Origin of the sequence: Sphingopyxis sp. USTB-05 (genome assembly GCF_023822045.1) — a bacterium.
Classification (GTDB): Bacteria; Pseudomonadota; Alphaproteobacteria; order Sphingomonadales; family Sphingomonadaceae; genus Sphingopyxis.
Map to the genome: position 1 here is coordinate 3655001 of NZ_CP084712.1, position 57671 is coordinate 3712671.

Genomic DNA, 57671 nt, shown 5'->3' on the forward strand with positions numbered 1-57671 from the left:
GCGCGCTGCCACCGGCCTGAAGCCAAACAGGCGCGGGCGAATCAGTCGCCCTTCAATTTCTGACGGAAGGTCTGGATCAGGCTGTCGTTCGCGGGAACGCGCACGCGCCAGACCCAACTGCTGCCGCGACGCTCCCATCCTTCGGGGGTCGGATCGAGTGCGAAAGGGATCAGCATCTCTACCTCGGCATCGAACGGCCGAGCGTTCGTGAGCGTGACCTGCCAAAGCTTGTAATCAGCATTCGGGTCCGGCTGAACCGCGACCTTATATTGGACGGCGGGGCTGGACCCGATGTCGTAGTCGACGCGTTCGTTCTTCGCCTTGTCGCCGATCGCCGCCTCGCCGACGAGCAGGCGGCGGTCACCGATGGTTTCGAACACCGTCGCCATGCCGGCCGGAAGCGCAAGACCGAGCCCATCCGATTCGCGGTTCTGTGCACGCAATCGCATCATCAGCGGCTGCGGCCGACCGTCACCATAATTGTATAGCGTCGCCGCATAGAGCTGCTCGACCGCAACCTTGTCTTTCGCCAGCAGCGCCACCTGCTTCTGCCCCTTCGCCGACACATCGACGCGAAACGGGATGCGATAGAATTTGAGGTCGCCCAGATCCTCCGCCGGAGGTGGCGGCGGCGCGGGCGGCGGCGGCGGTGGTGGAGGCGGCGGAGCCATCGCCATCGCGCGGCGGTCGCGGCGGCTCGCAGTCACGACGACTTCCTCCGCTGCGATCCCGTCAAAATTCTGCTCGACTTCGATGATCGGCGGCAGTTCCCAAAGCGGGTGCGTGCTCGTGATATCCATCGGCCAGCATTTGAGGACGAGCGATCCCGGCGTACTGCGCGGCAGGGGTGGGCTGTACATCTTGTTCAGCCGTCCCGCGATCACATTGAGCTGGGCACCCGGAAAGCTCGTCACCCCGCCATTCGCGACGGTGATCCAGCCGGTCAGGCCCAGCGTCTTTCCGTCGGTGCCACGGTCAGCGACATAGTTGGCGGCCCAATCGAACCCCTCGGCGAGATAGAGCAATTGCACCTTCATGGTGCGAGCCGCCTTGCTCTCGACCACCACCGACAAGGTCGGCTTGGCCGAGAGGTCTTTCGGCACGCGCGAATAGAGCATCCGTTCGGGCAAACCCGAGCAGGCAAGCGCCTCCACCCCTGCCGCGGTCTGAACAATCACCCCGCCATTGGGGCCCGACTGAATCACTGTCTCCTGTTCGACCACCTTTCCGGTCGCAAGGCTGGTGCGCCGCAGGGTGACGCTACGCTTCAGATAGGCATCGACGAGACCCGCGGGTGACAGCAACCGCGCGTCGCGATTCTTTTCGATGACGCCGTCGGGCAGTCCGCTCACTACCGCGGTTTCGGGAAGCAATCCTTCGGCCACGCCTTCGAAGCGCAGCACCGAGTTTCCTGCGGGTAAGGTGACGGTGCGCGTTTCTGTGATGAAGGCGAAACCCTGCGGCCAGTTCGGATCAATCGCGCCGCTGCCGCGTCCCGGGGCGCGATAGACGGTGACCGCGCTATCGTCGATTTTCGCCGACACGACCACCGGCGCCGAAGCCTGGGCAAACACGGGCGTCGGCGCGAGCAGAGCCGCGACCCACAGCAGCAGCGGCCAGGCCCGCATCGCGCAGATATCAGTAACGCGAATCGAATGTGACGGTCAGGTCGACCTTGCCGTTGGCTGGCACGGGCACCTGCCATTCCATGCGGTCGGCCGAAATACGCTCGCCCTTCAGGCTTTCGTCGCTAATCCGGACGTCACCATAAAGCCCATCCTGCGCGAGGAGCACCGTCACCGGCGCCGACCGTGCATTGCTGACCGTATATTTCATTTTGGTCACCCAGCGCGAATCACCCTTGCGCGTGCGCGACACGACGGTCGGCTGGACTTTCACATCGAACGCGTCGCCGGTGCGCAACGACATCGCCGATCCCATTGGGGTATGGTCGATGCGATTCTCGCCGATAAACTGCGGATCGCCGCGCGCGTCACGCATATAGACGCGAATCGTCCCCGCCGGCAGCTGGTCGCCTAGACCGCCCTGCCGCGAGGTCGAGAAACGCAGCACACTCGCGGTGCTGACAGGCTCGTTGTTGCTGCCGAGCCAGCGATTGACATATTCATAGGTCGATCGCGCTGGTGCGCCCTTCACGTCGAGGAAGCTCACTTGCTTCTGCTGCGCGTTGGCGATCGTCGTGCGCTGGGCGAGCGGATAGAGATAATAGTCGCCGAGCCGCTCGCGATCATTCGATTCGGTCCCGGCCGAATCCATCGCACCCGACATCTGGCGGAAGCCGCCACCCCCGCCGGGATTGCCCGCGACAAGCAAGGTGCGCGCATTATTGAATGTCGTGCCGGTGCTGTTCGTCAGCGTCACCCAACCCTGAATATCCATCGCGCCCTTTGCGGCATCGAACAGCGCGACATAGTCGGCGGTCCAACCAAGGTTCGGGGTGAGATAGGAAAGCCGCGCCGGTACGGTGCCGGCATTGGCGGCATCGACCGTCACCGACAGCGTCGGCCGCGCACGCAGATTCGGCGGCAGCCGGTCGAACACCGCGCGTACCGGCAGGCCGTCATCGCGCAGTACCTCGATCCGCTCGCCGATCTGGAGAACGATGCCCCCGTTCGCCGCCAGCACCTTCGCGCGCTCGGTGCGTTCGGCACCAGTCGCTGGGTTGGTTCGAACGAGCGTGATCGACTGGCCGACCGCCTTGTCCATCAGCTTGTCGGGGGTAAGCAGGTCGAAATCGAAATTCTGTTCGACGATGCCGATGCCGGGGCCGGAGAGCGTGACCGTCTCGGGACGGATGCGCGCCGATACGTCGGGGAACTCGATGCGGTTGCGGCCGGCGGCGACACTCAGCTGACGGTCGTCCTGCACCAGCGACTGGCCGTTATTATATATGGTGACCGCGACATCGCCCTGCGCGTTACCGGTCGCGGCATCCTGCGCGAGAGCCGGAAGCGCCGATCCGCCGACGGCCAGCGGAAGACAGGCCATTGCCAAGATGCGCATAAAAAACCTCCCCGCGAGTAATCCCGCGGGGAGGCTATGTCATGCGAATCGGAAAAACCAGCGTGAAATCGCCAGCTTATTCGGCGGCTTCGACGTCCGAGTTCCGGGCAGCGAGCGTGCGGCGCGTACGGCGCGGCTTGGCGGCGGGCGCTTCGACCTCGACTTCAGCTTCGCTTTCGGCGGCGCGTTCGGGACGACCGATCGCGGGCGGCAACACTGCGGTGTCGATCCCCGCATTGCCATTGTCGGCGTTGTCGTCCTGACGCGGACGGCGGGCCGGGCGACGCGCCGGACGCGGAGCCGGCTCCTGCTCGGCCGCCTCTTCGCGCGCGGGCGCTTCGTTGCGATCATTGCGTTCGTCGCGCACTTCTTCGTCGTCGCGAACCCGCGCCGGGCGGCTGCGCGACTGCTGGCGGTTGCCGCGATTGTCATCGTCGCGGTCGCCGCGCGGTTCGCGATTGCCGCGGTTCTCGCGATTGTTGTCGCGCTGGCCGCGGTCGTTGCGTTCGCCGCGATCGCTGCGCTCGCCGCCGCGGTCATCGCCATTATCGGAGTCGTCGCGGCCATTGTCGGCTTCGAAATCGGTATCGTCGTGGCCGTCGAAATCCTCGACGCCGCGAATTTCGCGACCGCGGTCGTTGCTGCGTTCTTGGCCGTTCGCCGCAGCCTTTTCTTCCTGCCGGGCACGGAAGTCGCTCACGACGCGGAAATAATGGTCGGCGAACTGCAGATAATATTCGGTCTGGACCCGGTCGCCGGCAAGCTGCGCGTCGCGCGCGAGATTGCGGTATTTCTCGATCATCTGGGCGCCGTTGCCGCGCGCCCGGCTGTCGATGCGGTTGGCCTGGTCGACCCCACCACGACCGCCCGACTGCGAGCGGTTGTTGTTGTTGCTGTTATTGTTGCGGCCGCGACGGCGACCGCTCTGGCGGTTGTTCATGTTCAACTGAGACATCCTGATAAGCTAATAAGCTACGCCAACCCCTTTTGGCCGACCGCGCCGTTGCGCGTCGTGCCCGCGCTTCTCACGCGGTTCTTGCCCTTCTACCGCTTGCGCCGGGCCCTTGGCCCCGCACCAGCATCGTAAGTGGGAAGCAGACCAGTCGGACCAATCAAGGTACCCGTACCGGGTCTGTAAGCCGCCCCTATCGTGCTTTGCGGCGGAAACCAAGTAAATTCTTGCGCGGGGGTCAGGCGCGGGTCAGCAAAAGCGCCCTGTCGCGGCCGCCCAGATCCTGTCTGCAGGCAACCGAAAACCCCGCCGCTTCGGCGAGCTTCCGAACCAACATATGCTGCGTGTGCCCGATTTCAAGAACCGCGAGCCCGCCGGGCGCCAATATCCGGGGCAAATCGGGGATGACCCGCCGATAATCGTCGAGCCCGTCGGCGCCGGCGAACAGCGCGCCCGCAGGCTCATGCGCCACAACGTCAGGCATCAATTGTTCAGAATCGGCAATATAGGGCGGATTGCAGAGGATCAGGTCGAACGCGCCGCTGATCCCTTTGGCCCAGTCCCCGTGTATCAATTCGGTACGATCGTTCATCGCAAGCGCGGAAGCATTTTCGCCGGCGTAGCCCAGCGCCACTTCGCTGGCATCGATACCGACGCCGCGCGCCGCGGGCCACTCGCTCATCGCCGCATATAGAAGCGTTCCGGGCCCGGTCCCGAGATCGAGAATATGGCTGGGGCCCGTGCCGCCAAAATGACGGACCGCCGCCTCGATAAGCGTCTCGCTGTCAGGCCGCGGAATCAGCACGCCCGGGCCGACTTGCAGCCGGATCGTCCAGAAATCGCGGTAGCCGAGGATATAGGCAACGGGCTCATGGGCCATGCGGCGGGCGATCAACGCGCCGAAATCCGCCGGGACATCGTAACGCTCAGGATCGAGCAGCAGCGCCGGCCGTTCGACGCCCAGCGCGTGCGCCATCAGCAATTCGGCATCGAGCCGCGACGTATCGGATACCGCCGCCAGCCGCGCTGCCGCCTCGCGCAGCGCGGCGCCGACGTCAGTCACTCAGCCCCGCAAGCCGCTGCGCCTGATCCTCGGCGATCAGCGCGTCGATCAACTCGTCCATCGCGCCTTCGATGATTTCGGGCAGGCGGTGGAGCGTCAGATTGATGCGGTGGTCGGTCACGCGGCCCTGCGGAAAATTATAGGTGCGGATGCGTTCGGAGCGGTCGCCCGACCCGACCATCGACTTGCGTGCCGACGCTTCGGCGCTGTGGATCTTCTCGCGCTCAAGGTCATAAAGCCGCGCGCGCAGCACCTGCATCGCCTTTGCACGATTCTTGTGCTGGCTGCGCTGGTCCTGCTGAATCACGACGAGGCCGGTCGGGATATGTGTGATGCGGATCGCCGAATCGGTCGTGTTGACGTGTTGCCCACCCGCTCCGCTCGCGCGGTAAATGTCGATCTTGAGGTCGCTGTCGTTGATCGCGACGTCGACCTCTTCAGCCTCAGGCAACACCGCGACGGTCGCGGCGCTGGTGTGGATGCGGCCCTGGCTTTCGGTCGCGGGAACGCGCTGCACGCGATGGACGCCGCTTTCGAACTTCAATTTGGCGAAGACGCCCTGCCCCGTCACCGACGCGACGACTTCCTTATATCCGCCGACCTCTGCCTCGTTTGCCGAGATGACTTCGACCTTCCAGCCCTGTCCGTCGGCATAACGGCTGTACATGCGCAGCAAATCGCCCGCGAACAACGCCGCCTCGTCACCGCCGGTCCCGGCGCGGATTTCGAGCATGGCGGCGCGTTCGTCGGCCACATCCTTGGGCAGCAGCTTGATTGCCAGATCATGCTCGGCAGCGGGCAGAGCTGCCTCGATCGCGTCGATCTCCTCCGCCGCCATTGCCTTCATCTCGGGATCGGCAAGCATTTCGTTCAGCGAGGCGAGCTCACCGCGCAGGCGCACAACCTCGGCCGCCGCCTTGGCAACGGGTTCGAGTTCGGCGAACTCCTTCGACGCGGCAACAAAATCGGCAGGCGCCATGTCGCCCGTCGCCATGCGCGCCTGCAGCGCAGCGTGGCGTTCGATGATGGCGTCGATCTGTCTTTCGGAAACATTAGCCATCAGATTGCGCGGACGACCGCCTCAACCTGCTTTGCGCGGTCGCTGTCGCCGCGAACATTGATGTGCGCCGCACCATCGCGCGTGCCGACCGAAATCAGCGCATGCGCGGGAATTTTCGCGGCCTTGTCGAACCGTTTGCGCGGCGAACCGCTGGCGACGATTTCGGTCGCAAAGCCGCCATTGCGCAGCGCCGCCAGCGCCGTCATCGCCAGCGCGAGCCTGTCATCGTCCTCGACCGCGATCACCGCGTCGAGGCGATTGTCGATCACATCGTCGGCGAGCAGCATCGCGAGCCGTTCGATCCCGCCGGCCCAGCCGACCGCGGGGGTCGGCGGTCCGCCGAGCGTTTCGATCAGCCCGTCATAGCGCCCGCCCCCGATCACCGTGCCCTGCGCGCCGAGCCGGTCGGTGACGAATTCAAACGCGGTGTGGCGATAATAATCGAGCCCGCGCACGAGCCGCGCGTTGCGTTCCCATGCGACGCCCGCGGCATCGAGCCCGGCGGTGACGGCGCCGAAGAAATCCTGCGCTTCGCTCGTCAGATAGGCGTCGATGTCGGGCGCGCTGTCGGCGAGCGGGCGGTCCTTTGGATCCTTGCTGTCGAGAATGCGCAGCGGATTTTTGTCGAGCCGCGCGAGGCTGTCTTCCGACAGATCACCGCGATGCGCTTCGAAATGATCGACCAGCGCCGCGCGCCAGGCATCGCGGCTTGCGACATCGCCCAGCGTATTGAGTGTCAGCGTCACGCCTTCGGATATGCCCAGTTCCTTCAGGAGCTGGTCGGCGAACACCAGCAACTCGGCATCGGCGAGCGGGCTGTCGCTGCCGATCATCTCGGCATCGAGCTGGTGAAACTGACGATAGCGACCCTTTTGCGGGCGCTCATAACGGAACAGCGGGCCGTGTGTTGCCACTTTCAGCGGTGCGAATTGCTGCCAGCCGTTCGTCACATATGCCCGCGCAATGCCTGCGGTAAATTCGGGACGCAGCGTGATCGACTCGCCGCCACGATCCTCGAACGAATACATTTCCTTCGATACGACATCGGTGGTTTCACCGAGCGAGCGCGCGAACACGGCAGTCGGCTCGATCACCGGCACCTCGACCCGCTTGAAGCCATAGAGGCGGCGCACCCGTTCGAAGGTATCGACGACATGCGCGAACCGGTCGGCGAAATCGCCAAGCATGTCCTGGGTGCCCCGCACAGCTTGCGGGGTCGGATTTTTCGCGCTTTTGTCCTTGCTCATGGGCGGCGCATCTAATGGTTTTTCGTCGAAAGGCAAAGTGCGCTTGCAGAGCCGTCGCTGGACCTCGCCCGCGTTTCGCGGCAGAGGTGCTGCCCATGAAAAAAGCACTGTTCGTCGCAGCGGCGGTCGTCGCCGCACCCGCCGCCGTTTCCCCCGCCATCGCCCAGGACGGCAACAGCCGGCCCCAGCCGGTCGTCCAGCCGCTGACGATCCCGCTGCCCGCCGACAAACCCTATCCGGGCACGATGCAGCTTAAGGTCGACGCGAGCGATTATGCGCGCGGCATCTTTCATGTGCGCCAGACGATCCCGGTGGCGAAGGCGGGCAAGCTGACCCTGCTCTATCCCGAATGGTTGCCCGGCAAGCACGCCCCGCGCGGCGCGATCGCCGAGATGGCAGGCTTCAAGCCGAGTGCCGGGGGCAAGCCGCTGGCCTGGACGCGCCAGCCGACCGACGTCTACGCCTTCGACATCGACGTGCCCGCGGGCGTAAAGAGCGTCGACGTCGCCTTTGACTTCCTGTCCCCGACGCGAACGAGCGAAGGCCGGGTGGTCGTCACCCCCGCGATGATGAACCTGCAATGGGAACAGGTCAGCCTGTACCCCGCGGGCTATTTCACCCGCGGGATTCCCGTGCAGCTCGAAGTCACCCTGCCTGACGGCTGGACCGGTGCGGCGGCGCTCGACGGGGTCAAGGTTTCGGGCAATCGCTACAGCTTCGCTCCGACCAATTACGAGGTACTCGTCGACAGCCCGATGTTTGCCGGAAAATATTTCCGCAAATGGGACCTCGGTAACAAGGTGACGCTGAACGTCGTCGCTGATGAGGCCAAATATCTTGATGCGAGCCCCGACCATATCGCGCGCCACGCGGCATTGGTGTCGGAAGCCGTCGCGCTGTTCGGCGTCCGCCATTTCGATCGCTATGAATTCCTGCTCGCGCTCACCGACGAACTCGGCGGCATCGGGCTTGAACATCATCGCAGCAGCGAGAACAGCCGCAACGTCGACTATTTCACCAAATGGAACGACAATGACAGCGAGCGCGGGCTCCTCCCCCACGAACTCACTCATAGCTGGAACGGCAAATATCGCCGCCCCGACAAGATGTGGACCCCCGACTTCCGTACCCCGATGCAGGACAATCTGTTGTGGGTTTACGAAGGCCAGACGAGCTTTTGGGATCTCGTTCTCGCCGGCCGTTCGGGGATGCAGTCCAAGGAGATGATCCTCGCCGAATGGGCGACGAATGCTGGCAATTACAGCGCCCAGCCGGGGCGCCAGTGGCGCTCGGTCGAAGACACGACGCTCGACCCGATCATCGCGGCGCGCAAACCCAAGCCCTTTGCCAGTTGGTCGCGGAGCGAGGATTATTACAACGAAGGGTCGCTGATGTGGCTCGACGCCGACATGCTGATCCGCCAGGCGACGAACAACGCCAAAAGCCTGGACGATTTCGCACGCGCCTTTTTCGGCGGGCGCGAGGGCGATTGGGGGCAGGACACCTATGATTTCGACGATGTCGTCGCGGCGCTGAACGCCGTCCATCCCTATGATTGGGCGAGCTTCCTGCGCCAACGCATGCAGGAAAGCGGCCAGCCCGCGCCGGTTGGAGGGATCGAGCGCGCGGGATACCGCCTCGTTTGGCGCGACGCGCCCAACGCCTATGATCGTGACCGCATGGCGCAGGCAAAGAATGCCGACCTCACCCATTCGCTGGGCATGACGATCGACAAGGACGGCGTCGCGACCGGCATTTTGTGGGACGGCCCGGCGTTCAAGGCCGACATCGTCAATGGCGCCAAGATCATCGCCGTCGACGGCCTGAGCTATAGTCGCGAGCGGATCGAAACGGCGATTCGCGCGGCTGCCGACGGCAAGACGCCGGTGCGGCTGCTTGTCGAGCGCAGCGGACGCTATCGCAATGTCGATATCGACTATCATGATGGGCTGCGCTGGCCGCATCTCGAAAAAGTCGGGAGTGGCCCCGACTGGTTCGATCCGCTATTGGCGCCGCGCCGCCGACTGTAAAAGATTCGGCGGAGAACAGAACAAAGGACTGACTTCTCCCATGCGCATCGACCTGATTCCCGCCGGCGACAGCCCGCCCGACAGCCTCAACGTCCTGATCGAAGTTCCGATCGGCGGCGAGCCGGTGAAATATGAATTCGACAAGGCGAGCGGCGCATTGTTCGTCGACCGCTTCCTGCACACGCCGATGCGTTACCCCGCCAATTACGGCTTCGTGCCCCACACGCTGGGCGAAGACGGCGATCCGCTCGATGCGCTGGTTGTCGCGCGTTCACCGATCGTCGCAGGCGCGGTCGTGAAATGCCGCCCGATCGGCGTGCTGCTGATGGAAGACGATGCCGGCGGCGACGAAAAGCTGCTGTGCGTCCCCGTCAACAAGACCTTTCCCTATTACGCCGATGTCGCGAGCTACACCGACATGCCGCCGATCGTGCTCCAGCAGATCGAGCATTTCTTCACCCACTATAAGGATCTCGAACCCGGCAAATGGGCGAAGCTCAACGGCTGGGGCGATGTGAACGAAGCGAAGCGCATCATCGTCGAATGCATCGAGCGCGCAAAGAAGACCGGTTTCTAATTCTTGTTTGAGGGCGCCGGATCACCGTCCGGCGCCCCGACAATCCGCACATCCTGCCGCGGATAGGGAATGGCGATCCCGGCTTCCTTGAAGCGATCCCATATGCCGAGGAACACCTCGCCCTGGATGTTGCCTAGCCCCGCCTCGGGATCGGAAATCCAGTAACGAAGCTCGTGCTCGACCGCGCGTTCGCCGAACGCGGTAATCCAAACCGCCGGTTCGGGCTCGTTCAATATACGCGGATTCTCTTTGGCGGTTTCGATAATCAGCCGCTGCGCGAGCCGCAAATCGCAGGCATAGCCCACGGGTATGCGCATCCGCACACGCACTTCGGGACTAGCATAGCTCCAGTTTTCGACGGGCTGCGTCATCAGCAGTTCGTTCGGAATCAAATGCTTCTTGCCGTCGCGGGTCACGACATTGACCGCGCGAACGCCGATCTTGGCGACGCGTCCGACATTGGGCACCCCATTCGCCGCCGCCGTTCCCCCCATGCTGCTGCCATCGCCGACGACAATGATGTCGCCCGGCTTGATCGAACGGTCCATCAGCAGGATGATCCCGGCGATCAGATTGCCGACCGTCTTTTGCAGCCCGAAACCGATCGCGAGGCCCGCAGCGCCCGAGAAGACGGCAAGCGCGGTCAGATCGATGCCCAACAAATCAATGCCGAACAGCATGGCAAAGACGAACAGCGCGATCGCGATCAGCTTTTCGGCGAGCAGCCGCTGCGTCGCGTCGATCTGGGTGTTGCGGCGGAGCAGCCATTTGATCGACCGCAGGATGATTCGCACCGCCAGATAAAGCAGTACCGCGACGACGATCGTCGAGAATAGTCCATAGAGTGACAGTCGGTACGAGCCGACGTCGATGCCGATCGCCTTCAGCGCCTCGATCGTGCGGACGACGCCTTCGGGCAGCGCGTCCATGCCGATCATCCCGCCATCGCGGCAAAGCCGCGTTCGAGGTCGGCGATCAGGTCGGCCGGGTCCTCGAGCCCGACCGACAGGCGGACCAGCGGATCGCGGTCCGTCCATTCCACAGCGGTGCGAATCTCCGCCGGATTGCTCGGGACCACGAGGCTTTCATAGCCGCCCCAGCTAAATCCGATGCCGAAGGCTGAGAGCGCGTCGATGAAGCGGGTTCGGCCGGCATCGTCGCTGCCCTTCAACGTAAAGCCGAACAAGCCGCTGGCACCCGTGAAATCGCGCGCCCAGATGGCGTGGCCGGAATCGCCCGGCAGCGCCGGATGAAGTACCCGTCCGACTTCGGACCGCCCGGCCAGCCAGTTCGCGATCGCGAGGCCATTTTCGCCGTGCCGCGCCAGACGGACATCGAGTGTGCGAAGGCCGCGCAGCATCAGCGCGCAATCGTCGGGCGAGACCGACAGGCCCAGTTGGTAGGCCGCGTGCCGAAGCCGCGGCCATAGTGCCTTGGTGGCAGTCAGCGAGCCCATCATCGCATCGCTGTGTCCGCCGACATATTTGGTCAGGCTCATCGCCGCCACGTCGACACCATGCTCCAGTGCGGGAAATAACAACGGGGTCGCCCATGTATTGTCGAGCATCGTCGTCACACCATGTTCGCGCGCGACGGCGACGATCGCGGGAATATCCTGCATCTCAAAGGTCAGGCTGCCCGGCGATTCGAGGAAGATCAGTTTCGTGTCAGGGGTGATCAGCCCAGCGATGTCGGCGCCGATCGATGGGTCATAATAGGTCGTCGTCACGCCGAATCGCGCGAGCATGCCGTTGCAGAACAGACGCGTCGGCTCATAGGCGCTATCGACCATCAGCAGATGATCGCCGGGCGACAGCAGCGCCAGCAGGCCTGCCGAAATCGCCGCGACCCCTGAGGGATACAGCAAAGTGCCTTCCGCGCCCGGCTCCAGATCGGTCAGCGCATCCGCAAGCGCCCACACCGTCGGGGTGCCGCGCCGGCCGTAATATAGCTTGTCGTGCGTGGCATGGCCGCGCGCCTTGAGGTCGGCGATATTGTCGTAAAGGATCGTCGAGGCGCGCCACAGCGGCGGATTGACGACGCTGCCGCCCAGTCGCGGGTCACCGGTCCATTCGGGCCGGCGGCCGCCCTGCACCAGTTTCGTTGCAGGGCGGAGGCTTTTGTCGTCGCGGTTGTTCATGCCCGTCTTGATAGCGTGCCGCTCGCCAAAAGCCAGCGGCACGGAAACAGGTTTCGACGGCGAAGAGACTCAGGCTGCGCCGGTCGCCTTGGGCGTCGCCGGATCGGCGCCCCATTCGACCCAGCTGCCGTCATAGACCGCAACATCTTCCTTGCCGAGCAGGTGCGCGCCGAAAGCAACGACGGTCGCGGTCATGCCGCTACCGCAGGTGGTGACGAGCGGTTTGTCGAGATCGACCCCGGCGGCGTCGAATGCCGCTTTCAGCTCGTCGCCCTGTTTCCAGGTGCCGTCGGCGTTGAACAACTGGCTATGCGGCAGGCTGCGCGAACCCGGGATATGACCCGGAGCGACACCTGCGCGCGGATCGCGTTCCTCGCCAGTGAAGCGCGCGGCGGGGCGCGCATCGACGACCTGTTCGGCCGCGCTGTCGACATTCGCCAGCATCTGTTCCTTGGTGCGCACCGCTTTGGCATCGCGCCACACGGTGAAGTGGCGGTGACGGAGCGTCTGTTTGCCCATTTCGAGCGCGCGACCTTCGGCCTTCCACTTGGCAAGGCCGCCATCGAGCAGTGCCACGTCGTGGGCGCCGAACAGTTTCAGCAGCCACCAGGCGCGTGCTGCGCTCTTCAGCGGGCTGTCATCATAAATCACGATACGGCTGCCGTCACCGAGACCCAGCGACTGCATACGGCTCGCGAATTTTTCGGCCGGCGGGGCCATATTGTCGACGGTGTTCGACGCGTCGGTCAGTTCGGCAAGATCCATGAACACCGCGCCGGGAATGTGGCCCGCTTCATATTCGGCGCGTGCGTCGCGCCCTTCATCGGCGAGAAATTTCGTCGCGTCGACGACTCGCAGGTCCGATGCCCCCAATTCGCGTTCCAGCCAGTCGGTTGAGACCAAGGCGTCCATGTCATGCTCCTGTTGCGACCGGTCGGGAACATGTTTGCCTGTCCCTCGCCCGGCCATCCTGCTGTGGCTTCTTGTCTTTCCGGGGGATAGTCAGCCTATGCCCCCACTTGCGCTTTTTCAAGCGTGGTCGATCCTGCCTCAGCCGATGGTGCACCGCAACAAAAAAGCAGTGTCTTTTTGGGTCAAGCTATTGCGCGCGCTTGATCGCCGTCGCACGCGCGCCAGGACGATCGACAGCATAGGTGGGCCGGTCGAGCGGCAGCGGTGCCAGCTTTTCGCTGCCGCTTGTGCCTTGTTCGCGGCCGAGCACAAAACTTCCCGCATTCTGACCGAAAGCCTCTCCCTCGCCATCCCAATGATAAGTGACGTCGAACGCGATGACGGGGACGAGCATCGGCTTGCCGCCGATCATCAGGGGTTCGATCGTAGCGCGGGGCAACATGACCTCTGTCGATAATTCTTCGCCCGCCCCGACGGCAAGCGCCATGTCGTCGCGCAGCACGCTGCCGCCCGCACCGTCGAAGAAGCGGGCAAGCACCGGCTCGGTCATGGCCGACCCCTGATTGAGCGCGATGCGGACCATCAGTCCCGTCGCAGGCGCGGTCCCCTGATTGATCAGGTGGAGGGCGAATCCGACCGCGACATGATCGGCCGCGAAACGGATGCTGCGCACGTCGAGCGCCATCGCGACCACCGCGCGCAGTTCGTCGGCAGCGCGGGTAACGAGCGGGTGCGCGGGGGCGGCCGCAGCCGAGGCAGCGGGCGTTGGCACAGGCGGCTGAACGACGGGACGCGACGTTGCGGGGACCGGCGGCTTCGAAGGCGTTTCCGCTGCCCGAGGCGCCGGGCGCGGGACGATCGGACGCGGAGCTTCTTCGATCGCGTCGAGCGGAACTCCTGCCGGCGCCGCACGGCGGCGCCAATACCAGAATCCGGCGGCGCCCGCCGCGAGCGCGGCCAGCACCCAGGCCCAGATCGGCGTACCCGACGACGGGCTGGCCGGAGCGGCCACGACCGGCGCTGCATCGGCGGAGGCAGGCGTCGCACCCGTCGCAACGGGTACGGGGGGCGCCGCCGTATCGATAGGGGGCAAAGCCGGATTGTCGATCGGAGTCGCCTGCGTCGTGCCGGCGGTGTCGGGCGTCGCCGCGCGCGGTGCCACGATCGCAGGTGTATCGCGCCGCGTCGGTGCGGGAGCAGGCGTCGGGGTCGCGGTGGCTGGCTGCGTCGGAGTTACCCGTGGCGGCGCCACCGGCTGCGTTGGTGTTGGCGCCGGTGCGGGGGTCGGGGTCGGCTGTCCACGCCGTTCGCCGGGCGCGACAGGCGGCAAGCCGTTGTCCGAAGGCCCCTGCACACCCGGGGTCCGGCCGTCATCGGCAGGCGGCGGCAGGCGGAAATCGATCGGGCGTGACGAGGTTCCGGTGTCTTGCGCATGCGCAGGCATCGCTGCCGCCAGCATCGCCGCCGCGAGCGCGACCGTCGCCACCTGTTCTCGCCCGAAGTTACGCACCGTCATCTTGTCCGCGATCCCACACTACACATATCTCGCATGCGCCGCTGAATTGGCGCTGAACCTGGCGGCCTGACATCTCAAGGACAATCGGTCCGGATGACATCGGCCGCGCTGCGCACTAGAGCCTTTCCATGACCGATTCCACCCCTACCCCACTCGCGCCGAAACATCTCGGCCAGTCCAGCGAACTTCCTGCCTCGCCCGAGGCCGCGGTTCTCGACTATGTCCCCAACCCGCGCGCGGGCGAGCTCTATCTCGTCCGCTTCGCCGCGCCCGAGTTCACCTCGCTCTGCCCGGTGACCGGACAACCCGATTTCGCACATCTCGTCATCGATTATGCGCCCGGCGAAACGATCGTCGAATCGAAGAGCCTGAAGCTGTTCCTTGGCAGTTTTCGGAACCATGCGGGCTTTCACGAGGATTGCACTGTCGGCATCGGCCGCCGCCTGTTCGATGAAATGCAGCCTCGCTGGCTGCGCATTGGCGGTTACTGGTATCCGCGTGGCGGCATCCCGATCGATGTCTTCTGGCAATCGAGCGCGCCGCCCGAGGGCTTGTGGCTCCCCGATCAAGCGGTCGCGCCTTATCGCGGGCGGGGATGATTATTCATCTTTCCGTCACAAAATATTGACATTAGTGTCAGCGATATGACCACCGCTTCCCTTCCGCACGACCATGCGATCGCCGTCGGTTCCGACCAGATCGATTTCATGGGTCATGTAAACAACGCTCACTATCTGAGCTGGGTACAGGAAGCGGTGCTGTCGCACTGGCGCCATATCGCGCCGCCCGACGCGGTCGCGGCCCATCTGTGGGTCGCACTGAAGCACGAGATCACGTACCGCCGTCCCGCTTTCCTCGACGATCAGGTCATCGCGACCGTGATCCTGGAAAAAGTGCAGGGCGCACGCGCCTTTTATGAAACGATCATCAAACGCGGCGAAGAGGTATTGGCCGAGGTCAAATCCTCATGGTGCTGCGTCGATGCTGTAACGCTGCGCCCTGCGCGCCTTGCGAGCGAAGTGGTTGCGCGCTTCTTTCCGAATGAAAAGACCTAGCCGGCGATAGTACCGGACAGGCCGGATCTTACGGACTTACCGGGCTATCGCCGTCATCGTCGACTACCAGCCAAATGCCGCCGGCGATAATCGCGAGACCCAACACGATCGCGATCCAGCTCGCACCCTCGAGTTCATTCTCGCCTTCGACGACGCTCGTCGCACGGGCGTCGCCGATCGCGGGTGCGGCCGAAGCGACAACCGGCGATAGCACCATCGAAACCGCGGCGACCGAAATCGCAGTCTTTTTCCATAGCTTCATGACAGACTCCTCCAACAAGGGTCTTGAAACGCAGCCGAAACGGCAATTGTTCCACTCCCCTGCGGAGAAGTCTGCTGTTCCACTCCCCTACGGCGAAGTCTGCCGACGCAGGGCTAGGCCGCCGCGAATCGAATCGGCAGGCGCTTCAACCCGCCGACGAACACCGATTCGACGCGCGCGGGTTCACCCGCCAGTTCGAGGCTTTTGAGGCGCGGCAGCAACTCCTCCATCAATATGCGCATTTCCATGCGCGCGAGATGCTGGCCGAGACAGACATGTGCGCCGAAACCAAAGGCGATCTGCTGGTTCTTTTCACGATCAGGATCGAAAGCAAAAGGATCGCCGAACACGGCCTCGTCGCGGTTGCCCGAGACATAGTTGAGCATCAGCCAGTCGCCCTCGCGAATCGTCTGCCCGCCGATCTCGACGTCCTCTTTGGCGCTGCGCATGAAATGCTGGACCGGAGTCGTCCAGCGGATCGCCTCTTCGATCAGCCCGGCCTTGTCGCTGTCGGCGGCGCGAAAACGTTCGAACAGCGCCGGGTTCTTCGCCAGTTCCATGATCGCACCCGCGGTCGAAGCACTTGTCGTGTCATGCCCCGCCGTCGCGATGATCATATAATAGCCGGCAAGTTCGCGGTCGGGGATCTGTTCGCCGCCGACCATGGCGTTTGCGATGACCGTAGCGATATCCTCGCGAGGATTTGCGCGGCGGTCGGCGGTCAGCGCGCCGAAGTAATTTTCGAAATCGGCGATGACATAATGAAGCATCGCGATCGCCTGCTCCGCACTGGTGATCGCCTCCCTGCTCCGGTTCAGTTCGGGGTCGGTGGGACCGAATAGCTGCTGCGTCAGCATCAGCATGCGCGGTTCGTCCTCACGCGGGACGCCCAATATGTCCATGATGACGCGCAGCGGATAATGCGCCGCGACATCGCGCGCGAAGTCGGTCTCCGCGCCGGCCTCCAGCATAAGATCGACGGTCTCGCGCGCCAGTTGACGGATCCGGTCTTCGACGATCTTCAGATTCTTGGGCATGAACCAGCTCTGCGTCAGCAGCCGGTATTTCATATGATCGGGCGCATCCATCTGTACCAGCGAGCGAATCAGATGCCCGTCATTGTTCGGGGTCGCGGCGCGCGCCAACGCCTCGCCGTCGCGGTTGGTCAGCACGGTCGGGCGTATGCCGTTCGCAAAACGCTGAGGATCGCGGCTGATCGCCATGATGTCGGCGTGCCGCGTCACGAGCCAGAAAGGATCGTGATCGCTATTCTCGGCGACCGCAAGCGGCGCATTCGCACGCGCCCATGCGAGCTGCTCGTGCAGTGGATCCCATTGGCCGTATGCGACGGGGTCGACGACGGCGGCGGCTACCTCTCCAGGCAATATAGGTTTTGTCATGCAACCAAAGCTGCCTCATCGCGTGCCGTCTGTCGAGCCCGGACGACCGCCTGCCGAAAGGGGGCGTCGAGGGCGTCCCGCTTGGGACTAGCCGGGGCCGCAAAATCATACCGGGGATCGCAACAATGACACTCTCGACTCGCCATTTTCTCGTTGCCGCCGTCTCGTCGCTCGGCCTTGCCGCCTGCGCCGCGCAGCCGGGGGTCGAATCGCCCAGGCCCACCGCCACGACGCCCGCACTCACGGGCGCGCCGCTCGATACGAGCGTGCCGAGCCAGCTGCCGCGCATCGCACGGCCCGTGCATTATGACATCAGCGTTGTCCCCGACGCGAAGGCGCTGACCTTTACCGGCGAAGCGGGAATCGATCTTGAACTCTATGCTCCCTCGGCGACGTTGACGCTGAACGCGCTCGACCTGACCTTCGCCGGCGCAAGCCTGACCGGCGCCGACGGCAAGGCGATCCCGCTGACCGTCGCCACCGACGCCGCCGCGCAGACGGCCAGCTTTACAGCGGCCGAGCCGCTCGCACCCGGCAAATACCGCCTGACCGCCAGCTATACCGGTACGATCAACACGCAAGCGAACGGCCTTTTCGCGCTCGATTATCCCGACAAGGCCACGGGCAATGAAGTGCGCGGGCTGTTCACCCAGTTCGAGGCGCCCGATGCGCGGCGCTTCGTCCCGAGCTTTGACGAGCCTAGCTACAAGGCGACTTTCACTCTGTCGGCGACCGTCCCGGAGGGCGATCTGGCCGTCAGCAACATGCCCGTGGCGAGCGAAGCGCCAGTCCAAGGCGGCAAAAAGAAGGTGACATTCGAAATCTCGCCCAAAATGTCGTCCTACCTTCTCTTTTTCGCGACCGGGAATTTCGAACGGCTCGCCGCGAAGAGCGAGAGCGGCGCCGAAGTCGGCATCGTCTCGCCCAAGGGATCGGGCGAGCAGGCGCGTTTCGCGCTCGACAGCCTCGGCCCGCTGCTCGGCTATTACAGCGACTATTTCGGCCAGCCCTATCCGCTCCCCAAGCTCGACAATGTCGCGGGGCCCGGCCAGTCGCAATTTTTCGGCGCGATGGAAAATTGGGGCGCGATCTTCACCTTCGAGCGCATCCTGCTCGACGATCCGAAGATCACCAGCGAAGCGACGCGCCAGCAAATCTATACGACGCAGGCGCATGAGGTCGCGCATCAATGGTTCGGCGACCTCGTCACGATGGCGTGGTGGGACGACCTTTGGCTCAACGAAGGCTTCGCAAGCTGGATGGAAACCAAGGCGAGCGACCATTTCCACCCCGACTGGCAGCCGCTGCTCGACCGCGTCGGCGGCCGCGAAGGTGCGATGGCGCTCGACGCCTTTGCGACGACCCACCCGATCGTCCAGACGATCCGGACCGTAGAGGATACCAATCAGGCGTTCGACGCGATCACATACCAAAAGGGCGAGGCGGTGATCACGATGCTCGAAGCCTATGCAGGCGAGAATGTGTGGCGCGGTGGGCTGCGGAGCTACATGGCGAAGCATAAATATGCGAACACGCGGACCGACGATCTGTGGAATGCGGTGGAGGCGGCGGGCGCGAAAGGGCTGACCGCGATCGCGCATGATTTCACGAGCCAGCCGGGTATCCCGCTGCTCCGCGTCGGCGGCGTGACCTGCGCCGGTGGCAACACGACCGTCCAACTGACGCAGGGCGAATTCGCGCGCGACCGCAAGGACAGTATCGATGCCCAAGGCCGCCGCTGGCAGGTGCCCGTGCTCGCGCGTTCCGGCAATGGTGCGATCGCGCGGCAGGTGATCGCCGGCGGGATGGGCACGTTGACGCTGCCCGGCTGCGGTCCGGTGCTGATCAACGCGGGTCAGGCCGGCTATTATCGCACCCTCTATTCGCCCGCCGCGCTCCAGGCGCTCCGCGGCGATTTCGCCAAGCTGGCGCCGATCGACCAGCTCGGGCTGCTCGGCGACAATTTCGCGCTCGCCTATGCGGGCTACCAACCGATGGGCGCCGCGCTCGACCTGCTCGCGGCGGCACCCAGCGACGCGAACCCGAAACTGCTCGGCGACGTCGCGGGGCGCTACGCCGCGCTATACGGTTATTTCGACGACCAGCCGGCGGTACGGAAACAGATTGCGGCACGCGGCACCGCAGCCCTCGCCCGGGCGATGCAGCGCCTTGGGTTCGACGCGCGGGCGGGCGAACCCGCACTCGACAGCATCCTTCGTTCCGAACTGCTCGGCGCGCTCGGGACGTTGGGCGATGCAAAAGTGCTGGCGGAAGCACGCCGCCGCTTCGCGCTGCTGGACGGCAATCCCGCGGCGCTCGACGGCCCGCTGAAATCGCGCTGGCTCGACATTGTCGCGGCGAACGCGAGCGACGCCGAATGGACGAAGCTGCGCGCCTTGGCGAAGGGATCGAAATCGGCGGTCGAGCGCAGCGCCTTCTATACCTTCCTCGGCAATGCAAAGGACGCGACGCTGGCGAAGCGCGCGCTCGACCTCGCGCTGACCGACGAGCCCGGCAAGACGGTCAGCGCCTCGATCATCGGTGCCGTCGCCAGAAATCACCCCGAACAGGCGGTCGATTTCGCACAGGCCAACCAGGCCGCCGTCGACCGGCTGATCGACGCTTCGGCACGGGCGCGTTTCCTTGCCGGGCTGGCGGCCTCGTCGAACGATCCGGCGATGATCGCAAAGCTCGAGCGGATCGCGGCCCCGCTGCCCGCCGATGTGCGCAAACCCTATGACAAGACGCTGGCGTCCTTGAAGGAACGCAGCGTCAGCCGTCCGCGCATCAAGGGTGAAATCGCAGGCTGGCTGAAGACGAAATAGCGGAAAGGCCGCGGCCGGTCACCCGGCCGGCTGCGGCGCTCCCGCCGGCATCGCCTGTTCCCATTCGGCGCGCGCCCTGCGGATCATCGCCTTCAGCGCATCGGCATGGCGCTGCCACGCGGCGGCCGTGTCGGCATTCCACGCCGCCCCCGCCGCGGCGCCGAGTTCCTCGACCGTCATATCGATGAAGGCATCATATTCGGCGATCGGCAGCGGTCCATAGGATCGGTGGGTAAAGACGAGCTCGGCGACAAGCGGCCACACCCATCCCTCGCCTTGCGCGAGGCCGAACATCATCTGCAATGTTTCGTCGGTCATCCGCCGCGACGACGCATCGATCGAAATGAAGCTCGCGCGGCGGCCCGGATAGGCGGCGAAGAAACGCTCGAACAGCGCGTGGCGGATATCGATGCCGGCGTCGGCGACGGCCATCAGGCTCGCCTCCATCAGCGCGGCATCGGCATCGCTCATTTGAACAGGCTGCCCAATATGCCGCGCATCAGCTGCCCGCCGAACTTGCCCGCGACCTGCCGGCCGAGATTGGTCGCTGCCGAACGCGCCGCCGACTCGACCATCTTTTCGGCGAAGCTCGGTTTCGCGGCTTCGCGCGCGGCTGCCTTTTCCTGTTGCAGCCGCGCCTTCTCTTCGGCGACCTTGCGCTTCGCCTCTTCCTTCGCGGCGATTGCGGCCTGCTTGTCGGCCGCTTCCTGCGCCTTGGCCTCGACCGCGGCGGCCTGCGCCTGCTCGGCCTTTGCGGCGAGCAGTTCCTCGGCGCTCTCGCGATCGACGGCGGTGTCATATTTGCCCTCGACCGGCGAGATCGACTTGATGATCGCCCGCTCCTTGGCGTCGAGCGGACCCGCCCGCGAACAGGGCGGTTTGATCAAAGTGCGTTCGACCGGCGACGGCGCGCCGTCGGCCATCAGCAGCGATACCAGCGCCTCGCCGACCTTCAATTCGGTGATCTCGCGCGCGACATCGACCTTGGGGTTCGGGCGGAAGGTTTCAGCGGCCGCTTTCACCGCCTTCTGGTCGCGCGGGGTGAAGGCACGCAGCGCATGCTGGACGCGGTTGCCGAGCTGGCCCGCGACATCTTCGGGAATGTCGATCGGGTTCTGCGTCACGAAATAGACGCCGACGCCCTTCGAACGGATCAGACGCACGACCTGCTCGATCTTTTCGGCAAGCGCGGGGGGTGCGTCGTCGAACAGCAGATGCGCCTCGTCGAAGAAGAAGACGAGCTTCGGCTTGTCGGGGTCGCCGACCTCGGGAAGCGTCTCGAACATCTCGCTGAGCATCCAGAGGAGGAAGGTCGCATAGAGCTTTGGGCTCGCCATCAGCTTGTCGGCGGCAAGGATGTTCACATAACCGCGGCCATTCTCGTCAGTGCGGATCATGTCCATGATATCGAGCGCGGGTTCGCCGAAGAAATTCGCGCCGCCCTGCGTTTCGAGCGTCAGCAATTGCCGCTGGATCGTCCCGACGGTCGCCTTCGAGACATTGCCATATTTGGTCGTGAGTTCGTCGGCATTTTCGGCACACCAGGCCAGCATTGCCTGTAAATCACCGAGGTCGAGCAGCAGCAGATTCTGTTCGTCGGCAACCCGAAAGGCGATCGCCAGCACGCCCTCCTGCACTTCGTTGAGCCCCATCAGCCGCGCCAGCAGCAAAGGCCCCATTTCGGAAATGGTCGTGCGAACCGGATGTCCCTGTTCGCCGAACAAATCCCAGAAGATCACCGGATTGTCGCGATAGGCCCATTCGCTGTCACCGATCTCCGCAGCGCGCGCCGCAAAAATCTCGTGCATTTTCGAGGTCGGGCTGCCGGCCATCGCCATGCCCGCAAGATCGCCTTTCACATCGGCGACGAACACCGGCACGCCGACCGCCGAAAAGCCCTCGGCCAGTCCCTGCAAGGTCACCGTCTTGCCGGTGCCGGTCGCGCCGGCAATCAGCCCGTGGCGATTCGCGCGTTTGAGCACCAGCGACTGGCGCGGACCGTCCGCCGCTCCGCCCCCGCCAAGACCGATATAGATTTCGCTTGCCGTGCTGACGTCGCTCACCCGCTATCCTCCATCTTAAAAAGCTGGGTCGAGGTTAGAGCGGCGGGTGAGCCCAGGCAATCGGCAAACCGGCGCGGCAGCCAAAACCGGGAAACGGCCCGAAACTGCCGAACTTCACTCGCAATTCGCGCCCCGCGACGGGGCGGCACGACCGCTGCTGCCGCCGTTAAGGCCACAAAAGCCCCGCATGCACAGGCAGGACATGTGTTCTTTGTGGCTTTATCGGATCGTAGGTCATCAGGCAGCGTAGATCATGGCAAGATATTGTAGGAAAGATCGCGTTCCATGCTCCGTGGGCCGAAGAGATTCGACCGTTTACCGCCCCGTTCCGGTTATTCGCTAATGTTCCGGACGAATTGGCGGAAATCGACCGGGAGCTGCCCTCTCCATATCGTCACCCCGGACTTGATCCGGGGTCCCGCTGGAGGTCGAAGTCGGTGAGTGCGTCAAAAAGCGGGATCCCGGGTCGAGCCCGGGATGACGAGAGCGAAAAAACGACCGGAAACTAACGACGGTAATGTGTACCCCGGCGAAAGCCGGGGTCCAGGGCGGCAATCCGCACAGCTCGGCTTTCTAAAGCCGTGGGCCCCGGCCTTCGCCGGGGTACAACATAGTAGCAAACGTCCGCTCCCCACCCCAATGCCGACGCGGCCGAATTCAGCGCCGCGCCGCGAAGAAGTCCCTGAGCAGTGCGGCCGCTTCGCCCTCGCCTATCCCGTCATAAACTTCCGGCCGGTGGTGGATCGTCGGCTGTGCGAAGGTGCGGGGGCCGTGGACGACCGCGCCGCCCTTTGGATCGTCGGCGCCATAATAGAGCCGCGCAATGCGCGCATGCGCGATCGCGCCCGCGCACATCGCGCACGGCTCCAGCGTGACATAGAGGTCGCAGCCGTCGAGGCGTTCGTTGCCGAGCTTTGCCGCCGCCGCACGAATCGCGACGATTTCGGCATGCGCGGTCGGGTCGTGCGATTCGCGCGGACGGTTGTGACCTTCGGCGATCGTCACACCATCCTTGACGATCACCGCGCCGACGGGCACTTCGCCCCATTCCGCGGCGATGCGGGCGAGATCGAGCGCGCGGCGCATCGGTTCGGGAAACGGGAACGAGGGCATAAAAGCGCCCTATTCGCTTGACGAATCTCCGGCAAGCCGATAAGCGCGCGCCTTTCCCGGCTCACTCCGGTCCTGTTCTACCCGTTTCGCGGGAAGTGCCCGGACGCCGATCCGAATTTTTTTGACGAGGACGAAGACGATGTCGCGCATCTGCGAACTGACCGGCAAGGGCCGCCAGGTTGGCCACAATGTCAGCCACGCCAACAACAAGACCAAGCGCACCTTCCTGCCCAACCTGCAGAATGTGACGTTGCTGTCGGACGCACTCGGCAAGGGTGTGAAGCTGCGCGTGTCGACGCACGGCCTTCGTTCGGTCGAACATAATGGCGGCCTCGACAACTGGCTGCTCAAGACCGGCGACGACCAGCTTTCGGCGAATGCCCGCAAGGTGAAGAAGGAAGTCACGAAGAAGCTGGCCGAAAAGGCCGCCTGAGCTTCCAAGTCTTTCGAATAGCAGAAGGCCGCCGGGTTACCGCGCGGCCTTTTTGCTGTCCGGCGTCTTTTTGGGCGGCAGGTCGACAAGCTCGAACTGAAGCAGCAGGCTGCGCTGCCAGACATTGAAGTTATCGTCGGCGACAAGCCACAGCCAGGTGCGGCCCTCCTCCACCGAAATCGCCGCGCCCTCGTAATTTTCCGCAAGCGGCCGGGGCACGCGGCCGATCGTCCGCGACCGAACGACGGCGTCCTTTTCGATGTCCGCGGGATCGACGATCGCGATCACCGTCGTGAAGACGGGGTCAAAGCCCAGCCGCCGGTGCACGAGCAGGATGCGGCCGTCGGGCAGCGCCGCAGCGTCGCTGATCCGTCCGCGTCCTGCCGAATCGTAAAAGAAGCGAATCGGCGCCGGGCCGGGCGCCGCGGGATCGCCGGTGTAGATCAGCGCCTCGCGGCCGCGCGGATCGTCATCGGCATTTTCCGAAAAGATGACCGTGCGGCCGTCGGCCAGCCGGGCCATCGCCTCGGGTCCGCTGTTCTTCGGCCAGCGTGGCTGCGGCAGTTTGCGGCGCGATTCGATTTTCGAAAGATCGGCATCGAGCCGCCAGATCTGATTTATCCCTTCAAGCGCGAGCCAGACCTTGCCGCTGGCCGCCTCGACGAACATCGCCTCGACATCGGCCATCGACTTTCGTGCGGGACGGCCGTCGATCGTCGGCAGCGCGCGGACCCGGACCGACGACACCGCGCCACGCGAATCGAGCGACAGGCGTGTCGAATAGCCATTGTCGCCGACGAGCAGAAATTGCCCCGGCGCGGTGCGCGCGAGCGCGGAGAAGCCGCCGAAGCGGCTGTGCGGGCTGACGAGGTGCCAGCCACGAACGAATCGCATCGGGCCGGTCTCCTCGGACGGAAAGACCAACGGACGCGCGGAGGCCGCCTGCGTCAGATCATCGGTCGGAAAGCGCATGACGGTGCCGGGCACGGGGCCGAGGGCAAGGAAAATCAGGGCGGCGGGAAGTAGGCGGCGCATCGCCGCGGGAGTTAGAACGGCCGCCAGCGAAAGAAAAGCATTTCACCGCAGAAAGCTGAACGCCAGCCAACAGCTACGTTCAGGCTTGGCTCAATGCGAATCGGGCAAAACATGATCATCGACAAAGCCCGGATGGGCCAACGACGACGAAGGAGAACGAAAATGAAAAAGATGGTGACCCTCTCGATCGCCGCCCTGATGTCCACTGCGACGCTGGGCATGGCGGCTCCCGCTGCGGCGCAGAACGGCTATTACGACCGCGACGGCTATTCGAGCTATGACGTTCGCTATGACCGCGACGATCGCCGTTATGACCGCCGCGACTATCGCCGGGACAACCGCCGCGATTACCGTAACGACCGTCGCTATTACCGCGGTGACCGCCGCAATTATCGCCAGTGCGACAATGGCACCGGCGGCACCGTGATCGGTGCGATCGCAGGCGGCCTTGCCGGTCATGAAATTGCCGGCCGCGGCGACCGCACGGTCGGCACGATCATCGGCGGCGCTGTCGGCGCCCTCGCCGGCCGCGCGATCGACAAGGGGAATGACGGCTGCCGTTAAGAGGCTGTCCCGACCCCCAATAATTCCCTCTTCCCTTGCACCCCGTCCGGCCCCGCGCCGGGCGGGGTTTTCTTTGCGCGCAGCGCCGCGCGGGAGGCGAAGCTTGCCAATGGGACGGCGGAAGCCTAGGTTCGCCCCAAGTGCACGTTCGCGGTTTTGCGGACGCGTGAGCAGAACAGGTTATACTAGCCATGCGGCAAATGGCAGCGCCATCAGGGCGACCGCCGCGGCCGGGTTCGAGGACAGGGCCGGCGGCGAAAGGACGAAACAAGGCAGGTGGCGATGCACGCCCGATGCCGATCACGCGGCCGCGCAGCTATGCCGCAATCGACCTTGGCACCAACAATTGCCGGCTCCTTATCGCGCGCCCGCAAAATGGCGAGTTGGTCGTCATCGACGCCTTTTCGCGCATCGTCCGGTTGGGCGAAGGCCTCCACGGCAGCGGAAAGATCAGCGACGCCGCAATGGACCGCACGGTCGCGGCGCTGTCGATCTGCGCCGACAAGCTGCGCCGCCGCCACGTAACGCTGTCGCGCGCGGTCGCGACCGAAGCCTGCCGCCGCGCAACCAACGGCGAGGAACTGGCCGAACGCGTCCGCCGCGAAACCGGCATCGTCCTCGACATCATTTCGGCCGCCGAGGAAGCGAGACTGGCGGTCCTTGGCTGCCACAATCTGATGGAGCCGGGCGAAGGGCCTGCGTTGATCTTTGACATCGGCGGCGGCTCGACCGAATTGATGCACGTTGACGTGTCGGACCATGACGTGAAGATCCACGACTGGATCAGCGTGCCGTGGGGCGTCGTGTCACTCACCGAACATGCCCCGCTGCCCGAAGACAGCCTTGCCGGGCGGCAAGCCGCTTATGCGCATATGCGCGAAGTGACGCGGAGCGCCTTTTCCGCCTTTGCCGATCGCGCCGAACGTTTCGCGGGCCAGCCGCTGCGCCTGCTCGGCACCAGCGGCACGGTGACGACGCTTGCCAGCGTTTTCCTCGACCTGCCGCGTTACGATCGGCGCGCGGTCGACGGACTGGTCGTCCCCTCGGATGCAATGCGCGACATCAGCCGCCGCCTGGCCGACGCCAGCATCGCCGACCGTGCCGAAATCGCATGCATCGGCCGCGAGCGCGCCGATCTGGTCGTTGCGGGCTGCGCAATTCTTGAAAGCATCATCGACCTGTGGCCCGCCGCGCGCGTGGGCGTCGCCGATCGCGGCATCCGCGAGGGAATTTTGCGCTGCCTTGCGATGCAAGGCCGCGACATCCCGGTCACCCGGCGCGAGTATCGCAAATGAGCGGTGCGAGCGGAAAAGGCGGCAGCGGCCGCGGCGGCCTGCATGTGCGCGTCAAAACCGCGCGCAAGCGCAGCGTCTCGTCGACGCGCTGGTTGCAGCGCCAGCTCAACGATCCCTATGTGCGCCGCGCGCAGGCCGAGGGCTATCGTTCGCGCGCCGCTTACAAGCTGATCGAACTCGACGAAAAATTCGGCTTTCTCAAGAAATCTCGCGCGGTCGTCGACCTTGGCATCACGCCCGGCGGCTGGTCGCAGGTCGTGCGCAAGGCGAACCCACGCGCGCGCGTTGCGGGGATCGACCTGCTCCACTGCGAACCGATCGAGGGCGTTGCCATCCTCGAGATGGATTTCATGGACGATGCGGCGCCGGACGCGCTGATCGAAGCGCTGGGCAGCGCCCCCGACCTCGTGATTTCAGACATGGCGGCAAATACCGTCGGCCATCCGCAGACCGACCATCTGCGTACCATCGGCCTTGCCGAAACCGCCGCCGATTTCGCGGTGCAGAATCTGCAGCCCGGTGGCGCATTTGTCGCGAAAGTCTTTGCAGGCGGCGCCGACCGCGAATTGCTGACGATCCTCAAACAGAATTTCACGACGGTAAAGCACGCCAAACCGCCGGCGAGCCGCAAGGGGTCGCCCGAGCTTTATGTCATCGCGCAGGGCTTTAAGGGCCGGAGCAGCAACGCGGACACGGAATAATCGGACAATGAGTCGAACCGGGGGAGAGTTTCGATGAGCAAATCGGCACGGTCGATCGCGGCTGTGACACTAGCCGCGCTGATGCTTGCATCGTGCGGCGGCGGGGGCGACGGAAGCCTGGGCAGCGGCGGCCCCGTGACGGTCCCGCCGACCCCGACTCCCACGCCGACTCCCACTTGCGGGCTTGCATCGCGTCAGGCCTTTGCCAAGGCGGTGATCGATGAATGGTATCTGTTCCCGAGCGACGTCGCGAGCGTCAGCGCGGCGAGTTACAGCAATGTCCAATCCTATATCGACGCGCTCGTCGCGCCCGCGCGCGCGCTGAACAAGGACCGCTTCTTCACCTACATCACCTCGATCGCCGAGGAGAATGCCTTCTACGCCAGCGGATCGAGCGCCGGTTTCGGCATTCGCCTGGCCTATGACGCGGTGAACCAGCGCATTGCCATTGCCGAAGCCTATGAAGGCGCTCCCGCCTTTGCCGCCGGGATCGACCGTGGGGCGGCGATCGTCGCCATCGGCACGACCAACGCCAATCTGCGTACCGTCGCCAGCATCGTGAACGCCGAAGGCACCGCGGGGCTGACCGATGCGCTAGGCCCCAACGACCCCGGGGTCAGCCGCGTGCTGCGCATCACCGACGCCAGCGGCACGCGCGATGTCACCGTGACGAAAGCCGACTATTCGCTCGACCCGGTTTCCGACCGCTATGGTGCAAAGATCATCACCGAGGGCGGTCGCAGCTACGGCTATATCAACCTGCGCACCTTTATCTCGTCCGCGGACGACCAGCTAAAGGCGGCCTTTGCCGATTTTCGCGCACGCGGCGTGACCGACATCATCGTCGATTTCCGCTATAACGGCGGCGGACTCGTTTCGACCGCCAATCTGATGGGCGACCTGATGGGCGCGGGGCGCGCCGGACAGATTTTCTCGCAAACCCGTTTTCGTTCCAGCAAATCGGCGGAGAATGACGAGCATCGCTTTACCCCGGTGAGCCAGTCGATCGCGCCGACGCGCATCGCCTTCATCGGTTCTGGGTCGACGGCATCGGCGAGCGAGCTGGTGATCAATTCGATGCTGCCCTGGCTCGGCACCAATATGACGCTCGTCGGCAGCAACACCTATGGCAAGCCCGTCGGCCAGATCGCGCTCGACAAGGCCGAATGCGACGACCGCATGCGCGTCGTCGCCTTTGCAACGGGTAACGCCACCGGACAGAGCGACTATTATGACGGGCTCGCGCCCAAGATCGCCAACAGTTGCGCCGCGAACGACGATCTGAGTGTCCCGCTCGGCGACCCGCGCGAGGCGTCGATCCGCGCCGCCATAGGCTTTCTGTCGGGCACCGCCTGTACAGCGCGCATCGCCGACGCGAGCGCCGGCGCGGCGGCGCAGCGCCGCAGCGCCGCGATCATGGCCGAGCCCGAAATGCTGAGCCCCGACCGGCCGAGCGCGGCACAGCGTGAATTGCCCGGACTCTTCTGATCGCGAGCCTGCTGCATCGCAGCAATTGACCACGGCCCGGAAATGCGGCTAACGGCGGCGGCAAGCGACAGGTTCCCCGGCGACGGGGACTAAGAGGGAACGGGAAAACCCCGGCTGCCCCTGCAACTGTACGCGGCGAGCCATCGGCCACGCGCCATTGGGACCCCGGTTCCGAGAAGGCGGCCGACCGGCGCTGACCCGCAAGCCAGGAGACCTGCCCGTCGCCGTCGTCTTTCGCGCGGACAGGGTGTGCCGGGCGGACGGGGGTGAACCCGCATGACGACAAAGCTGGCTGCGCATGGGCGCGGGCGATGTCGTGCGTCCCAAGGACAACCGCATCGACCGTGCGCATGGGCGGCCTTGTCGATGGGGTACCCAATGTTGAAATTTGTTTTCCGAAGTTCGATCTGCCTTGCCGCCGTCGCGGCGTCGTCCGCCGCCTCCGCCGAAGACGCGTCCACCGCGCATGCCGTCGCCGCCGACGGCGACAGCATCATCGTCACCGCGACGCGTGCACCGCTGACGCTGGACGAGATACCCGCTTCGGTCGCCGTGCTCGACAAGGCGGCAATCGACCGCGCGCAAGATATCGGCGTTACCGAACTGCTGCTCCGCACGCCGGGGATCAGCATCTCGCGCAACGGCGGTTATGGCACGTCCACCTCGCTGCGCATCCGCGGCGCCGAATCCGACCATAGTGTCGTCGTGATCGACGGGGTGAAGCTCAACGATCCGTCGTCGACCGGCGGCGGCTTCAATTTCACCAATCTGCTCGCTGGCGATATTTCGCGGATCGAAGTGCTCCGCGGGCCGCAGTCGATCCTGTGGGGCAGCCAGGCGATCGGCGGCGTCGTCAACGTCGTGACGGCTTCGCCCGAGAAGGAACTCGAAGGCAGCTTCGACCTGGAAGCAGGATCGCGACAGACCGTGAGTGCGCGCGCCGCGGTCGGCGGGCGCACCGGTCCCTTGAGCTGGCGCATCGGCGGCCAGCGCTTCACGACCGACGGGATCTCTTCGCATGCCAAGGCGTTCGGCGGTGTCGAGCGCGATGGCTATCGCAACACCAATCTCTCCGGCCGCGCCGAACTCGCGCTCGCCGACAATGTCAGCGCCGAGGTGCGCGGCTATTATTCGAGCGGCCGGGTCGAATTCGACGGCTTCAATGTCGACAGCAATGATTATGGGCTGAACAAGGAGTTCGTCGGTTACGCGGGGCTCAATTTCGACCTTATCGGCGGGCGATTCCGCAACCGCGTTGCTTACGCCTACACCGATACCAACCGCGACAATTTCAACCCCGACCGCGCGCGGCCGCAAAGCTTTGAGGCCGACGGCAAGAACAAGCGCTGGGAATATCAGGGCAGTTTCGATTTCACCGACCGCATCAGTGCGATCTTCGGAGTCGAGAATGAACGGTCGGATTTCCGCAGCCGATCGCCCGCCGCCTCGCTCGCGACGCCGGTCCCGGCTTTTGCGCGCGGCAAGGCCGAATTGACGAGCGTCTACGGCCAGCTCAGCGTCGAACCGCTCGACGGGCTGACGCTCAACGGCGGCGTCCGCTACGACGATCACGACAGCTTTGGCGGCCAGACGTTGTTCGCCGCTGGCGGGGTTTGGCGGCTCTCGACCGGCACCGTGCTGCGCGCAAGCTATGGCGAAGGGTTCAAGGCGCCGTCGCTCTATCAGCAGTTCAGCGAGTATGGGAATGTCGCGCTCGACCCCGAAGAGGCGCGTGGCTGGGAAGCCGGCATCGAGCAGCATCTGTTCGATCAGAAGCTGGTCGTCGGCGGGGCCTGGTTCGACCGCAGAACGAAGAATCAGATCATCTATAATAGCTGTTCGTCAACAACGACCAACCCGATGTGCTTCGTGCCTGGTGATCCGACGACGCGGCGTTTCGGATATTATTCGAACGTTGCGCGCAGCGAAGCGCATGGCGTCGAAGCCACTGCTGCGCTGACGCTCGGCGGGCTGAAGCTCGACGGCAATTATAGCTGGATCGTTGCCGAGGACCGGTCGGTGGGCACCGCAAATTTCGGTAAATGGCTGCCGCGCCGCCCGCGTCAGACGGCGAACGCATCGGCCAGCTATGGCTTCGACTTCGGGCTCGAGCTTGGCGCGGCGGTGCGCTGGTCGGGCAAGAGCTATGACAATGCAAGCAATGCACAGCGGCTCGACGATTATACGCTCGTCGACCTGCGCGCCGAATATGCGCTTGCCGACAATGTGAAGTTGTTCGCGCGCGCTGAAAATGTCTTCGACGAGCAATATATGACGGCGTTCCGCTATGGCTCGCTCGGCCGCAGCATCTACGCCGGCATCAGGGGACGCTTCTGATGGCGGCGCTGTCGGACCGGAGCGCATCGACGCTGTGGGTGTCGTTGCTCACCGCCGCGAGCAGCATAACGACGCTGGCGCTCGGTTGCGCCACTCCCTTTCCGTCGCTCGCGGCGCTCGCGGCGGTGCATCTGCGCCGCCGCGACGGGCTGGCGCTGATGGTCATGGCGTGGGCGGTCAGCCAGCTCGTCGGCTTCTTCCTGCTCGGCTATCCGCGCGACGGAAGCACCTTGGCGTGGGGCGCCGGGCTGGGCACGGCGGCGGTCGGGTCGGCGCTTGCAAGCTATGCGGCGTTACAGGCGCTGGAATATCGCTCGGTCGCGGCGCGGCTCAGCCTCGCCTATGCGGCGGGGTTCACCGCGTTCAAGGCGATCATTCTTTGCTGGGCGCTTGTCCTTGGCGGGCTGCACACCGCAATGGCGCCCGACCTGCTCGCCGAACAGTTCGTGCGCAATGGCGCGATCCTGATCGGGCTCTATGCCCTCTATCGCGCGCTGGTCGCGGTGGGGGTTCCGGCGCCTCCGCACCCTGCGGCGGCATAATGCTGACGCGCGTCGATCCCGGCCCGGCGGTGGTGGTGTGCAACACCTGCCGCCACAGCCGCGAGTCCCGGGATGACGCGACAGGCATGCGCGGTGGCGCGCGGCTCGTCGAGGCGCTCCGGCGTCTCAAGCAGGACGAGCCGCGCTATGCCGGCATCGCCGTGCAGGAAATGGCGTGCCTGTTCGCGTGCCAGGATCATTGCACCGTCCATCTGCGCGCGCCCGACAAGGTCGGCTATGTCCTCGGGCGGTTTCAGGGCGATGCGGAATCTGCCCGTGCGATCCTCGATTATGCGGTTCATTATGCCGCTAGCGAGCATGGCCGCGTCCCCTTTTCGCTGTGGCCCGAAGGCGTCAAAGGCCATTTCATCACCCGTACCCCGCCGCCAGGATTTGTCGCCGAATGACCAGCTTTGCTTCTGTTCAGGCTTTCGAGGCCGCACTCACCGACCTGCGTGACCCGGACGCCGACGCGGCGAGCGACGCCCGCGTGCGGCAGGGCGAACTCACCAAACCCGCCGGATCGCTCGGGCGGCTCGAGGAACTCGCGATCTTCTTCGCCGGCTGGCAGGGCAAGGCGCGTCCGCGAATCGCCAGCGCGCGCGCCGCGATCTTCGCAGGGAACCATGGCGTAACGGTCCACGGCGTCAGCGCCTTTCCGCCGGGCGTAACCGCGCAGATGGTGGCCAATTTCGCAAGCGGCGGCGCGGCGATCAACGCCCTGTCCGAAGCAGCGGGCCTCGAATTGACCGTCGTCGCGCTCGACCTCGACCGGCCGACCGCCGACTTCACCATAGAAGCCGCAATGAGCGAAACCGATTGCCTCGACGCGCTGAACCGCGGGGCCGCCGTGGTCGACGCCGACCTCGACCTGCTGGTTCTCGGCGAGATGGGCATCGGCAATTCGACCGCCGCGGCGGCGCTGTGCGCGCGCAGCTTCGCGGGCAGCGTCGGCGGTTGGGTCGGTCCGGGCACCGGCGTCGACGGCCATGGCGTCGCGCGCAAGGTCGAGGTGATCGACCGTGCGCTCGCCTGTCACGCCGCCGCGCCGCGCTCGGCGTTCGAGACGCTGCGGCGCGTCGGCGGGCGCGAGACTGCGGCGATTGCGGGTGCGGTGCTGCGTGCGCGGCAGCTTGGCATACCGGTGCTGCTCGACGGCTTTATCTGTTCGTCGGCGATTGCGCCGCTTGCCGCCGAGAATCCCGCGATTACCGCGCATTGCATCGCGGGGCATTGCTCAGCCGAGCCGGGGCACAAGCGCCTGCTCAGCCTGCTCGACCTCGATCCGCTACTGACGCTCGACATGCGGCTGGGCGAGGGCAGCGGCGCGGCGGTGGCGGCGAATATCATCCGCAGCGCACTCGCCGCTCACGACCAGATGGCCACCTTTGCCGAAGCGGCGGTTTCGGCGTCGCTGTGACGACCTTCGCGCTCCATCTGCTGCGCCACGGTGCGCCCGAACAGGCGGGCCTGCTGATGGGACGCACCGATGGCGCATCGACCGCCGAAGGCATCGCCGCGTGTGTCGCGCAGGCTTCCGACCTTGGCATCGAACGGCTTGTCGCGTCGGACCTGCGCCGCAGCCGCGATGCGGGGGCCGCGATCGCCGAGGTCGTGGGCTTGCCGCTGACGGTCGATGCACGCTGGCGCGAACTCGATTTCGGCGAGTGGGACGGCAAGGCGGCGCGCGAGGTCGATACCGATGCGCTCGGCCGCTTCTGGAACGATCCCGATGGGCATCCGCCGCCGGGGGGAGAACGCTGGTCGGCATTGATCGCGCGAGTGTCGGCGGCGATCGCCGATCTTGCGCCCGTCCCGACTTTGGTCGTTGCGCATGGCGGATCGATGCGCGCCGCGTTGCATAGTCTGTGCGGGTTTGATCAGCGCCAGCTTTGGGCGTTCGAGCTGTCTTATGCGGCGCTGCTTTCGCTGCGCGTCTGGCCGAGCGAGCCCACGAGCGCGCAGATCGCGGGGCTCTACCCATGAAAGGGCTGATCGTCGCGATCCAGTTTCTGACGCGGCTGCCGACACCCCGTATTTCCGTGTCGAGCGACGAGTTCGCGGCGTCGATGCGCTGGTTTCCTGCGGTCGGGCTGATCGTCGGGGCGTTTGTCGCGGGCGCCGGATGGGCGGGGGCGCGGATCGATCCGTGGACGGGCGCGCTCGCTGCGCTGATCGTCTGGGTCGCGGTCACTGGCGCGCTGCATCTCGACGGGCTCGGCGACATCGCCGATGCGAGCGGCGCGGCGCACAAGGATCGCGCGCGGTTGATCGCGGTGCTCGGCGACCCGCATGTCGGCAGTTTCGCGGTCGTCGCCATTGCGCTGCAACTGATTGCCAAGCTGGTGCTGCTTCACGCGCTGCTCGACCACGGCGCATTGGCCGCGATCGCGCTGGTTCCGTTCGCGGCGCGGATCGGACCGCTCATCTGGTCGCGCGCGCTGCCCGACCTGCACGCCGGACTGGGGTCGCGCTTTCGCGATGCGGTGCGCCCGGTGGATTTCCTGATCTGGAGCCTGGCTTTCGTTGCTGCCGTGTGGATATCACCCTCGCTGTTGACCGCGCCGCTCGTTTTCCTGCTTTGGGGATGGTGGCTGATACGCAGGATCGGCGGCATTTCGGGCGATGGCCATGGCGCCGGGATCGAGATCGGCGAAAGCACGCTCCTAGCCGCCGCGCTACTGCTGGCGCACGTCGCATGACCGGCGCGTGGACATGGCACGGCGGCGGCCTTGAAACCGCCAAACGCCATTTCGGCGACGGCGACTGGATCGATCTGTCGACCGGAATCAACCCACGACCATGGCCCGGCGCCGCCGAAATGACATTCGACTGGCAGCGGCTGCCCGACCCGCCCGCGCTGGCACGGCTGGAAGCGGTCGCCGCCAGTTATTTCGGAGTGGCCGCACAGCATATCTGCGCGGTGCCGGGCACTGAAATCGGGCTGCGGCTGGTCGGGTCGCTGATCGGCGGCCCCGCGCAGCATGTCGCCCCAGGCTATCGTACCCATGGCGACATGATCGCGGGCAGTATGGCAATCGACGGCACGGCGGCGCAAAATTCGGCCGGCAACCTGATCCTCGCCAATCCCAATAACCCCGATGGACGTACGATAGACGCCGACCGGGTACGCGCGTTGCTCGACGGTCGGAACGGCTGGCTGCTGGTCGACGAGGCCTTTGCCGACGTCGATCCATTGGTCAACGTCGCGCGGTCGGTCGATGACGCGGAAAAGTTGATCGTCTTTCGCTCGTTCGGCAAATTCTTCGGGCTCGCGGGGGTGCGGCTCGGCTTTGTGGTCGCACCGCAAGCCATCGTCGCGGCACTGCGCGATCGGCTGGGCGCATGGCCGCTATCGGCGGCGGCGATCGCGATTGGCACCGCCGCCTATGCCGATGCCGATTGGATCGCGGCGGCGCGGCAGCGCCTGCCAGAAGAGGCAGCAGCGCTTGACGCGATGCTGGCACAACACGGGTTTCAGCCCGTCGGCGCCTGCCCGCTCTTTCGTCTGATCGAGGCCGAGAATGCGCACGCGCTGTTCCAGCGGCTGGCGCGGTGCGCGATCCTGACCCGCCCCTTTTCCGACCGGCCGCGCTGGCTGCGGATCGGCCTGCCCGCCGACGCAAGCGCGCTCACCCGGCTCGAAGCCGCTCTGGCCGATGGCTGATCCGGTCGCGCTCACCGCGCTCGCACTCGACGCCGCGTTCGGCTGGCCGGGCGCGCTCTATCGCCGTATCGGCCATCCGGTCGGGCTGTTCGCGCGCATCATCGACCGATGCGAGGCCCACTGGAATCGCCCGGAAAGCAGCTCCGCCGCGCGGCGGATGCTCGGCGTGGTGACGCTCGCCCTGCTGTTGCTTGTCGCGGGCGGCATTGGCTGGGCGGCCCAGCAATGGCTGCTTCGCATGTTTGGCGACTGGGGCTGGATCGGCGTCGCCATCCTCGCCTGGCCCGCGCTCGCGCAGCGCAGCCTGTTCGACCATGTCCGCGCGGTCGGCGAACGGATCGATGCCGGTGACCTTGCCGGCGCGCGCGACGCCGTCGGCCTGATCGTCGGTCGCGATACCGCCGCGCTCGACAAGGCCGGCGTCGCGCGTGCGGCAATCGAGAGCCTCGCGGAAAGTTTTGGCGACGGCATCGCTGCGCCGCTCTTCTGGCTGCTCCTCCTCGGCCTGCCGGGCGTGTGGGCGTATAAGGCGGTGAACACCGCGGACAGCCTGATCGGCCACCGCGAGGAACGCTGGCACGCCTTCGGCTGGGCGGCCGCGCGGTTCGACGACCTCCTCAACTGGATTCCAGCGCGGCTGTCAGGGCTGCTCCTGTGCCTCGGGGGCGGTGGCGGTTGGCGCATCTTGTGGCGTGATGCCCGCAATCATGCCTCGCCGAACGCCGGCTGGCCCGAGGCGGCAATGGCAGGCGCGCTGGGGCTTCGGCTCGCGGGGCCGATCGCCTATGACGGGGTCATGCACGACAAAGCATGGATCGGCGATGGAGCAAAAGGCGCAGGCGGCGAAGAGATCGACCGCGCGCTCGCCATTTATCTGCGCGCCTGCCTGTTCCTCTGGATGCTTGCGGGAGGCGCGGCATGGCTGCGCTGATGCTGCAGGGTACCGGGTCGGATGTCGGCAAGTCGGTGCTTGTCGCAGCCCTCTGCCGCGCGCTCGTCAATCGCGGCCTCACCGTCCGGCCGTTCAAGCCGCAGAATATGTCGAACAATGCCGCGGTTACCACCGACGGCGGCGAAATCGGGCGCGCACAGGCGCTGCAAGCCATCGCGTGCCGCGTCGCCCCCCACAGCGACATGAACCCGGTGTTGTTGAAGCCGCAGGCCGACCGCACTTCGCAACTGATCGTCCACGGACGCGTGCGCGGGACGCTGGGCAGCGGCAATTTCCGCGAAGCGCGCGGCGCGCTGATGGCCGAAGTGCTCGAAAGCTATCATCGCCTGCGTGGCCAATGCGATATCGTCATCGTCGAGGGTGCGGGATCGCCCGCCGAGATCAATCTGAGGCGGGGCGATATCGCGAACATGGGCTTCGCGCGCGCCGCCGACGTTCCTGTGGTGCTGATCGGCGATATCGACCGCGGCGGCGTGATCGCCTCGATCGTCGGAACGCGCGCGGTGATCGAGCCCGACGATGCCGCGATGATCCGCGGCTTCCTGATCAACAAGTTTCGCGGCGATCCCGCGCTGTTCGACGATGGCTATCGCGAGATCGAGCGGCGGAGCGGCTGGGCGGGTTTCGGCGTCATCCCCTGGCTCGCCGCCGCCGCACGTCTGCCAAGCGAGGACGCGGTAATCCTCGAACGCCCCGCCGACCCGCGTGAGGGACGACGGATGATCGCCTGCCCCATCGTGCCGCGCATTTCGAATTTCGACGACCTCGATCCATTGAAGCTCGAGCCCGGGGTCGAGATCGTGATGGTGCCGCCGGGCCGCGCCATTCCGGCCGAGGCAGCGATGATCGTCCTGCCCGGATCGAAGGCGACGATCGCCGATCTGGCCGCGCTGCGCGCCGAGGGCTGGGATATCGACATCAAGGCGCACCACAGACGCGGCGGGCTGATCGTCGGGCTGTGCGGCGGGTACCAGATGCTGGGCAAACGGATCGCCGATCCGCTGGGGATCGAGGGTGTGCCGGCCGACGTCGAGGGGCTCGGCCTGCTCGACGTCGAAACGATCCTGTCGCCCGCCAAGATGCTCCGTCATGTGGAGGGAACGGCGCTTGGCGTGCCGGTCGGAGGTTATGAGATGCATATGGGGGAGACGCGTGGTCCCGGTACGGAACGCCCCTTTGCCATAGTGGCAGGCGCTGCCCGCGACGGCGCGGTCAGCGGCGACGGCAAGGTGATCGGTTCCTATCTGCACGGCATGTTCGCGTCGCCCGAACTGCGTCATGCGCTGCTCGCGCGGATCGACGTTACGGGTAGCGGGCGTAACTATGTCGCCGACGTCGATACCGCGCTCGATGACATTGCGGCCGAATTCGCCGCGCATGCCGATATCGACGCGATGCTGCGGATCGCGGGTGTCGGCGCATGAGCGGGACGTCGCTTTTCGTGCTGGGCGGCGCGCGGTCGGGCAAGAGCCGCTATGCGCAGTCGCGCGCCGAAGCCGCAGGCGGCGATCCCGTTTTCATCGCGACGGCCGAAGCCTTCGACGACGAAATGCGCGACCGGATCGCACGTCATCGGGCCGACCGCGATGCGCGCTGGACCACTATCGAGGCACCACGCGACCTGCCCGAGGCGATCGACGCCGTCAGCTGCAGCAAAACCGTCGTCCTGGTCGATTGCCTGACGCTCTGGGTTTCGAACCTGCTGCTCGCCGACGTCGACATTCCGCGGGCTGGCGAACAATTATGCCAAGCAATCAGCCGCTTCGAAGGCACGCTCATCCTTGTCGCCAACGAGGTCGGCCTGGGCATCGTGCCCGACAATGCGCTCGCGCGCGCGTTCCGCGACGCAGCGGGGCTGCTCAACCAGTCGGTCGCGGCGACGGTCGACGAAGTGGTGCTGCTAACCGCCGGACTGCCGCTCACGCTCAAGCCCGGCGCGGTTTAAAGCGCCGCTTTCCGGAAACGTGCTGAATGGCGCGTTTACTATCGTCATGAAGCATATCCTCACGCCGCCGCGTCAAATCGGGTGGCATGAGAAAGCATGCCCATCTTGTCGCTGGCGAGTCGCGATGGCTTCCTGTCTCGGTCGCCCTTGCCGCCGCGGCGCTGACGCCGTCGGCTGCGCAAGCCTCGTCAAAGCTGCTCAACGACAAGGCGTTGGCGGACAGCAAGGCGGCGTGCCCCGTCACGGCAAGCTATGCACCGCCGGCGCGCGCCGACATTTCGCGCGCCATTTTGGGCGGTGCGCCAAGCGCGCTCGATCGCATCCGTGCCGACCAGCAGGGCAGCGCGGCACCCGCATTCGCCCCCGCAGCGCCGGTCGACGCCGGCCTCGATGCTTTCCCCGTCCGCCACACGCTCGAACCCGCGAGCCGCACCCCGATCGCCTTCGCGCCTGCTCCAAACTGCGGCGCGCTGTCGATCTTCGCGCCGCTCGCCGAAACCGCCGAATATGATCCGGCCGCCGAGCTTGGCACCCGCGCGATCCCGGTCAAGCGCACACGTTTCGACGACCGCTGGGACCATGTCCGCCGCGCCGCGCCGGCGGGGCTGATGCAAAGCAAGCTGCGCAGCGCAAACGCTTCGCCGGGCCTTGCCGAGCAGGACCTGCTCGCGCGCGTCAATCAGTGGGTCAATCGCGAGATCGCCTATGTGAATGACGACCGCAATTACCGTCAGCGCGATTTTTGGGCGACCGCCGAACAGACGATCGCGCGCGGCAAAGGCGATTGCGAGGATTTCGCGATCCTGAAGATGCAGATGCTGCGCGCGGCCGGGGTCGATGCCGATCGCATGAAGCTGGTGCTGCTCCGCGATCTTGCCGCAAATGCCGACCATGCCTTTCTGCTCGTCCAGACCGACGCCGGGAAGCTCGTCCTCGATAATGTGACCGACCGGCTGTACGACGGCAGCCGGTCGAATGCGGTACGCCCGGTGCTGTCGTTCAGCGAGAACCGGCGCTGGGTCCACGCCTATCGCGGCACCCAGCCCTCACCGAACCTCACCGCGATCCCGGCGTCGCAAAAATCCTATACGCTCGCGCTGAACAATCAGCGTTCGGTGAGCGCCGACCCGCTGACCTTCAAGACCGGCTTGAGCAAGTAGCTCAGCACCGATTTCTTGCCGGTCACGATTTCGACATCGCATAGCATGCCGGGGGTGATCGGCAGCCGCCGGCCGTTCGACGTCAGATAGCTGTTCGTCGTTTCGACGACGACGGTGAAATAGGCCTGTCGCTCGACCTCGTCATAGATGCTGTCTGCCGACACGCGCACGACCTTGCCCTTGAGGCCGCCATAGATCGAGAAATCATAAGCGGTAACCTTGACGTTCGCGGGGTCGCCGACCGTGATGAAGGCGATGTCGCGCGGGGTAACGCGCGTTTCGATCAGCAATTTGTCACCGAGGGGCACGATCTGCATGATCTTTTCGCCCGCATTCACATAGCCGCCCAGCGTGTTGACGAGCAGGTCGTTGACGACGCCGCGCGTCGGGGAACGGATCTCCGACCGCGCAAGACGCCCTTCGGCGCCGCGGATCGTTTCCTGATTCACCGCCATCTTGGTCGTGAGCTGGCTGCGTTCGTTGAGCGCCTCCTGCTGGAAGTCGAAGCGCGCGCGCGACACTTCGGCGCCCGCTTCGCGCACCGCTGCCTGCGACCTTGAAATCGCCTGACGCGCCGCGGCAAGCCGGCCCTGGATATCGACGACCTCGCGCTGCGCGGTGAGCAGCTCGGTCTGCGGCACGACGCCCTTGGCGGCGAGCGGTTCGAGCATCGTGACCTGCTGCCGTGCGAGGCGCAGGCTGCTTTCGAGCGACGTGGCGGTGGCCTGCGCTTCGCCCATGTCGCGTCGGCGCTGCTCGACCCCGGCGGACAGCGCCGCGAGCTGGCTTTGCAACGACGATCGCCGCACCTCGGCAAGCCGCGCTTCATCGCCGCAATCGGCCCCCGCACACCCTGCCCCGCTGCCTTCTCCCGCGAGGCGCGCGGCGCGCTGGGCGAGGCGGGCATTTTCGGTTTCGAGCTGGCCGAGTTCGGATTGCGATGTCGTATTGTCGAGGCGAACGAGCAATTGCCCCTTTTGCACCGTCTGCCCCGATCGGACGAGGATTTCGCGGATCGTCGAGGGTTCGGCCGACTGGATGATCTGCACCTTCGACGATGGGATAACGCGTCCCTGCCCGCGCGACACCTCGTCAACGCGCGCGATACTCGCCCACAGCAGGAAGAGAACGAAGCCGGCGGCGGCGGCGACCATGATCTGCTCGCTTCCGCGCAGGCGCTGCCAGAATTTTACGATCGACATGCGCTATTTTCCGGGCTGGGTTTCGGGTGCGACGGCGGCGCCCTGCTGGTTCGTCAGGCTGTCGAAACGCGACTTGCCCTGCGTCGGGTCGGGAATATTCGGCACCCAACCCTTCGTCACGTCGACGCGGCCGCCGACGTCGTTGTCAGCGCGGTGGTCGGTCGGATCGCGCGGCGGTGGTACGCCTTCGACCGCGATCGCCTCGCCCGGCAACGCCTCGGCCGTCGCGGTGCCGCCCTGATAGAGCTGGCTGAATGCGGGGATATATTCGGCGCCGGCATAAGCGTCTGAGAAAGCCTTGGGTTTCCCCCACGATCCGGGCCAGCGATAGAAGATATGCGCGCCGATCTGTTCGATCTTGGTGAGCTTCGGGGCCCAGCGCGGCAGGACATAATTGGCGTGATAATGCGTGGCCATGCCGACGCTTACCTCGACATGCCCCGACAATGCGGCACGCGCGATCTCGGCCGAGCGACGCCACAGCGCGGGCACCGGCGGGCGGCGCATCGAACCGTCGCACGCGAAGCTGAACTGGCAGCCCGGGCGCGAGCTGCCCTGATAAATAACGCCGCAAACGGTATTCGGATAGGCAGGGTGCTTCATCCGGTTGAGGATGACCTGCGCGACCGCCGCCTTGCCCGCGTCGGATTCGGTCGCGGCCTCATAATAGATCGCCTGCGTCAGGCAGCGCTGCGCATTGGTCGACTGAGCGAGCGAGATGGTCGGCATGATGAAGGGCCGTGCGGCCTCGACCGGCAAGGTTGAAACGGGGAGCAGCGCATTGCGCGCCACCGCGTCAGCGCCCTCGGCGGTGGGCACGACCGAGTTGGTTTCGGTCTCGGTGATCAGTTTCGCGATCGCCTTTTGCTTTGCGGCCCTGGCGGTTTCGACAGGGTCGGCGGTCCAATCGGCGACGACATCCTCGACGAAGCGCGACAGGCGATCGTTCGACGAGGCGAACAGGATTGCGGCGGCTATCAACGCAAAACCCAGCAGGACCAGCTTGAGGTTTTTCGACGAACCCTGCCGCTCGCCGGCCCACGGCGCGTCGGCACTGGCGGCGCCGTCGCGCCCGACGTTGAGTTCCGGGATCATGATGTCGGTTCCTTGGTCGTCCGCGCGAGGATTTCGGCACGCGGGCCGTCGGCGACGATGCGGCCGCCGTCGATCACGATGATGCGGTCGCACATCTGAAGGATCGCCTCGCGGTGTGTCGCGATGATCACCGTCTGCGATTTCGCGACGGCCTTATCGAGCGCCTGGATGAAGAGTCGCTCGCTCTGCGTGTCCATCGCGCCGGTCGGCTCGTCGAGGAAAAGCAGGCGCGAGGGCGAAGCAAGCGCGCGCGCGATGGTCAGGAAACCGCGCTGGCCGCCCGAAAGCTGTCCACCGCGCTCGCCCGTTCCCCGGTCGAGCCCGGTTTCGTCGCGGCCCATGAAACGGTCGGCGCCGATCGACTGCAACGTCGCGAGCAGCTCGGCGTCGGTGGCCGCCGGGGCGCAATATTGCATATTCTGCTTGATCGAGCCGCTGAACAGCACGGCATCCTGCCCAACGAAACGGAATTGCGAGCGGAGGTAGATCGGCGAATGCTGGCGGCTGTCGAGCCCGTCGACGAAGATATTGCCCGCCTCAGGCGCATAAAGACCGCAGAGAAGGCGCCCGAGCGTCGACTTGCCCGACGCGACGCGGCCGACGATCGCGATCCGCTCTCCCGCCTCGATCTTGAGGTCGATATCGGTCAGCGACGGCGCCGCGGCACCCGGATAGGTGAACGACAGGCCCTCGACCGAGACATTGCCGGTGTCGATCGTCAGGTTGAGCGCGCTGCTGCCCATGCGGCGTTCGTCGTCCGCCTCGATCATCTGCTGGATGCTCGCCATCGTCGTCAGCGCCTGACGACCGCGCGTCATCAGGAATGCGAGCTGCCCGACGGGCGCCATCGACCGACCCGCGAGCATGACGATCGCGATGATCGCGCCCATCGAAATCTTGCCCGCGTCGAACAGATAAAAACCGCCGACCACAAGCGCGAGGCTGGAAAATTGCTGGCCGAGCGTCGCGAGGTTGATGGCTGCCGCGCCCGTGCGCCGCATCGTCGCCTGCGTCCGCGCGCTGGTGTCGACCATCCGGCGCCATTGCCCAAGCACCTGCCCTTCGGCCGCGCAGCTCTTGACCGTTTCGGCCCCGCCGATCGCCTCGACCAGCATCGAATGCTGGATGCTGGCGTCCGCCTGATTGTCGAGCGAAGCCTGCACCATCCGGCGCTGCAGGAAATAGCCTGCGACGCCCATCACGGCGATGATCGTCAACGGCACCAGTGCGAGCCACCCCGCGAGCACCGCGATCATGATCAGGAACAGGAACAGGAAAACGACGTCGACGATGAGCACAATCGTCGTCGAGGCGAAAAAGTCGCGAATGCTCTCGAATTCGGAAACGCGCCGCGCCAGCATGCCGGTGCTCCCGCGCCGGTCGGCAAGCGGCATATTCAGCACTTTCGAGAAGATCTTCTCGGACAATTTGACGTCGAGTTCGCGGCCTAGATCGTCGAGCAGCGTCGCACGCGCCAGGCGGAGCGTGAATTCGACCGCGAAAGCGAGCAGCGCGCCGACCGCGAGCACCCACAGGCTGGACACCGCCTTGTTCGGGATGACGCGGTCATAGACGTTCATCGTGAACAGCGGCAGCGCGAAGCCGAGCAGGTTGATCATCAGCGCCGCGCCGAGCACCGGATAGAAGGAGCGGCGCATCCGCCGGATCTCGCTCCAGAACCAATGGCGCTTCGCCTGCTCGTCCCATGGCCGCTCTTCGGCGCGGATCGCGGTCGGATCGGCAGAAACCGCGACCGCCTGTCCGGCGTAGCTTTCTTCGACCGTCGCTTCGTCGGCCCAGACCGGTGCATCGGCATCAGGTTCCCAGACGAGATATTGGTCGTCTTTCGCCTCGAGCAGCACGGCGCAGCCGCCGTCGGTACGGCGGACGATCGCAGGCAGTTCGCGCGCAAGGTTCCGGACCTTGCGCGCGTAGAGCCGCTCATTGTTGATGAAGCAGAGATCGAGCGCAGCCTCGGCCTGATGAAAAGGGAGGAAACCCTTTTCATCGCGCGCCAGTGCCGAGAGGGCGCCGCGCTGGAAATTCTGGCCGAAGTGCTGCGCAACAAAGAGGATGGAGGCGATCAGCGGATCGCCAGGCGCCTCTTTACCGATACGCGCAATCGAGGATTGACCCTGTCCCATATTCAATTTTTCTACTTAGAATCAATCCACCAAGAATTTATTGCGGGTAACGGCGACGCTGGAGTTCGGCGGGAGCCGGCGGGCCGTAACCAACCTTCTCGCGCGCATAGACGCGGCGCGATTCGGGTGCGGTCAGGTTGAACGCCTCCAGCAGGCTGTTGGTCGATGCGAGGATCTGATAAACCGCAAACATCTCTGAGAAACGCGCGGTTTCGGCGCGCACCTGGACGTTGAAGCGCGTGTTCTGCGCATCGAGAACATCGAGCAGCGAACGCCGTCCGACCGAGAATTGCTCGCGGTAGGAAAGCAACAATTCGTCGGTCGACTTGCTCTGGTCGACGAGGTCGCGGAACACCGCGGTCTGCGTTTCGCGGCTGTTCCACGCGCGGCGCGTATCGGCCTCGGCATTGCGTTCGGTTTCGTGCAGGCGGAAACGGCTCTCGCTCGCGCGGCGCACCATCTCCTGATATTTCGCGCGGTTGATCCCGCCGTCGAAAATGTCCCAGCGCATGACGACACGGCCGAGCAGGTCGTTCGTCTCGCCCCGGAACGCGTCGATATCGTCGCCGATCCGGCCCGAAAGTTCGAGGCCGATCGTCGGGAACAGGTCGCCCTTTTCCTTCTTTGCCTCGGCATTTGCGGCATCGACGTCCGCCTGCGCTTCAAGCACCTTGGGGTGGCGCGTCCGGGTCAGGCCGACGGCTTCGCTCAGGCTCACGGGCAGCTTTTCTGCCATCGCCGGCGGCATCTGCACATCATCGACTTCGAGGCCGCTCAGCGCGAGCAACTCGATCTTGGCATTCTGGAGCGCTTCCTTTGCTTCGGACACGCGCACGCTTGCTGCCTTGGCGCGTTCCTGCGCCTGCTGGAGGTCGGCGACGCTGATCGATCCGGCGGTCACGCCGCTCGACAGGTCCGACACCAGGCTGTTGTGGAACGTCATATTGTCTTCGGCGGCGGCGACCACGCGCTGCTGGAGCAGAACGTCGAGATATTGCCGCGCCGATTGCAGCGCGATGAACTCGGAGCGTTCGAGGACGCGCAGCGCAGCGCCGTCGACGCGCGCCGCCTGACGCAGCTTTTCGCCATGCCGCCGCCCGAAGTCGATCAGCGTCTGGTCGGCGCGCAGCGAAGCTTCGAGCGGATAAAGCTCGTCATTGGCGATGCCGAGGTTGCGGCGCGTCGCATTTTCGAGCCGGCGAACCCCCGCCGACATTTCGAGCGTGACGCGTGGCAGATACAGGCCCTTTGCCTGTTCGAGCTCGAACTCGATCGCCTGCTTGTTCATTTCCGCCTGATTGATCTGCGGGTTGGAATCGATAGCGACCGCCATGACATTCTGCATGCTGGTCGGTTCGGCCGACGCCGAGGCGGCGAAGAAGGATATGGCGAGTGCCGAGACAAAGCCGGCGAGCTTATGTTGCGGTTTCATCACTGTCCCCCATTCACTTCGACTTCAACGCGCCGGTTTTCCGGCGTACGCTGGCCATCCGGCGTCTGAACGCGCGGTTTGCGTTCACCCATGCCCGACACCGCAATGGTGTCGGCGGGAATGCCCACGGCACCCATCATGTCGGCGATCACGCGCGCCCGGCGCATCGCAAGCCCCTCATTATAGGGATCGGGACCGGACCGGTCGGTGTGACCGACGACGGTAAAGTTGCGCCAACCACAGCGCGTGCGATTTTCCGCCATGAAGGCGACCGACTGGCTCGCATCGGCGGGAGCGACGGTCGAATCCCAATCGAAATAGAAGGTCGAGGCGACCACCGGCGGGCAATTTTCGGTCGTCGGCGGAGCCGGCGGCACAAGCGGAGCCTCCGGTGCCGGCTGCGGCTGCTTGGTCATCATGCCATAAGCGAAATCGCAGCGACGCAGGCTTTCGGCGTCCTTCGTATTCGATTTGAGGAACCCCTTGGCAATGCCGCACTGAACCTTGGCCTCCGACGCCCAGGTATAAACATTGCTGTTCGCGGCGACGACCGACCGGTCGATCGTCAGCGCAAGCGCCGCGTCGTACCGGGTCTGAACCTCGGTTCGCACCTGATCGATCGGCAGATCGGCAAGAGCCTGCGCCTGTGCGGCGCCAGGCTGGGCCAAGGCCAGCGCGGCAAATGCCCCCGCCATCCATTTTCCCCGTTGATGTGCCATACTCGTATCGCCTCCCGTTATTCTCTGTTCTAATGGTCTTTGAAATTGCTCGCTCACGCAGCCGCCATGCTGTGAAGCTCCGCTTCCAGCGGCTGGCTGGTCGGGAACGCCACGTCGGGCGCGATCTTCTGATCGAGGAACTGCGCCAGATCGAAAGCGGGCGCTTCACCGGCCGAGATCTGCACCGGTTCATGGCCGCCCGTGACCGCATGGATCAACTGATCGACCGTGCTGCCGCCGTTTTCGAGCACCTCGGCGAGCACCGCGGTCGCCGCAGGATCATGTGCTGCAACGTCGGAGCCGGCTGCAACCGCCTCGACCGGCGCGGCCGCCAGCGACAGCAGGCCATCCATCGTTCCCGGATCGAGCGAGCCACGATCGGCGATCATGTCGGCCAGCGAATCCGCGTCGCCGGCATCGGCATCATCGGTGTTTTCACTACGCCAGCCGCTATCCTGCGCACCGTCGATCGCCGCGGGGCTCGTGTCGTCGGAGTGAAGCGTGGCCGTATCGGGCGCGGCGGCTGGCGCCGTTTCCATATGGCTGTCGCTTGCCGCATTCGCCGGCGTTGCGGTCGCGGGAGCATCGGTGGCGGTTGCTGCGACACCATCGTCCACCTGAGCGATCGTCGCCTCATCCGCGGCCGCAACGACCGGCGGCGCCGCGCTGTCCGGCTGGGCCTCCTGAACCGCGACGATCAGCGACGCGGCGACCAGCGAGCTGGTGAGCGCCTGGTTGCCGGCGGTACGTTCGACATCGTTCGCGGCGCGCGGCGTGATGAAGGACACGTCGCCCACCGCCGACGTGCTGCCGTCGGTGCGCGTAAAGCTGGCTTCGCCATGGACGATGACTTCGCCATCCGCGGCAAGATAGGGCTTGCCGTCGGAGGTCAGCGCGATGCTGGCGATGCCAAGGTCGGTCAGCGAGCGGAATTCTCCCGCATCGGAGATGCCGTTGCCGTTGGCGTCCTGCCAGACGCCGAAGCTTGCGAACTCCGCATCCTCGGCGCTCAGCTTGCCGTCGCCATTGCTGTCATATTGCAGGCGCAGACCCTCAAGGTCGGTCGAACCGGCCACCGAGAAGCTGATCTCTCCCCCATTATTGGCGATCCCGTCACCATTGGCGTCGCGAACGAGAATACCGTCGCCGCGGCCGGCCCATGACGTCGCCTCACGCACGCCGTCGCCATCATAGTCGAAGGCGGCGCCCGCCGAGGACGCGACATATTGGAGCCCGTCGCCATCCAGATCGAGCGTGATGGGTGTAACGCGCGAGCCGATGAGCGTCGTCAGATTGGCGAGCGAGACACCCTGGAGTTCGACCAATATATCGTTGGCGGCGTTGGGCGAATTCCCGACCTGTTCGTATACGAAGGTCCGGCCCCCGGCGACGAACGCCACTGTAGCCCCGCCGTTGCCAAGATCGTTGCGTTGCAGATAGTCGACGACCGCTGCGACATGGGCCTCGGTCGTGAGCGTCAGCGCGCTTGAGAAGTTATTGACGTCATCGAAGGTGATGATGCCGTTGCTAATCGCGTGCGACCTGATGGCGACACCGCCAACCGTCAGGGCGGAATCGGTGCCGTTGGTGCCGGCCGTATTGCCAACCGCGAACGGGCTTCCCTGCAGGTTCAGCGTATCCGCCGCGGTGTCGAAATCGGTGATCCGGTCGAACCCGCTGATCGTACCATTGTTACCCGTGCCGGCCAGTACCGCACGCGATTCGCCGGTGTTGATCACGAACGTATCGGCGCCCGCCCCGCCGGTCATCGTGTCCGCGCCCAGCCCGCCGTTCAGCGTGTCGGCGCCGCCAAGGCCATAGAGACGATCATTGCCGTCGCCCGCGAGGATCGTGTCGGCGTTGGCGTCGCGGCCGATAAGGATGTCGCTGGCGCTGGTGCCGTCGAGCGTGGTTTGTCCCGCTTGTGCACGGTCAACCGTGACGCGTGCCGAATCCGACGGCGTCGTCGAATAGAAGAAGCTGCCGCCGTCGCTGTCATTGTCGGTGAAGGTGAAGAAGCCGCCACCGCGCGTTACGCTGGCCGCATCGGTCACATTGCTCGCGGCGCCGGTGATCGTCGTTCCGGCCTGATCGTTGGCGAGCAACGCCGCCTCGGCGATCTGGATCGCCGCGCCCGAACCGCTCGCGTTGGTGATGACCATATCGGCGATCGCGATGGCGCCCGCGCCGGGACCGCCGCCGGCCGCCACCGTCACGGTCAGGGTCGAACCCGCCGTGTCACCGTCGCCGTCGACGACCGAATAGCCGAACACTTCCGAACCCACCGTCGGATTCGCGGGCGGTGCATAGGACCAGATGCCGGTCGCGAAGTTCAGCGACAGCGCCGCACCGTTCGGCGTCGTGGCCGTGATGCTGTTGCCCGACACATTGCCCGTGAGCGTTCCGGTGCGCGTGATCGTGTTGTTGCCGTCCCAGGTGTAGGTCGTGCCGTTGATCGTGATCGACTGGATCCGGCCGCCGTCGCCGCCGAAGCTGTCGTTGGCGTCGAGATCGCCGGTCACGGGCAAGGCAACGACGATGTCGAGCAGCGTCTGGACGAGATCGTCGAAATCGGCGGCAAGGATCGGCGCGCCCTGGCCGTCGACATCGATGTCCTGAAGACGCGCGGTCGTGATCCCGTTACCGACCCCGATCGCAGTGACATTGACGTCATTGTCGTTGACGAAGCTGTTCCACTGCGTCGCGACCGCCGCGGTCAGCGAGCTGCCGCCCGGACCCGTCTGTTCGTTCGGGTTGCCGTCGCTGAGGAAGAAGACCTGGTTGCTGGCGGTCGGATCGGGGACATAGACGCTCATCAACTGCTGGATGCCGGCCGTGAAGTCGGTGTTGCCGTTGGCGTAGCGCGTACCGCCCTGTGCGGGATTGAGATCGTCGATCGCGTTCACGAAGCTGACCGGATCGGTGAAGACACCAAGGTTGGCGGCACCGGACGAGAAGCCGATGATGCGGATCGAGACGTCGCCGCTCGAATTGGCGAACAACAGCAAGCCCGCATCGCGAACCGCGTTGAGCATGACGTTGAGCTCGCCGTCGTCGATGCTGCCCGAGAAATCGAGCACGAAAGCCGCGTTGAAATCGAGCGTCGCTTCGGTCGTCGTGCCCGAATCGGCTGTCGTCGTCGGGCCGTCATCCTTGAAGGTCAGCCGCTGGCCGATGTTGATCGACGCCTGCGCGCTGTCGCCGTCGCCGTCGGTGATCGTTCCCGTGATCGTGATCAGGTTCGCAGCCGCGAGCGTTTTCGCATCGTCATGCGCCGCGCCGGGACCGCCGTCAGTATCATGTGCGATCGCGCGAATCTGGTCGAGCGTGATGTTGCCGCTGGCGTCGACCGCGACCGTGAAGACCGTCGGACCGCCATTGCCGGCGGTGGCGACGACCTGGCCGCCGACGAGCGTCAGGACGACATTCTGTCCAGTCGCCGTATCGACGAGGCCGGTCGAACCGGCGTTAACGCCAAGCGCATAGGTCACGGTTCCGGGGCCGTCGGCGCCGAAATTGGTCGTGAATACCGCCGCACCGACTGCGTTGAGGCCGAAGTTCGATTCGTCGACGGTCAGCGTCGGCAGCGGCGTACCGGCTGCGATCGACGGGCCATCGTCGGCGAAGCGGATATTGCCGCCAAGGTCGACAAAGGCCGTGCTCGTCTGGCTGTCGCCGTCGGCATCGGTGATCGTCGCGGTACCGTTCAAGCGAACGAGGCCGTTCGCAAGGCTGGCGAACTGGTCGTCGTAGGGCGCCGACGTGTCGCTGTTCGGCGCATGATCGATCTCGGCGAACTGGGTCAGGGTGACTACGCCCGTCGCCGCGTTGACACCGAGGGTGAAGATGGTGTTCCCGGCGTTCACGCCGCCAGCGGTCGCCGAGGTCGAGCCGACGATCGTGCCGCCCGCTCCCGCATAAAGGAAGATCGAGGCGCCGTTGCTGTCGAGCGTCGAGTCGGTGCCGTTTGCCCCGACCAGGGCGAGCGCATAACCAACCGTCGTCGTCCCCGCGCCATCGGCCCCATAGCCCGATGTCAGCGTGAAGACGCCGCCGAAGTTCGCGGTCGAAACCGCGCTGTCGTTCGCCGCGCCGATCGTCTCGGCATCCTGCGTGGTCAGAATGACGCTGGCTTCGTTCACTGCCGCCAGCGTCACCGTCGGCGTATCGTCATCGACGTTGATGCCAAGCGTGCCGGTCGCCGTGTCGCCGTCGATATCGGTGACGCTATAGGTGAGCGTGAAGGGCTGGTTATTCTCGTCCAGCCCCGCCGCGTGAATGATCGGCGCATTCTGCGTGACAGAATATGCGCCGTTCGCGGGATTGAGGGTGACGGTCAGCACCGTCGTCGCGCCCTGATTCACTAACAGGTTGTTGCCCGACAGTTGGTAGGTGAAGCCCGCGGGTGCGCCCGTCGTCTGGAACGCAAAGGTCAGCGCCCCGTCACCGCCAGAACCGCCCAGCGTGCCGCTGGTGTTCTGGGAATTGACGTCGTCGCCCGTGCCGCCGGCGATGCCGCCGGAAAGCGCATCGTCATCGAGCAGCGCGGTCAGATTGGCCGCAGTCACCGGCGCCGCATCGGCGATGCTGATCGTCAGCGTCGCGGTCGCGGTGTCGCCATCACCGTCGCGCAGCGTATAAGTGAAGACGTCGCTGACGCCGCCAGCCGTCCCGGCGTTGCGGGTATAGCTGTAACTTCCGTCGGCGTTGATCGTGAGCACGCCATATTGGCCGCTGACCTGGAAATTGCCCAGACCATCGGCAGTCGTGTCGCCGTTTGCAGGCACATTGACGCTGACGATCGCGGAGACCGCCGCACCGTCGGCGCCGCGCGTGTCGGCGCCGGTGTCGCCGTCGCCGACATCGCCTGCGGCGGCATCGGTGATGACGTTACCCGTTGCGGGGCCGAACTGGCCGGCGGCAATGCTGTCGGTGTCGTTCGCGGCGGTCGGGACATCGTCGACGATGTTGACCGAAAGCGTGCCGGTCGTGTTGTCGCCGTCGGTATCGGTCAGCGAGACGGTGAAATTCTCGAACAGGCTGTTCTGGTCCGCACCCGTCGCGTGGGTTTCAGCGCCGGTCAGCGTGTAGGTATAGGTCACCTGCCCCGTCGCCGCATTATAGGCGGTGATGTTCAGCGTGTTGCCGAGCGGGGTGGTGATCGTCGCGGCGGTGAAGACCCCATTGTTGATCACCTGCGTACCGTGCACCGACAGGTTCAGAACGCCATCGGGCGCCGAAATATTGAAGGTTCCGGTTGCGGTCAGCGCCGCGGCATTGGGCGACGAACCGTTCGGCAGGTCGTCCTCGTCCACCGTGACGTCACCACCCTGCGCCGCAGGCGTCAGGTTGGTGATCGTCACGCCGTCGTCATCACCCGTCAGCGTGACCGTCAGCGTTGCGGGGTCGCTATCGCTGTCGAGGTCGGTCAGGGTGTAGGTGAAGACGTCGGTAAGTGTCGCTCCGGGCGCCAGCGCCGCGATTGCCGCCTGGCCCGCTGCGTTCAGCGTGTAGGTCTGCGTGCCGTCGCCGTTGAGCGTGATGGTGCCGTAGGTGCCGGTCAGGCTGGTGAAGGTGCGGCTGCCAAAGCCGTCCGCACCGTTGCTGTCATTCGTATCGACGTCGAAGATGACCGAGATCGGGCCGCCTTCGGTCAGGCCGACCGCATCGTCGTTCGCCACCGGCGCATCGTCGTTGAAAACCAGGTTCTGGCCAATGTTGGCGGTCGCCGTCGCGGTATCACCATCGGCGTCCGTAACGGTAGCGGTCAGGGTGATCAGATTGTCGGCCGACAGGCTGGTCGACTGGTTCGCGCCGCTGTTCGGGCTGTGCATGACCGCACGGACCTGGTCGAGCGTGACCATTCCGTTCGCGCCGACGCTGACCGTGAAGACCAGCGCGTTGGTTGTCGCGGTGCGGCCCTCGACCACGCCGCCGTTGACGGTCAGCACCACAGCTTCGTTCGTCGCGCTGTCGACAAGGCCGGTCGCGCCGGCCGAGACGCCGAGCGCATAGGTCACCGAATTGCTGGCGGCAGCACCGTCGGCGCCGAAGGTCGGGGTAAAGACTGACGCGAAGCTGGTCGAAGCATCGGTTCCGAGCGTCGTTTCATCGACCGTCAGCGTCGGCTGGGTACCGCTGGCCACCACCGTCGGCGCATCATCGTCGAAGGTGATCTGGAGCGTGCCGGGTGCGGTCGATCCGTCGCTGTCGATGACCGTGAAGCCAAGCGTTGCGGTTGCGTCGTTTTCGTTGCCGCCGGGCGTGTGCAGGACATTGTCGAGCAGCGTCACCCGATATGCGCCGGTCGCGGGATTGGTGACCTCGACCGTGAACAGGGCGCCGCGCGGGCCGGTGCCGGTCAGCGTGTTGGTGCCGGCGTTCCACGCGAGCTGGACCGATTCCTGGCCGATATTGACGAACAGTCCGTTCATCGCCGCAAAGTTCACCGAACCCGCGCCGTCGCCGCCAAAACTGAGGTTGAGCAGACCGCTGAAGGTCGCCTGATTATTGTCGCCGTCGCTGTTCGGATCGGCAAGGTCGCCGGTCGCACTGGCGGGGTTTCCACCCGCCAGCGCGTCATCGTCGACCGAAGCCAGCGTCGTGCCGGCGGTCGGAACATTGGCGTCGGTGATCGTGAAGCTGATCGGCGCGGTTGCAGTGTCGCCGTCGCCGTCGCGCACCGTATAGGTCGCCGAAGCGGTGCCGGTACCGGCGACCGAGGGATCAGCGGTGAAGCTGTAGCTGCCGTCGGCCCGGACCTGGATCGTGCCCGCACCGATGTCGATCGCCTGCGAGAAGCCGTCGCCGCCGAACACCAGCGCCGTTCCGTTGATCTGCGTGACGGTCGCGCCATCGGCGCCCTGCACGAAATCGAGCGTGCCGGTGACCGTCGCACCCTCGGCGACATTCTGGTTCGGCTCGGCCGATGCGGTCGGGACGTCGTCGATCACGGTGATGTCGAGGCTGGCGTTCGCGCTCGATCCGTCGCTGTCGGTGACGGTGACGGCGAAGCTGTCGCTTACCGTATCTTCGCCCACAGCAGGATGCGTCAGCGTGTTGTCGGCAAGCGTATAGCTGTAGCTGAACGTACCGCCGATGACCGAACCGTCAGCGGCGGTCACCGGGGTAAAGCCGGTGATCGTGACGGTGCCGAGCGGGCTGCTCGTCGTCAGGCCGGGGGTGAAGACGCCGTTCGTCATCACCTGCGCGGTGCCGATGGTGACATTGCCCAGCCCGTCGGGCGCGGTGACGGTGAAGCTGCCCGTCTGGGTCAACGCCGCCGCGTCGGGCGACGAGCCGTCGGCCAGATCATCCTCGTTGACGATTTCCTCGCCGCCAGGGACGGCGAGGCCGTTGATCGTCACGCCGTCGTTGGCGCCGTTGATCGTGATCGTAAGCGTGGTGGTCGCCGGATCGCCATCGCCGTCGGTGATCGTGTAGGTGAAGGACTCGGTCAGCGTCTGACCGGCCGAGAGGCCCTGAACCGCTGTATTCGCGTTGTTCAGCACATAGGAATAGCTGCCGTCGGCATTGAGAGTCAGCGTGCCATAGGTGCTGACGAGCGGCGTACCCACCGCGCCGCCAGCAAGGCCGGTGACGGTCGCGCCGTCGGCGCCGCGCGTGTCGGCGACACCGTCGGTTGCGTTCGCATCGCTGCCGCCGCTGCCGGTCAGGACATTGCCGTCGGCGGTGAGCGGGCCATCCTCGGTCACGCTGTCGGCGTCGGCACGCGCGGTCAGTACATCGTCGGTAACCTGCACCGTGACGACACCGCTTGCGATGTCACCGTCGGTGTCGGTCGCCTGTACAGTGACGTTGCCGAGTGCCTGCGTCTGCGCTGCATTGGCGATCGCGTGCGGCAGATTGTCGGCGAGCGTCACCGTGACCGTGGCATTTGCGGTCGCGCCGGGTGCGATGCTGGCGGGAGCGGTCAGGCTGATCGTGATTGCGGCGGGACCGCCAAGGGTCAGCGAGCCCACGATCGTCTGTCCGCCGGGTGCCAGCGTCCAGAAGATGTCGGTGCCCGCGCCGTCGAGATTGGCGACGAGGCCTGCAACGCCGGTGAAGGCGAATCCCGAAAGCGTGTCCGATCCGGCGGTGAAGCTGAGGTTGCCGCTGGCGGTTTCGGCGTTGCTCGCGGGATCGCTGCCGTCGGCGAGCGCAGCTTCGTTCACGGTTAGCGTGATCGGGGTCGCGCCCGTCGGATCGGCGCCGTCGGTAATCGCGATCGTCAGGCTGTCCGACGTCGGATCGCCGTCGCGATCGACCGCCGAAAGGGTGAAGCTGGCAGACGGATTCGCGGCGTTGTTCTGATTGCCTGCGGCGTCAAAGCTGAATGTGCCGTCGGCGTTGACCGTCAGCGTGCCGGTCGGCTGCGCGATCGACACGCTGCTGCCGGGCGCCAGCGACAAGGTCGCGCTGCCGCTGCCGAAGGTCACATTGACCGATGCGACGCCGTCGGCGCCGCGGTCGAGCGTCCAGGTGCCGTTCGCGGTCGCGCCCTCGGCGACGCTGACCGGCGTGTCGGAGACATTGAGCGTCGGAAGATCGTCGACGATCGTGACGCCGAACGAGCCCGACGACTGAGTGCCATCGCTGTCGGTGACGGTGAAGCCGATGCCCGGCAGGAAGTCGCTGTCTTCGCTGCCCGGGACAGCTTGGTCGATCGCCTGCGACAGAGTGACCGTATAGCCATAGGTTACCTCGGTCGCGCCGGGGCCGGCAACGGCAGAGGTCAGCGCGATGCGGATCACTTCATTGCCGCCCACCGAGCCGACGAGGTCGTTTCCGACCTTGGCGAAGGTGACGGGAACGCCGCCGACGGTCAGATTCGCATCGAGCGCGGCGCTGTCGTTAAGGACGAGCGAACCTGCAAGCGTTGCGGGAATGTCGCTGCCGAAATCGACGGTGATCGTGCCATTGGCGCTCGCGCTGCCAGTCGAGGCGACTTCACCGGCAAGGCCGTTGTCGGCATTCGCGCCAGCAAGGCCATCCTCGTCGACCGTCACATTGACGGGCGTACGGATCTGCGGCGCCGAATCGGCAACCAGCTTGATCGTCGCGGTGGCGACGTCGGTGTCGCCGTCGCCATCGGTGATCCGGTACTGGAAGGTGACGGGGCCGGTTTCCTGCGCACCGGGCGTATAGGTAAAACTGCCGTCGCCATTGTTGACGAGCGTTCCGCTGCCCGTGAGCGAACCCGCGACGAGTTGGACCGCCGACGGCTGGACGCTGTCGGCGCCCTGTACGTCGTTCGCGAGTACATCGATCGTGACGGGTGCATTTTCGACCGTCTGCGTGGCGGCGTCGTCGATCGCGTCGGGAACGTCGTCGGTGATACGGATGTCGATCGTCGCGCTGGCGCTGCTGCCGTCGATGTCGGTGACCGTCACCCCGATGCTGTCGGTGCGATTGTCCTGCCCCGCCGCCGAATGATCGGCGCGGTTGTCGGTGAGCGTGTAGCTGTAAGTAAAGGTACCGCCGATCACCGAACCGTCGGCGCCGGTCACCGCGGTGAAGCCGGTAACGTTCAGCGTGCCATAGGCGGTGGCAACAGACTGCGGCGTGAAGCTGCCATTGGCGACGACCAGCGTCAGCGGCGCGCCAAGCGGGACGCCGTTGAAGCTGTTGAGCACCACCGTGCCCATGCCGTCGGGGGTCGAGACGGTGAAGCTGTCGCTGTCGGTCACGCCGTCGGGCGTCGTGTCCGACCCCGGCGCTTCGCCCGGACGCACGGGCAGATCGTCTTCGTCGACAAGCAGCTCGGCGCCTTCGGCGTCGAGGCCGCGGATCGTGACGCCGTCGTTGGCGCCGTTGATCGTGATCGTCAGCGTCGCGGTCGCGGTGTCGCCGTCGCCGTCGGTGATCGTGTAGGTGAAAGTCTCGGTCAGCGTTTCGCCCGCCGAGAGGCCTTGTACCGGCTGTGCCTGATTGTTCAGTACATAGGTGTAGCTGCCGTCGCTGTTCAGCGTCAGCGAGCCATAGGCGCCGGCGAAAGCCTCGCCCAGCGAGCCGCCGCTGACGGCGGTCACGGTCGCGCCGTCAGAGCCTTGAGTGTCGGCGACGCCGTCGGTCGCATTGGCGTCGCCGCCACCCAAGCCGGTCAGAACATTGCCATCGGCGGTCGGCGGATTGTCGCCGTTTCCGCTGTCCTCGGTCACGCTATCGACATCGTCGCGCGCGGTCGGGACGTCGTCGACGATACGCACATCGAGACTGCCGTTAGCGGTCGATCCGTCGCTGTCGGTGACGACGACGGCAAAGCTGTCGGTGACGCTGTCTTCGCCAGCTGCGCCATGTGTCAGCGTGTTGTCGGAAAGGACATATTCATAGGTAAAGGTGCCGCCGATCACCGAACCGTCGGTGCCGGTAACGGGCGTGAAGCCGGTGATATTGACCGTGCCGAGCGGGCTGGTCACCGTCGCGGCGGTGAACACGCCGTTTGCGACGACCTGCACGCCGCCGATCGTCACATTGCCAAGCCCGTCGGGGGTCGAGACATCGAACGTGCCGCCCTGCGTCAGCGCGGCCGCATCGGGCGACGAGCCATCGGCCAGGTCGTCTTCGTCAAAGCTGAGCTCGCCGCCTTCGGCATTGAGGCCAGAGATCGTGACGCCGTCGTTGGCGCCGTTGATGGTGATCGTCAGCGTCGTGGTCGCAGTGTCGCCATCGCCGTCGGTGATCGTGTAGGTGAAGGTCTCGGTCAGCGTTTCGCCCGCCGCGAGCCCCTGCACCGGCTGCGATTCATTGTTCAGGACATAGGAATAGCTGCCGTCGCTGTTCAGCGTCAGCGAACCATAGGCGCCAGCCAAGGGCTCGCCCACCGCGCCGCCCGCGACCGCAGTGACGGTCGCGCCGTCGGCGCCCTGCACGTCAGCCACACCATCGGTGCCGTTGGCGTCTTCGCCGCCGCTGCCGGTCAGCACATTGCCGTCGGCCACCGTCGGGCCATCCTCGGTCACGCTGTCGCTGTCTGCGCGTGCGGTCGGCACATCGTCGACGATATCGATGTCGAGCGTGTCCGTCGCGGCATCGCCGTCGGCGTCGGTGACGACGAGGGCGAAGCTGACGGTCGTGCCGTCGCCATCGAGCGTGTTGTCGATCAGCGTGTAGACATAGGTGATCGATCCCTCGCCGGTCGCGGGATCGAAGCTGTAGCCGGTGACGACCAGCGTTCCCGTCGCATCGCTCGAGATCGTCTGCGGCAGCGATCCGGGCGTCACCACGACGCCGCCGATCGACACGCTGCCAACGCCGTCGACGGCGCTGAAGGTGATCGTTCCGCTGGTCGAAGCGTCGCTGCCGCCTTCGCCGCCAGCAAAGGCCGAACCAGGGGTTTCGCCTTCGCGCGGGCCAAGGTCGGCTTCGTACACGATGGTCCCGCCGTCGCCTTCGCCGTCGCCCGGAACGAAGGTGATGACCGCCGGCGCGTCGGCGATGCCGATCGTCAGCGTCGCCGTCGACGTATCGCCGTCGCCGTCGGTAATCTGATAGGTGAACACGTCGTTGACGCCGCCGGGCGTGCCCGGATTGCGGACATAGGTGTAGCCGCCCTGCGCGTTGATCGTCAGCACGCCATATTGGCCCTGCACCGTACCAGGAGCCGCAAAGCCGCCTTCGCCACCCGCCCCACGGATTCCCGTGAGGCTGGCGCCATCGGCGCCCGGCGTGTCGGCGCCCGCGGCGCCGCTCGTTGTGCCCGCGCCGGTCAGGACATTG

General features: G+C 65.4%; 44 protein-coding genes and 1 riboswitch (2 of these 45 running past the window's edge). Of the genes, 22 read left to right on the forward strand and 22 right to left on the reverse strand.

The features are described from left to right. A protein-coding gene (locus tag KEC45_RS17040; protein WP_062176151.1) for an acyl-CoA thioesterase crosses the window boundary here: on the forward strand, positions 1 to 20 show its 3' end. The gene continues 370 nt to the left of window position 1, outside the view; only the last 20 of its 390 coding nucleotides appear in the window; the start codon falls outside the window, past its left edge; it ends in the stop codon at positions 18 to 20. A 21-nt stretch (positions 21 to 41) separates the two neighbouring features. Here the strand turns inward: KEC45_RS17040 and KEC45_RS17045 are convergent, their stop codons facing one another. The 6 genes from KEC45_RS17045 to hisS form a co-directional block, all read right to left on the reverse strand. Continuing rightward, complete coding sequence (locus KEC45_RS17045; protein ID WP_252171173.1) at positions 42 to 1628, reverse strand: DUF4139 domain-containing protein; 1587 nt, start codon at positions 1626 to 1628, stop codon at positions 42 to 44. A 10-nt stretch (positions 1629 to 1638) separates the two neighbouring features. Further along, positions 1639 to 3024: a DUF4139 domain-containing protein gene (locus tag KEC45_RS17050; RefSeq protein ID WP_193749072.1), complete on the reverse strand. Its 1386-nt coding sequence runs from the start codon at positions 3022 to 3024 to the stop codon at positions 1639 to 1641. Between the two features lie 76 nt (positions 3025 to 3100). Then, entirely contained in the window at positions 3101 to 3979 is an 879-nt protein-coding gene (locus tag KEC45_RS17055; protein WP_062176145.1) for a DUF4167 domain-containing protein, read from the reverse strand. A gap of 235 nt (positions 3980 to 4214) precedes the next feature. After that, entirely contained in the window at positions 4215 to 5039 is an 825-nt protein-coding gene (gene prmC / locus KEC45_RS17060; RefSeq protein WP_062176142.1) for a peptide chain release factor N(5)-glutamine methyltransferase, read from the reverse strand. Further along, complete coding sequence (prfA, locus tag KEC45_RS17065; protein ID WP_062176139.1) at positions 5032 to 6099, reverse strand: peptide chain release factor 1; 1068 nt, start codon at positions 6097 to 6099, stop codon at positions 5032 to 5034. Before prfA ends, prmC begins: the two co-directional genes overlap by 8 nt. Continuing rightward, complete coding sequence (gene hisS / locus KEC45_RS17070; RefSeq protein WP_062176136.1) at positions 6099 to 7346, reverse strand: histidine--tRNA ligase; 1248 nt, start codon at positions 7344 to 7346, stop codon at positions 6099 to 6101. The genes prfA and hisS overlap by 1 nt, the downstream gene beginning before the upstream one ends. Positions 7347 to 7441: 95 nt before the next feature. On the opposite strand from hisS, the gene KEC45_RS17075 reads away from it, so the two are divergent. Next, positions 7442 to 9376: a M61 family metallopeptidase gene (locus KEC45_RS17075; RefSeq protein ID WP_062176133.1), complete on the forward strand. Its 1935-nt coding sequence runs from the start codon at positions 7442 to 7444 to the stop codon at positions 9374 to 9376. A 40-nt stretch (positions 9377 to 9416) separates the two neighbouring features. Then, complete coding sequence (gene ppa / locus KEC45_RS17080; RefSeq protein ID WP_062176131.1) at positions 9417 to 9953, forward strand: inorganic diphosphatase; 537 nt, start codon at positions 9417 to 9419, stop codon at positions 9951 to 9953. Here ppa and KEC45_RS17085 read toward each other — a convergent pair. The 4 genes from KEC45_RS17085 to KEC45_RS17100 all read right to left on the reverse strand — a co-directional run bounded on the left by KEC45_RS17085 (position 9950) and on the right by KEC45_RS17100 (position 14521). Beyond that, on the reverse strand, positions 9950 to 10882 hold the full coding sequence (locus KEC45_RS17085) for a mechanosensitive ion channel family protein (RefSeq protein WP_238586515.1): 933 nt from the start codon (positions 10880 to 10882) through the stop codon (positions 9950 to 9952). The genes ppa and KEC45_RS17085 overlap by 4 nt on opposite strands. Positions 10883 to 10887: 5 nt before the next feature. Beyond that, entirely contained in the window at positions 10888 to 12093 is a 1206-nt protein-coding gene (metC, locus tag KEC45_RS17090) for a cystathionine beta-lyase (protein ID WP_062176127.1), read from the reverse strand. A gap of 69 nt (positions 12094 to 12162) precedes the next feature. After that, positions 12163 to 13005 (reverse strand): 3-mercaptopyruvate sulfurtransferase, encoded by an 843-nt coding sequence (gene sseA / locus KEC45_RS17095; RefSeq protein WP_062176124.1) that lies wholly within the window; start codon positions 13003 to 13005, stop codon positions 12163 to 12165. A 187-nt stretch (positions 13006 to 13192) separates the two neighbouring features. Next, the gene (locus KEC45_RS17100; RefSeq protein WP_062176121.1) at positions 13193 to 14521 is read right to left on the reverse strand and encodes a hypothetical protein; all 1329 of its coding nucleotides are present in this window, start codon (positions 14519 to 14521) and stop codon (positions 13193 to 13195) included. 128 nt (positions 14522 to 14649) lie between these two features. On the opposite strand from KEC45_RS17100, the gene queF reads away from it, so the two are divergent. Continuing rightward, positions 14650 to 15120: a preQ(1) synthase gene (gene queF, locus KEC45_RS17105; protein WP_062176118.1), complete on the forward strand. Its 471-nt coding sequence runs from the start codon at positions 14650 to 14652 to the stop codon at positions 15118 to 15120. 45 nt (positions 15121 to 15165) lie between these two features. Then, positions 15166 to 15576 (forward strand): thioesterase family protein, encoded by a 411-nt coding sequence (locus KEC45_RS17110; RefSeq protein ID WP_252171174.1) that lies wholly within the window; start codon positions 15166 to 15168, stop codon positions 15574 to 15576. Between the two features lie 28 nt (positions 15577 to 15604). Here the strand turns inward: KEC45_RS17110 and KEC45_RS17115 are convergent, their stop codons facing one another. Next, positions 15605 to 15838: a hypothetical protein gene (locus KEC45_RS17115; protein ID WP_062176112.1), complete on the reverse strand. Its 234-nt coding sequence runs from the start codon at positions 15836 to 15838 to the stop codon at positions 15605 to 15607. Positions 15839 to 15951: 113 nt separating this feature from the next. After that, a complete protein-coding gene (locus KEC45_RS17120) occupies positions 15952 to 17238 on the reverse strand; it encodes a cytochrome P450 (protein WP_062176109.1) in 1287 nt (428 codons plus the stop codon). A gap of 125 nt (positions 17239 to 17363) precedes the next feature. Between KEC45_RS17120 and KEC45_RS17125 the strand changes: the two genes are divergently transcribed. Further along, positions 17364 to 20063: a M1 family metallopeptidase gene (locus tag KEC45_RS17125; protein ID WP_252171175.1), complete on the forward strand. Its 2700-nt coding sequence runs from the start codon at positions 17364 to 17366 to the stop codon at positions 20061 to 20063. A gap of 18 nt (positions 20064 to 20081) precedes the next feature. Here the strand turns inward: KEC45_RS17125 and KEC45_RS17130 are convergent, their stop codons facing one another. From KEC45_RS17130 to tadA, 3 genes are all read right to left on the reverse strand, one after another. After that, positions 20082 to 20534 carry a hypothetical protein gene (locus KEC45_RS17130; protein WP_062176104.1) on the reverse strand — a complete coding sequence of 151 codons (453 nt, stop codon included), beginning with the start codon at positions 20532 to 20534 and terminating at the stop codon, positions 20082 to 20084. After that, the gene (locus tag KEC45_RS17135) at positions 20531 to 22099 is read right to left on the reverse strand and encodes a helicase HerA-like domain-containing protein (protein WP_062183238.1); all 1569 of its coding nucleotides are present in this window, start codon (positions 22097 to 22099) and stop codon (positions 20531 to 20533) included. Before KEC45_RS17135 ends, KEC45_RS17130 begins: the two co-directional genes overlap by 4 nt. Positions 22100 to 22783: 684 nt before the next feature. Beyond that, on the reverse strand, positions 22784 to 23239 hold the full coding sequence (tadA, locus tag KEC45_RS17140; protein WP_062176101.1) for a tRNA adenosine(34) deaminase TadA: 456 nt from the start codon (positions 23237 to 23239) through the stop codon (positions 22784 to 22786). 139 nt (positions 23240 to 23378) lie between these two features. Here tadA and rpmB point away from each other — a divergent pair, with 139 nt between their 5' ends. Continuing rightward, complete coding sequence (rpmB, locus tag KEC45_RS17145; RefSeq protein WP_062176098.1) at positions 23379 to 23672, forward strand: 50S ribosomal protein L28; 294 nt, start codon at positions 23379 to 23381, stop codon at positions 23670 to 23672. A 36-nt stretch (positions 23673 to 23708) separates the two neighbouring features. On the opposite strand, the gene KEC45_RS17150 is transcribed toward rpmB, so the two are convergent. Continuing rightward, positions 23709 to 24566, reverse strand: a complete 858-nt coding sequence (locus tag KEC45_RS17150) for an esterase-like activity of phytase family protein (RefSeq protein WP_252171176.1) — start codon at positions 24564 to 24566, stop codon at positions 23709 to 23711. A gap of 303 nt (positions 24567 to 24869) precedes the next feature. Here KEC45_RS17150 and KEC45_RS17155 point away from each other — a divergent pair, with 303 nt between their 5' ends. The 15 genes from KEC45_RS17155 to KEC45_RS17225 all read left to right on the forward strand — a co-directional run bounded on the left by KEC45_RS17155 (position 24870) and on the right by KEC45_RS17225 (position 39358). Further along, complete coding sequence (locus KEC45_RS17155; RefSeq protein WP_062176092.1) at positions 24870 to 25271, forward strand: glycine zipper 2TM domain-containing protein; 402 nt, start codon at positions 24870 to 24872, stop codon at positions 25269 to 25271. A 293-nt stretch (positions 25272 to 25564) separates the two neighbouring features. Then, entirely contained in the window at positions 25565 to 26566 is a 1002-nt protein-coding gene (locus tag KEC45_RS17160; protein WP_238586514.1) for a Ppx/GppA phosphatase family protein, read from the forward strand. Next, positions 26563 to 27267 (forward strand): RlmE family RNA methyltransferase, encoded by a 705-nt coding sequence (locus KEC45_RS17165; RefSeq protein WP_062176086.1) that lies wholly within the window; start codon positions 26563 to 26565, stop codon positions 27265 to 27267. Before KEC45_RS17160 ends, KEC45_RS17165 begins: the two co-directional genes overlap by 4 nt. 33 nt (positions 27268 to 27300) lie before the next feature. Next, on the forward strand, positions 27301 to 28755 hold the full coding sequence (locus KEC45_RS17170) for a S41 family peptidase (RefSeq protein ID WP_062176084.1): 1455 nt from the start codon (positions 27301 to 27303) through the stop codon (positions 28753 to 28755). A 52-nt stretch (positions 28756 to 28807) separates the two neighbouring features. After that, positions 28808 to 28992, forward strand: a riboswitch (cobalamin riboswitch). Positions 28993 to 29133: 141 nt separating this feature from the next. Continuing rightward, complete coding sequence (locus KEC45_RS17175; RefSeq protein WP_062176081.1) at positions 29134 to 31092, forward strand: TonB-dependent siderophore receptor; 1959 nt, start codon at positions 29134 to 29136, stop codon at positions 31090 to 31092. After that, complete coding sequence (locus KEC45_RS17180; RefSeq protein WP_062176078.1) at positions 31092 to 31634, forward strand: hypothetical protein; 543 nt, start codon at positions 31092 to 31094, stop codon at positions 31632 to 31634. Before KEC45_RS17175 ends, KEC45_RS17180 begins: the two co-directional genes overlap by 1 nt. Then, positions 31634 to 32041 (forward strand): DUF1636 domain-containing protein, encoded by a 408-nt coding sequence (locus KEC45_RS17185; RefSeq protein WP_252171177.1) that lies wholly within the window; start codon positions 31634 to 31636, stop codon positions 32039 to 32041. The genes KEC45_RS17180 and KEC45_RS17185 overlap by 1 nt, the downstream gene beginning before the upstream one ends. Continuing rightward, on the forward strand, positions 32038 to 33054 hold the full coding sequence (gene cobT / locus KEC45_RS17190) for a nicotinate-nucleotide--dimethylbenzimidazole phosphoribosyltransferase (RefSeq protein ID WP_062176072.1): 1017 nt from the start codon (positions 32038 to 32040) through the stop codon (positions 33052 to 33054). Before KEC45_RS17185 ends, cobT begins: the two co-directional genes overlap by 4 nt. Then, positions 33051 to 33620, forward strand: coding sequence for a histidine phosphatase family protein (locus KEC45_RS17195; RefSeq protein WP_252171178.1), 570 nt, complete (start codon positions 33051 to 33053; stop codon positions 33618 to 33620). The genes cobT and KEC45_RS17195 overlap by 4 nt, the downstream gene beginning before the upstream one ends. After that, entirely contained in the window at positions 33617 to 34336 is a 720-nt protein-coding gene (locus tag KEC45_RS17200) for an adenosylcobinamide-GDP ribazoletransferase (protein ID WP_062176066.1), read from the forward strand. Before KEC45_RS17195 ends, KEC45_RS17200 begins: the two co-directional genes overlap by 4 nt. Then, positions 34333 to 35301, forward strand: a complete 969-nt coding sequence (locus KEC45_RS17205; RefSeq protein WP_062176063.1) for a threonine-phosphate decarboxylase — start codon at positions 34333 to 34335, stop codon at positions 35299 to 35301. The genes KEC45_RS17200 and KEC45_RS17205 overlap by 4 nt, the downstream gene beginning before the upstream one ends. Beyond that, entirely contained in the window at positions 35294 to 36232 is a 939-nt protein-coding gene (cbiB, locus tag KEC45_RS17210; protein ID WP_062176060.1) for an adenosylcobinamide-phosphate synthase CbiB, read from the forward strand. Before KEC45_RS17205 ends, cbiB begins: the two co-directional genes overlap by 8 nt. Next, complete coding sequence (locus tag KEC45_RS17215) at positions 36220 to 37677, forward strand: cobyric acid synthase (protein ID WP_062176057.1); 1458 nt, start codon at positions 36220 to 36222, stop codon at positions 37675 to 37677. The genes cbiB and KEC45_RS17215 overlap by 13 nt, the downstream gene beginning before the upstream one ends. Beyond that, positions 37674 to 38198, forward strand: a complete 525-nt coding sequence (cobU, locus tag KEC45_RS17220; protein WP_062176054.1) for a bifunctional adenosylcobinamide kinase/adenosylcobinamide-phosphate guanylyltransferase — start codon at positions 37674 to 37676, stop codon at positions 38196 to 38198. Before KEC45_RS17215 ends, cobU begins: the two co-directional genes overlap by 4 nt. A gap of 86 nt (positions 38199 to 38284) precedes the next feature. Then, positions 38285 to 39358, forward strand: coding sequence for a transglutaminase-like cysteine peptidase (locus tag KEC45_RS17225; protein ID WP_062176051.1), 1074 nt, complete (start codon positions 38285 to 38287; stop codon positions 39356 to 39358). Here KEC45_RS17225 and KEC45_RS17230 read toward each other — a convergent pair. The 6 genes in view from KEC45_RS17230 to KEC45_RS17255 are tightly spaced (at most 53 nt apart) and all read right to left on the reverse strand, a layout consistent with a single transcriptional unit that may run on beyond the window. Next, a complete protein-coding gene (locus tag KEC45_RS17230; RefSeq protein WP_252171179.1) occupies positions 39304 to 40560 on the reverse strand; it encodes an HlyD family type I secretion periplasmic adaptor subunit in 1257 nt (418 codons plus the stop codon). The two genes, KEC45_RS17225 and KEC45_RS17230, sit on opposite strands and share 55 nt — an antisense overlap. Positions 40561 to 40563: 3 nt before the next feature. Then, positions 40564 to 41655 carry a cell wall hydrolase gene (locus KEC45_RS17235; protein WP_062176045.1) on the reverse strand — a complete coding sequence of 364 codons (1092 nt, stop codon included), beginning with the start codon at positions 41653 to 41655 and terminating at the stop codon, positions 40564 to 40566. Continuing rightward, positions 41652 to 43799, reverse strand: a complete 2148-nt coding sequence (locus KEC45_RS17240) for a type I secretion system permease/ATPase (protein ID WP_252171180.1) — start codon at positions 43797 to 43799, stop codon at positions 41652 to 41654. Before KEC45_RS17240 ends, KEC45_RS17235 begins: the two co-directional genes overlap by 4 nt. Positions 43800 to 43836: 37 nt before the next feature. Further along, on the reverse strand, positions 43837 to 45231 hold the full coding sequence (locus KEC45_RS17245) for a TolC family protein (RefSeq protein WP_062176038.1): 1395 nt from the start codon (positions 45229 to 45231) through the stop codon (positions 43837 to 43839). Beyond that, complete coding sequence (locus KEC45_RS17250; protein ID WP_083435602.1) at positions 45231 to 45950, reverse strand: OmpA family protein; 720 nt, start codon at positions 45948 to 45950, stop codon at positions 45231 to 45233. Before KEC45_RS17250 ends, KEC45_RS17245 begins: the two co-directional genes overlap by 1 nt. A 53-nt stretch (positions 45951 to 46003) precedes the next feature. Continuing rightward, positions 46004 to 57671, reverse strand: the 3' portion of a protein-coding gene (locus tag KEC45_RS17255) for an S-layer family protein (protein ID WP_062176032.1). Its footprint extends 1001 nt past the window's final position; the window shows 11668 of its 12669 coding nt (coding positions 1002-12669); its start codon lies off the right edge, out of view — the gene reads right to left on this strand; the stop codon is at positions 46004 to 46006.

Coding starts and splice junctions, on each gene's coding strand:
- KEC45_RS17230 (WP_252171179.1), bottom strand. CDS start 40,560: ATGTCGATCGTAAAATTCTGGCAGCGCCTGCGCGGAAGCGAGCAGATC.
- tadA (WP_062176101.1), bottom strand. CDS start 23,239: ATGCCCTCGTTCCCGTTTCCCGAACCGATGCGCCGCGCGCTCGATCTC.
- KEC45_RS17185 (WP_252171177.1), top strand. CDS start 31,634: ATGCTGACGCGCGTCGATCCCGGCCCGGCGGTGGTGGTGTGCAACACC.
- KEC45_RS17235 (WP_062176045.1), bottom strand. CDS start 41,655: ATGATCCCGGAACTCAACGTCGGGCGCGACGGCGCCGCCAGTGCCGAC.
- rpmB (WP_062176098.1), top strand. CDS start 23,379: ATGTCGCGCATCTGCGAACTGACCGGCAAGGGCCGCCAGGTTGGCCAC.
- KEC45_RS17045 (WP_252171173.1), bottom strand. CDS start 1,628: ATGCGGGCCTGGCCGCTGCTGCTGTGGGTCGCGGCTCTGCTCGCGCCG.
- KEC45_RS17180 (WP_062176078.1), top strand. CDS start 31,092: ATGGCGGCGCTGTCGGACCGGAGCGCATCGACGCTGTGGGTGTCGTTG.
- KEC45_RS17050 (WP_193749072.1), bottom strand. CDS start 3,024: ATGCGCATCTTGGCAATGGCCTGTCTTCCGCTGGCCGTCGGCGGATCG.
- KEC45_RS17120 (WP_062176109.1), bottom strand. CDS start 17,238: ATGACAAAACCTATATTGCCTGGAGAGGTAGCCGCCGCCGTCGTCGAC.
- KEC45_RS17110 (WP_252171174.1), top strand. CDS start 15,166: ATGACCACCGCTTCCCTTCCGCACGACCATGCGATCGCCGTCGGTTCC.
- KEC45_RS17155 (WP_062176092.1), top strand. CDS start 24,870: ATGAAAAAGATGGTGACCCTCTCGATCGCCGCCCTGATGTCCACTGCG.
- KEC45_RS17200 (WP_062176066.1), top strand. CDS start 33,617: ATGAAAGGGCTGATCGTCGCGATCCAGTTTCTGACGCGGCTGCCGACA.
- KEC45_RS17245 (WP_062176038.1), bottom strand. CDS start 45,231: ATGAAACCGCAACATAAGCTCGCCGGCTTTGTCTCGGCACTCGCCATA.
- cobT (WP_062176072.1), top strand. CDS start 32,038: ATGACCAGCTTTGCTTCTGTTCAGGCTTTCGAGGCCGCACTCACCGAC.
- KEC45_RS17225 (WP_062176051.1), top strand. CDS start 38,285: ATGAGAAAGCATGCCCATCTTGTCGCTGGCGAGTCGCGATGGCTTCCT.
- queF (WP_062176118.1), top strand. CDS start 14,650: ATGACCGATTCCACCCCTACCCCACTCGCGCCGAAACATCTCGGCCAG.
- KEC45_RS17125 (WP_252171175.1), top strand. CDS start 17,364: ATGACACTCTCGACTCGCCATTTTCTCGTTGCCGCCGTCTCGTCGCTC.
- KEC45_RS17055 (WP_062176145.1), bottom strand. CDS start 3,979: ATGTCTCAGTTGAACATGAACAACCGCCAGAGCGGTCGCCGTCGCGGC.
- KEC45_RS17175 (WP_062176081.1), top strand. CDS start 29,134: ATGTTGAAATTTGTTTTCCGAAGTTCGATCTGCCTTGCCGCCGTCGCG.
- KEC45_RS17240 (WP_252171180.1), bottom strand. CDS start 43,799: ATGGGACAGGGTCAATCCTCGATTGCGCGTATCGGTAAAGAGGCGCCT.
- KEC45_RS17075 (WP_062176133.1), top strand. CDS start 7,442: ATGAAAAAAGCACTGTTCGTCGCAGCGGCGGTCGTCGCCGCACCCGCC.
- KEC45_RS17100 (WP_062176121.1), bottom strand. CDS start 14,521: ATGACGGTGCGTAACTTCGGGCGAGAACAGGTGGCGACGGTCGCGCTC.
- KEC45_RS17160 (WP_238586514.1), top strand. CDS start 25,565: ATGCCGATCACGCGGCCGCGCAGCTATGCCGCAATCGACCTTGGCACC.
- metC (WP_062176127.1), bottom strand. CDS start 12,093: ATGAACAACCGCGACGACAAAAGCCTCCGCCCTGCAACGAAACTGGTG.
- cobU (WP_062176054.1), top strand. CDS start 37,674: ATGAGCGGGACGTCGCTTTTCGTGCTGGGCGGCGCGCGGTCGGGCAAG.
- KEC45_RS17205 (WP_062176063.1), top strand. CDS start 34,333: ATGACCGGCGCGTGGACATGGCACGGCGGCGGCCTTGAAACCGCCAAA.
- KEC45_RS17250 (WP_083435602.1), bottom strand. CDS start 45,950: ATGGCACATCAACGGGGAAAATGGATGGCGGGGGCATTTGCCGCGCTG.
- cbiB (WP_062176060.1), top strand. CDS start 35,294: ATGGCTGATCCGGTCGCGCTCACCGCGCTCGCACTCGACGCCGCGTTC.
- KEC45_RS17115 (WP_062176112.1), bottom strand. CDS start 15,838: ATGAAGCTATGGAAAAAGACTGCGATTTCGGTCGCCGCGGTTTCGATG.
- KEC45_RS17165 (WP_062176086.1), top strand. CDS start 26,563: ATGAGCGGTGCGAGCGGAAAAGGCGGCAGCGGCCGCGGCGGCCTGCAT.
- KEC45_RS17215 (WP_062176057.1), top strand. CDS start 36,220: ATGGCTGCGCTGATGCTGCAGGGTACCGGGTCGGATGTCGGCAAGTCG.
- KEC45_RS17170 (WP_062176084.1), top strand. CDS start 27,301: ATGAGCAAATCGGCACGGTCGATCGCGGCTGTGACACTAGCCGCGCTG.
- prfA (WP_062176139.1), bottom strand. CDS start 6,099: ATGGCTAATGTTTCCGAAAGACAGATCGACGCCATCATCGAACGCCAC.
- hisS (WP_062176136.1), bottom strand. CDS start 7,346: ATGAGCAAGGACAAAAGCGCGAAAAATCCGACCCCGCAAGCTGTGCGG.
- KEC45_RS17150 (WP_252171176.1), bottom strand. CDS start 24,566: ATGCGATTCGTTCGTGGCTGGCACCTCGTCAGCCCGCACAGCCGCTTC.
- KEC45_RS17085 (WP_238586515.1), bottom strand. CDS start 10,882: ATGGACGCGCTGCCCGAAGGCGTCGTCCGCACGATCGAGGCGCTGAAG.
- KEC45_RS17130 (WP_062176104.1), bottom strand. CDS start 20,534: ATGAGCGATGCCGATGCCGCGCTGATGGAGGCGAGCCTGATGGCCGTC.
- ppa (WP_062176131.1), top strand. CDS start 9,417: ATGCGCATCGACCTGATTCCCGCCGGCGACAGCCCGCCCGACAGCCTC.
- sseA (WP_062176124.1), bottom strand. CDS start 13,005: ATGGACGCCTTGGTCTCAACCGACTGGCTGGAACGCGAATTGGGGGCA.